Origin of the sequence: Streptomyces sp. NRRL B-1347, from assembly GCF_000720325.1 — a bacterium.
Lineage (GTDB): Bacteria > Actinomycetota > Actinomycetes > Streptomycetales > Streptomycetaceae > Streptomyces.
Map to the genome: position 1 here is coordinate 1 of NZ_JOJM01000038.1, position 54756 is coordinate 54756.

General features: G+C 71.5%; 56 protein-coding genes (1 of these 56 only partly in view). 23 read left to right on the plus strand and 33 right to left on the minus strand.

Annotation, left to right across the window (positions count from 1 at the left end; translation table 11 throughout):
- The first annotated feature begins 329 nt into the window (after positions 1-329).
- Complete coding sequence (locus IG74_RS0127975) at positions 330-1826, plus strand: alpha/beta fold hydrolase (RefSeq protein ID WP_030682985.1); 1497 nt, start codon at positions 330-332, stop codon at positions 1824-1826.
- Positions 1827-1875: 49 nt separating this feature from the next.
- Here the strand turns inward: IG74_RS0127975 and IG74_RS0127980 are convergent, their stop codons facing one another.
- The 12 genes from IG74_RS0127980 to IG74_RS0128035 all read right to left on the minus strand — a co-directional run bounded on the left by IG74_RS0127980 (position 1876) and on the right by IG74_RS0128035 (position 14890).
- Positions 1876-2349 (minus strand): allene oxide cyclase barrel-like domain-containing protein, encoded by a 474-nt coding sequence (locus tag IG74_RS0127980; RefSeq protein ID WP_030682988.1) that lies wholly within the window; start codon positions 2347-2349, stop codon positions 1876-1878.
- A gap of 99 nt (positions 2350-2448) precedes the next feature.
- The gene (locus IG74_RS0127985; protein ID WP_063761298.1) at positions 2449-4119 is read right to left on the minus strand and encodes an aromatic amino acid ammonia-lyase; all 1671 of its coding nucleotides are present in this window, start codon (positions 4117-4119) and stop codon (positions 2449-2451) included.
- 3 nt (positions 4120-4122) lie between these two features.
- A complete protein-coding gene (locus IG74_RS0127990) occupies positions 4123-5175 on the minus strand; it encodes an AMP-binding protein (RefSeq protein ID WP_030682994.1) in 1053 nt (350 codons plus the stop codon).
- 46 nt (positions 5176-5221) lie between these two features.
- Entirely contained in the window at positions 5222-6073 is an 852-nt protein-coding gene (locus IG74_RS46340; RefSeq protein ID WP_030682997.1) for an SDR family NAD(P)-dependent oxidoreductase, read from the minus strand.
- 45 nt (positions 6074-6118) lie between these two features.
- The gene (locus tag IG74_RS0128000; protein ID WP_051855544.1) at positions 6119-7150 is read right to left on the minus strand and encodes an AMP-binding protein; all 1032 of its coding nucleotides are present in this window, start codon (positions 7148-7150) and stop codon (positions 6119-6121) included.
- A complete protein-coding gene (locus tag IG74_RS0128005; protein WP_030683001.1) occupies positions 7147-7431 on the minus strand; it encodes an acyl carrier protein in 285 nt (94 codons plus the stop codon). The genes IG74_RS0128000 and IG74_RS0128005 overlap by 4 nt, the downstream gene beginning before the upstream one ends.
- A complete protein-coding gene (locus IG74_RS46345; protein WP_158857804.1) occupies positions 7418-7849 on the minus strand; it encodes a hypothetical protein in 432 nt (143 codons plus the stop codon). The genes IG74_RS0128005 and IG74_RS46345 overlap by 14 nt, the downstream gene beginning before the upstream one ends.
- A 28-nt stretch (positions 7850-7877) precedes the next feature.
- Positions 7878-9602, minus strand: coding sequence for a prenyltransferase/squalene oxidase repeat-containing protein (locus tag IG74_RS0128015; RefSeq protein ID WP_030683006.1), 1725 nt, complete (start codon positions 9600-9602; stop codon positions 7878-7880).
- The gene (locus IG74_RS0128020; protein WP_037826154.1) at positions 9599-10924 is read right to left on the minus strand and encodes a phenylacetate--CoA ligase family protein; all 1326 of its coding nucleotides are present in this window, start codon (positions 10922-10924) and stop codon (positions 9599-9601) included. The genes IG74_RS0128015 and IG74_RS0128020 overlap by 4 nt, the downstream gene beginning before the upstream one ends.
- Positions 10925-11019: 95 nt before the next feature.
- Positions 11020-12387 (minus strand): aldehyde dehydrogenase family protein, encoded by a 1368-nt coding sequence (locus tag IG74_RS0128025; protein WP_030683008.1) that lies wholly within the window; start codon positions 12385-12387, stop codon positions 11020-11022.
- Between the two features lie 53 nt (positions 12388-12440).
- Positions 12441-13559 (minus strand): 3-deoxy-7-phosphoheptulonate synthase, encoded by a 1119-nt coding sequence (locus IG74_RS0128030; protein WP_078869091.1) that lies wholly within the window; start codon positions 13557-13559, stop codon positions 12441-12443.
- Positions 13560-14017: 458 nt separating this feature from the next.
- Positions 14018-14890, minus strand: coding sequence for a helix-turn-helix transcriptional regulator (locus IG74_RS0128035; protein ID WP_030683010.1), 873 nt, complete (start codon positions 14888-14890; stop codon positions 14018-14020).
- Between the two features lie 154 nt (positions 14891-15044).
- Between IG74_RS0128035 and IG74_RS0128040 the strand changes: the two genes are divergently transcribed.
- Entirely contained in the window at positions 15045-16442 is a 1398-nt protein-coding gene (locus IG74_RS0128040) for an MFS transporter (protein WP_078869092.1), read from the plus strand.
- Positions 16443-16630: 188 nt separating this feature from the next.
- On the opposite strand, the gene IG74_RS0128050 is transcribed toward IG74_RS0128040, so the two are convergent.
- Positions 16631-17317 (minus strand): restriction endonuclease, encoded by a 687-nt coding sequence (locus tag IG74_RS0128050; protein ID WP_030683012.1) that lies wholly within the window; start codon positions 17315-17317, stop codon positions 16631-16633.
- 104 nt (positions 17318-17421) lie between these two features.
- The gene (locus IG74_RS0128055; protein ID WP_158857806.1) at positions 17422-17955 is read right to left on the minus strand and encodes a hypothetical protein; all 534 of its coding nucleotides are present in this window, start codon (positions 17953-17955) and stop codon (positions 17422-17424) included.
- 347 nt (positions 17956-18302) lie between these two features.
- On the opposite strand from IG74_RS0128055, the gene IG74_RS0128060 reads away from it, so the two are divergent.
- Together IG74_RS0128060 and IG74_RS0128070 are read left to right on the plus strand one after the other, a co-directional pair.
- Complete coding sequence (locus IG74_RS0128060; protein ID WP_030683014.1) at positions 18303-18968, plus strand: hypothetical protein; 666 nt, start codon at positions 18303-18305, stop codon at positions 18966-18968.
- A gap of 326 nt (positions 18969-19294) precedes the next feature.
- Complete coding sequence (locus IG74_RS0128070; RefSeq protein ID WP_030683015.1) at positions 19295-19819, plus strand: transposase family protein; 525 nt, start codon at positions 19295-19297, stop codon at positions 19817-19819.
- Positions 19820-19852: 33 nt separating this feature from the next.
- Here IG74_RS0128070 and IG74_RS0128075 read toward each other — a convergent pair whose 3' ends face one another.
- On the minus strand, positions 19853-20257 hold the full coding sequence (locus IG74_RS0128075) for a RidA family protein (RefSeq protein ID WP_030683016.1): 405 nt from the start codon (positions 20255-20257) through the stop codon (positions 19853-19855).
- A gap of 512 nt (positions 20258-20769) precedes the next feature.
- Here IG74_RS0128075 and IG74_RS0128080 point away from each other — a divergent pair.
- Positions 20770-22089 (plus strand): alpha/beta hydrolase family protein, encoded by a 1320-nt coding sequence (locus IG74_RS0128080; protein WP_051855547.1) that lies wholly within the window; start codon positions 20770-20772, stop codon positions 22087-22089.
- Positions 22090-22409: 320 nt separating this feature from the next.
- Here IG74_RS0128080 and IG74_RS0128085 read toward each other — a convergent pair whose 3' ends face one another.
- Positions 22410-22862, minus strand: coding sequence for a MarR family winged helix-turn-helix transcriptional regulator (locus tag IG74_RS0128085; RefSeq protein ID WP_030683018.1), 453 nt, complete (start codon positions 22860-22862; stop codon positions 22410-22412).
- 63 nt (positions 22863-22925) lie between these two features.
- Here IG74_RS0128085 and IG74_RS0128090 point away from each other — a divergent pair, with 63 nt between their 5' ends.
- The 4 genes from IG74_RS0128090 (at position 22926) to IG74_RS0128105 (ending at position 24923) form a co-directional block, all read left to right on the plus strand.
- Complete coding sequence (locus tag IG74_RS0128090) at positions 22926-23294, plus strand: VOC family protein (RefSeq protein ID WP_030683019.1); 369 nt, start codon at positions 22926-22928, stop codon at positions 23292-23294.
- Between the two features lie 80 nt (positions 23295-23374).
- Entirely contained in the window at positions 23375-23953 is a 579-nt protein-coding gene (locus tag IG74_RS0128095) for a DinB family protein (RefSeq protein ID WP_030683020.1), read from the plus strand.
- A gap of 309 nt (positions 23954-24262) precedes the next feature.
- A complete protein-coding gene (locus IG74_RS0128100; RefSeq protein WP_030683023.1) occupies positions 24263-24568 on the plus strand; it encodes a hypothetical protein in 306 nt (101 codons plus the stop codon).
- A gap of 100 nt (positions 24569-24668) precedes the next feature.
- On the plus strand, positions 24669-24923 hold the full coding sequence (locus IG74_RS0128105) for a hypothetical protein (RefSeq protein WP_030683025.1): 255 nt from the start codon (positions 24669-24671) through the stop codon (positions 24921-24923).
- A gap of 74 nt (positions 24924-24997) precedes the next feature.
- Here IG74_RS0128105 and IG74_RS0128110 read toward each other — a convergent pair whose 3' ends face one another.
- The 6 genes from IG74_RS0128110 to IG74_RS0128135 form a co-directional block, all read right to left on the minus strand.
- On the minus strand, positions 24998-25531 hold the full coding sequence (locus IG74_RS0128110; RefSeq protein WP_158857808.1) for a DUF4760 domain-containing protein: 534 nt from the start codon (positions 25529-25531) through the stop codon (positions 24998-25000).
- A 413-nt stretch (positions 25532-25944) separates the two neighbouring features.
- Entirely contained in the window at positions 25945-26742 is a 798-nt protein-coding gene (locus tag IG74_RS0128115) for an inositol monophosphatase family protein (protein WP_030683037.1), read from the minus strand.
- 62 nt (positions 26743-26804) lie between these two features.
- Positions 26805-27590: a DUF4239 domain-containing protein gene (locus tag IG74_RS0128120; protein ID WP_030683040.1), complete on the minus strand. Its 786-nt coding sequence runs from the start codon at positions 27588-27590 to the stop codon at positions 26805-26807.
- A 101-nt stretch (positions 27591-27691) separates the two neighbouring features.
- Entirely contained in the window at positions 27692-28195 is a 504-nt protein-coding gene (locus IG74_RS0128125) for a nucleoside deaminase (RefSeq protein ID WP_030683042.1), read from the minus strand.
- 89 nt (positions 28196-28284) lie between these two features.
- Entirely contained in the window at positions 28285-28755 is a 471-nt protein-coding gene (cynS, locus tag IG74_RS0128130) for a cyanase (protein ID WP_030683044.1), read from the minus strand.
- A 116-nt stretch (positions 28756-28871) separates the two neighbouring features.
- On the minus strand, positions 28872-29471 hold the full coding sequence (locus IG74_RS0128135; protein ID WP_030683046.1) for a carbonic anhydrase: 600 nt from the start codon (positions 29469-29471) through the stop codon (positions 28872-28874).
- A gap of 133 nt (positions 29472-29604) precedes the next feature.
- Here IG74_RS0128135 and cynR point away from each other — a divergent pair, with 133 nt between their 5' ends.
- The 3 genes from cynR to IG74_RS0128150 all read left to right on the plus strand — a co-directional run bounded on the left by cynR (position 29605) and on the right by IG74_RS0128150 (position 33123).
- Complete coding sequence (gene cynR / locus IG74_RS0128140; protein WP_030683048.1) at positions 29605-30498, plus strand: transcriptional regulator CynR; 894 nt, start codon at positions 29605-29607, stop codon at positions 30496-30498.
- Positions 30499-30687: 189 nt separating this feature from the next.
- On the plus strand, positions 30688-31815 hold the full coding sequence (locus IG74_RS0128145) for an FAD-dependent monooxygenase (protein ID WP_030683050.1): 1128 nt from the start codon (positions 30688-30690) through the stop codon (positions 31813-31815).
- A gap of 327 nt (positions 31816-32142) precedes the next feature.
- Positions 32143-33123, plus strand: coding sequence for a helix-turn-helix transcriptional regulator (locus tag IG74_RS0128150; RefSeq protein WP_030683052.1), 981 nt, complete (start codon positions 32143-32145; stop codon positions 33121-33123).
- 27 nt (positions 33124-33150) lie between these two features.
- Here the strand turns inward: IG74_RS0128150 and IG74_RS0128155 are convergent, their stop codons facing one another.
- Positions 33151-34110 (minus strand): sigma-70 family RNA polymerase sigma factor, encoded by a 960-nt coding sequence (locus IG74_RS0128155; RefSeq protein ID WP_234334476.1) that lies wholly within the window; start codon positions 34108-34110, stop codon positions 33151-33153.
- A 186-nt stretch (positions 34111-34296) separates the two neighbouring features.
- On the opposite strand from IG74_RS0128155, the gene IG74_RS0128160 reads away from it, so the two are divergent.
- Positions 34297-35466, plus strand: a complete 1170-nt coding sequence (locus IG74_RS0128160) for an amidohydrolase family protein (protein ID WP_051855550.1) — start codon at positions 34297-34299, stop codon at positions 35464-35466.
- Here the strand turns inward: IG74_RS0128160 and IG74_RS0128165 are convergent.
- Positions 35430-36104, minus strand: a complete 675-nt coding sequence (locus tag IG74_RS0128165; protein ID WP_030683063.1) for a flavin reductase family protein — start codon at positions 36102-36104, stop codon at positions 35430-35432. The two genes, IG74_RS0128160 and IG74_RS0128165, sit on opposite strands and share 37 nt — an antisense overlap.
- 57 nt (positions 36105-36161) lie before the next feature.
- Here IG74_RS0128165 and IG74_RS0128170 point away from each other — a divergent pair, with 57 nt between their 5' ends.
- The gene (locus IG74_RS0128170) at positions 36162-36890 is read left to right on the plus strand and encodes an ArsR/SmtB family transcription factor (protein ID WP_107059040.1); all 729 of its coding nucleotides are present in this window, start codon (positions 36162-36164) and stop codon (positions 36888-36890) included.
- Positions 36891-36926: 36 nt separating this feature from the next.
- On the opposite strand, the gene IG74_RS0128175 is transcribed toward IG74_RS0128170, so the two are convergent.
- The 4 genes from IG74_RS0128175 to IG74_RS0128190 all read right to left on the minus strand — a co-directional run bounded on the left by IG74_RS0128175 (position 36927) and on the right by IG74_RS0128190 (position 41636).
- A complete protein-coding gene (locus IG74_RS0128175; RefSeq protein WP_030683067.1) occupies positions 36927-38348 on the minus strand; it encodes a DEAD/DEAH box helicase in 1422 nt (473 codons plus the stop codon).
- A 183-nt stretch (positions 38349-38531) separates the two neighbouring features.
- On the minus strand, positions 38532-39458 hold the full coding sequence (locus IG74_RS0128180) for an NADP-dependent oxidoreductase (protein WP_030683069.1): 927 nt from the start codon (positions 39456-39458) through the stop codon (positions 38532-38534).
- A 17-nt stretch (positions 39459-39475) separates the two neighbouring features.
- Entirely contained in the window at positions 39476-40654 is a 1179-nt protein-coding gene (locus IG74_RS0128185) for an FAD-dependent oxidoreductase (protein WP_078869095.1), read from the minus strand.
- An 88-nt stretch (positions 40655-40742) separates the two neighbouring features.
- Positions 40743-41636, minus strand: coding sequence for an NADP-dependent oxidoreductase (locus tag IG74_RS0128190; protein ID WP_030683073.1), 894 nt, complete (start codon positions 41634-41636; stop codon positions 40743-40745).
- A 223-nt stretch (positions 41637-41859) separates the two neighbouring features.
- On the opposite strand from IG74_RS0128190, the gene IG74_RS0128195 reads away from it, so the two are divergent.
- The 7 genes from IG74_RS0128195 (at position 41860) to IG74_RS0128220 (ending at position 48627) form a co-directional block, all read left to right on the plus strand.
- On the plus strand, positions 41860-42318 hold the full coding sequence (locus IG74_RS0128195) for a hypothetical protein (RefSeq protein WP_037826156.1): 459 nt from the start codon (positions 41860-41862) through the stop codon (positions 42316-42318).
- On the plus strand, positions 42311-43945 hold the full coding sequence (locus IG74_RS0128200; protein ID WP_030683076.1) for a M48 family metalloprotease: 1635 nt from the start codon (positions 42311-42313) through the stop codon (positions 43943-43945). Before IG74_RS0128195 ends, IG74_RS0128200 begins: the two co-directional genes overlap by 8 nt.
- Before the next feature lie 40 nt (positions 43946-43985).
- Positions 43986-44366 carry a hypothetical protein gene (locus IG74_RS0128205; protein ID WP_030683077.1) on the plus strand — a complete coding sequence of 127 codons (381 nt, stop codon included), beginning with the start codon at positions 43986-43988 and terminating at the stop codon, positions 44364-44366.
- Between the two features lie 227 nt (positions 44367-44593).
- On the plus strand, positions 44594-45838 hold the full coding sequence (locus tag IG74_RS0128210; protein ID WP_030683078.1) for a serine hydrolase domain-containing protein: 1245 nt from the start codon (positions 44594-44596) through the stop codon (positions 45836-45838).
- Between the two features lie 150 nt (positions 45839-45988).
- Entirely contained in the window at positions 45989-46735 is a 747-nt protein-coding gene (locus IG74_RS53570) for an FG-GAP repeat protein (RefSeq protein WP_234334477.1), read from the plus strand.
- 18 nt (positions 46736-46753) lie between these two features.
- Positions 46754-47458: an FG-GAP repeat protein gene (locus tag IG74_RS53575; RefSeq protein WP_234334478.1), complete on the plus strand. Its 705-nt coding sequence runs from the start codon at positions 46754-46756 to the stop codon at positions 47456-47458.
- A gap of 224 nt (positions 47459-47682) precedes the next feature.
- The gene (locus IG74_RS0128220) at positions 47683-48627 is read left to right on the plus strand and encodes an aldo/keto reductase (RefSeq protein ID WP_234334479.1); all 945 of its coding nucleotides are present in this window, start codon (positions 47683-47685) and stop codon (positions 48625-48627) included.
- Positions 48628-48734: 107 nt separating this feature from the next.
- Here the strand turns inward: IG74_RS0128220 and IG74_RS0128225 are convergent, their stop codons facing one another.
- The 3 genes from IG74_RS0128225 to sigJ form a co-directional block, all read right to left on the minus strand.
- Positions 48735-49598: a DUF3592 domain-containing protein gene (locus IG74_RS0128225; RefSeq protein WP_030683080.1), complete on the minus strand. Its 864-nt coding sequence runs from the start codon at positions 49596-49598 to the stop codon at positions 48735-48737.
- A gap of 24 nt (positions 49599-49622) precedes the next feature.
- Complete coding sequence (locus IG74_RS0128230) at positions 49623-50714, minus strand: hypothetical protein (protein ID WP_030683081.1); 1092 nt, start codon at positions 50712-50714, stop codon at positions 49623-49625.
- 222 nt (positions 50715-50936) lie between these two features.
- A complete protein-coding gene (sigJ, locus tag IG74_RS0128235; RefSeq protein WP_030683082.1) occupies positions 50937-51881 on the minus strand; it encodes an RNA polymerase sigma factor SigJ in 945 nt (314 codons plus the stop codon).
- A gap of 164 nt (positions 51882-52045) precedes the next feature.
- Between sigJ and IG74_RS0128240 the strand changes: the two genes are divergently transcribed.
- A complete protein-coding gene (locus tag IG74_RS0128240) occupies positions 52046-52675 on the plus strand; it encodes an LUD domain-containing protein (RefSeq protein WP_030683084.1) in 630 nt (209 codons plus the stop codon).
- A 67-nt stretch (positions 52676-52742) separates the two neighbouring features.
- Complete coding sequence (locus IG74_RS0128245; RefSeq protein ID WP_030683094.1) at positions 52743-53966, plus strand: FAD-dependent oxidoreductase; 1224 nt, start codon at positions 52743-52745, stop codon at positions 53964-53966.
- Positions 53967-54062: 96 nt separating this feature from the next.
- Here IG74_RS0128245 and IG74_RS52260 read toward each other — a convergent pair whose 3' ends face one another.
- Both IG74_RS52260 and IG74_RS0128255 read right to left on the minus strand, forming a co-directional pair.
- Positions 54063-54212, minus strand: coding sequence for a hypothetical protein (locus tag IG74_RS52260; protein ID WP_158857810.1), 150 nt, complete (start codon positions 54210-54212; stop codon positions 54063-54065).
- Between the two features lie 70 nt (positions 54213-54282).
- Positions 54283-54756 carry the 3' portion of an ArsR/SmtB family transcription factor gene (locus tag IG74_RS0128255; RefSeq protein ID WP_030683096.1) on the minus strand. It continues 291 nt past the right edge of the window, so 474 of the gene's 765 nt are visible here — the last part of the coding sequence; its start codon lies beyond the right edge, outside the window; its stop codon occupies positions 54283-54285.

Sequence of the window (54756 nt, forward strand, 5' to 3'; positions counted from 1 at the left end):
GAAGTTCGGCGGTGACAGCGTGCCGGAGACCCGGCGCAACGTCACCTCCTACCTCGACCACCTCCAGATCCGGTGAACCACCCGGCAGCAGAAGGCGCCGCACTCGAAGACCCCCCGTGGCGCCACGCGGTCGAAGACCCCGTGACGCCACGCGCCTTCTCTGGACCAGGACGCATGTCGCGCCCCGAGCACCCCTGAGTCGTCCCCGACTCGACCCGGAAAAGCCCCTGACTGGGTCACCACACGGGCAACAGTGCGCCTAACGTGACGACAGTGCCCCGGCCGGGCCCGCACGCCTGCCACAACCGCTGTCTTCACGAGGAGGATCCATGCCGTCAAGGGGCAGATCCGCACTGCGGCGCATCGCAGCACGGGGCATCACGGCGCGGGGCACGGCCATGGTGCTGGGAGCCGCCACGGCCGTCATCACCGGCCTCGCCGCCGCTCCTGCGGTCCAGGCCTCGCCGACTGCCGCCGGGGCCCTGCGGTGGACGCCGTGTGACGACCCGGCTCAGCCTGGAGCCGAATGCGCCACGCTTTCCGTGCCGGTCGACTGGGCCCAGCCGGACGGGCCGAGACTGGACCTGGCCGTGGCCCGCCGCGCGGCCACCGACCCGGGTGCACGCGTCGGCTCGATGGTGTTCGGCCCCGGCGGGCCGGGCGACTCGGGTGTGGAGAGGGTGGTGCGCGGCGTCAGCCGGTTCAGCCCCGAGGTCCGCCGCAGGTTCGACATCGTCAGCTTCGACCCGCGCGGCGTGGGCGGCAGCAACCCGGTGGCCTGCTCCGGCGACCTGCTCGCCGAGCGGCCGTCACCAGAGCTCAAGAGCCAGGCGGACTTCGACGCCACCATGGCGTACAACAGGCGGCTCCGTGCCGACTGCCGGGCCCGTACCGGCCCGGTGTTCGACCACCTTGACACCGCCCAGACGGTCCGGGACCTGGACGCCCTCCGGACGGCCCTCGGCGAGCGGAAACTGACCTTCCACGGCAGCTCGTACGGCACGCTGCTCGGCGCGCAGTACGCGGAGACCTACCCGCGCCGCGTGCGCGCGATGGTCCTGGAGAGCGTCCTGGACCACAGCGTCCCGACCGCCCGGGCCTTCCTGCGGGCCGAGGCGGCCGCGGCGGAGGACTCCTTCCAGGAGTTCGTGAAGTGGTGCGAGGGGGCTACGGACTGCGCGCTGCACGGCCGCGACGTCCGCGCCGTCTGGCAGGGCCTGTTGGCCCGCGCCGGGCGCGGCGAGCTGGAGGACCCGGCGAAGCCCGGCACCTCGCTGTCGTCCTCGGACCTGGTCAACAAGATCGCGTTCCGGAAGTTCTACCGGGCCGACCACGCGGGCCTGGCCACGGCGGTCGCGGGCATGGACGCCGGCAAGCCGCTGCCCGCGTCGCCCACCTCGATAGCGCCGCTGCCTCCGGCCACCCCGGTCTTCTGCTCCGACTGGCAGCTGCCCGTACGCGACTACCGGGAGTACGCCTCGCTCGTCGCCATGATGAACAAGACCGCGCCCGACCTGCCTCACCTGCTGCCGATCCACGTGGTGGCGGCGTGTCTGGGCGCGCCGACCGCCAACCCGCAGCACCGCCTGGACGCGCACGGTGCGCCGCCGGTCCTGGTGTCCAACGCGCTGCACGACCCCGCCACCGGCTACCCGTGGGCGGTCTCCGTGGCCCGGCAGCTCGGCCGCAGTGGCGTGCTCCTCACCTACGAGGGCCACGGCAGCGTCACCAGCGGCCCGTGCATGGAGGACACCGTGGACACCTACCTCACCGACCTGGCGGTCCCGCCCCGGGGCACCAGATGCCCCGCTCCCATGAAGGGGTGACGTCGCGCGGCCCGGGGCGCGGTGCGCCGGGCCGCGCGGCGACGGCTGCTCACCTGTCCAACGTGATGCGGTACGTCTCCTTGGGCGTCTGGATGTCGTTGCACGTCAGCTCGCCGGTGGCGCCGCGGTAGGCGCCGGTGCCCCCGGTGATGGCCATGCGTACCGTGTCGCTGCCCTTCACCCACAGGGACTGGGCGGTGATCTGCCCCTTCGGCAGCTGCACCGAGAGCACGCAGTTGGTGGTGATCTTCGAGCCCTTCAGCTCGGTCACCTGGCAGGAGCTGCCGTCCTTGCCGATCTGCCGTCCGCCCTGGGACAGCTTGTCCGCGTAGACGAACTCGTCGCCGACGCTCAGGCCGGGGGTGCCGACATCGGTGTGCACGACTCCGTTGTTGCCCACGGCCAGCTCGATGACCTCCTTGGTGGAGGCCTGCGCGGGAGCGGTGAGGGCGGTGGACATCCCCAGGACCAGCAGCCCGCTCGCGGCCACACCGAACACCGCGTACGTCTTCTTCTTCTGCATGCGTTCAACCTCCTCGACGAGGCACCGCGCCCACCGCGATGCCGCTTGTGATGCCGCTCTCTCTCGTGATGCCGACTCACCGCCCCGTCGTACGGACGGTTATCCGCCCGCCGTCGTGATGGCCGCGTCGAGGTCGGCGATTTCTCGGCCCTCGGCGAAGTCCTCGTCCCCGAGGCCCGTGGCGCGGCGCAGGGCTCCGGTCTCGATCAGGCCGGTCACGGCCTCGATGTCCTGGTCCAGGCGGCGGTCGTGGGTGACGAAGGCGCTGTGCTCCCTGATGAGCCCGTGCACCGCCCGGACGGCGGGCGAGGCCTTCTCGACGCCGCGCAGTTCGACGGCCTGGGCGAGGGCGAGCAGATGGATGGCCGCCACCTCGCGCACCAGGCCGTTGACGGTGCGCGCGTCACGGGCCGAGATGGTGCCCATGCTGACGATGTCCTGGTTGTGCGCCTCCGTGGAGCGCGAGAACACCGAGACAGGACCCGTCTGTTTGAGGGCTTCGGCGGTGACGGCCGAGGCCGCGATCTGCATGCCCTTGAAGCCGTGGTGCAGCCCCGCCTCGGGGTCGTCCGGGCGGCGCGCGGCGACCAGGTTGGGCGGCAGGCCCTCGTTGAACTTCTCGTCCACGACGAGCGCGAGCTGGCGGTCGAGCAGATTGGCCAGGCCCGCCACCGCGGTCTTCAGGCTGTCCATGGACTGCCCGACGTGGCCGGCGTAGAAGTTTCCGCCGAGGTGGAGCCCGGACTCGTCGACGTCGAACAGGGGGTTGTCGGTGGCGGAGTTGATCTCGGTGCCGAGCCAGCGCTCCGTCCAGTCGAGCGTGTCGCGGACGATGCCGATGATCTGCGGGGCGCAGCGCACCGAGTACTTGTCCTGGATCCGCTCGTTCAGCTGGAGGTAGCCGCGCCCGCCAAGGCGTTCGCGGCGCACCAGGATCTCGTCGAAGGACGTGGCGAGGCGTGAGCCCGCGAGCAGGGCCCTGATGGACCTGGCGGAGCTGACCTGGCCCGGGTGCGGCTTGTTCTCGTGGACGAAGGGGTGCAGTGCGGACGCGTTGCCGTGCAGTGCCTCCAGTGTCATGGCGGTGGCGAGTTCGGCGACGAAGGCGAGTTCCCTGGCGTCCGCGGCGGCGAGGACCGCGTACCCGGCGGCGAAGGAGGTGCCGTTGATCAGCGCGATGCCCTCCTTGGGCGCGAGTCGCAGCGGCTCGATGCCCTCCTCGCGCAGGGCGTCGAGCGCAGGGCGCGTGGTGCCGCGGTGCAGGACCTGCCCTTCGCCGATCAGCGCCGCGGCGAGGTAGCACAGCGGCACCAGATCACCGCTCGCGCCGACCGAGCCGCGTTCGGGGATCAGCGGCAGGACGTCCCGGCTCAGGCACTTCAGGAGGGTCGTGACCGCCTGCGGCCTGATTGCCGAGACCCCCTTGGCCAGGGCGTTGGCCCGGATGAGCATCGTCGCCCGGGCGACCGCGGGCACGGCGGTGGGCCCCACTCCGTTGAGGTGGTAGAGCACCAGGTTCCGCTGGAGTTCGTGGGCCTTGTCCGGCGAGATCTGCCGCACGCAGCTGTCTCCGAAGCCCGTGGTCACGGCGTAGATGGGGACTTCCTGGGCCAGCAGCGTCTCCTTGAGGTCCACGGAGGACTGCATCTGCTTGACGGCCGCGGGGGTGAGCGTCACCCGGGTGCCGCGGCCGTCGCGGCGCGCGGCCGCGGCGACCGCGCGGGGTGAGAGGGCGGTGCCGTCGAGTTCGAGGTGCGAGGCGGCGGACATGGGTCAGTAGACGCCTTCGATCATCTTCTGGCCGTCCACCTCGGCGACCGGATGGATGTTCCGCAGGGAGTCCCCGGCGCCGGTGGGGCTGGGGACCCGCGTGGCCAGGTCGCGTTCGAGGCTGTTGGGCACGAGGCCGTACTTGGTGAGGTAGTTCATGACGACGGCTCCCTCGGACCCGTACTCGACCGGCCGGCCGGTCGAGGGGTCGACCACGCGGTAGAGGACGTAGGGGGCGTAGGAGTCGAAGACCGTGTCTCCCGTGCCCTCCGGGTCGGGGCGCTGCACCGTGCCGCTGAGGACGGATGTGCTGCCGTACGAGCCCCGGAACCGCGTCTTGGGGAAGAGCTCCGTGGCCAGGTAGTCCAGGGTGTCGGGGTCCATGTGGGCCCCCGTCCAGATCACCAGGCGCACCTTCTCCTGGATCAGGGCGCGGGCCGAGGCCCGTTCGGCGAGCCGGGCGAGCAGCGGCGGCGTCGTGATCAGGAAGGCGATGTCCTGCGACTGCAGGACCAGTTCGGCCTGGTCGACGAGGTGGTCGACGTACGCTCCGGCGCCCGCGGTGTCACCGGCCGCGAGGAGGCGCTTCACCCAGCGCGGGTCCAGGTCGATGGAGAACCGGATGCCTCCCCTGGCCTCCGCGATCCTCTTCGAGTACTCGCCGAGCATGTGGGGGCCGCTGGGCGCGACGGCCAGGGCGTGCCCCTCGCCGTCGTCGGGGTACTGGGAGTTCTCCCACGTCATGTACTGGTCGAACCAGTTCTCGAACATCACGAAGCGCTTGGGGGCCCCGGTGGTGCCGCCGCTCTCGTACACGGCGAAGACCTTCTCCGCGGCGTCCAGGCCGCGGGGGATCAGGTCCTCGACGGGCACGTCACGGAGTTCGTCCACCAGGTTGGGGAACCTGAGCAGGTCGTCGACGCACCGGACGTCCTCGACGGGGTCGAATCCCAGCTGGTCGCGGCGGTCCAGCCAGTACCGGGAGCCCGTGGCCGGGTCGAAGTGCCAGCGCATCATGGCGCGGACGTGCAGGTCGGCCTGTTCGCGGGCGTTCATCGCGTGTCACCGTGCTTTCTTGGTCAGAGGGGAGCCGTGGACGTCCTCAGACGCCGTGGTACGAGCCGCCGTTGATCTGGAGGATCTGCGAGGTGACGTAGCCACCGGGCGGTGAGCAGAGGTAGAAGCCGAGCTCGGCGACCTCGGCGGGATCTCCGGCGCGGCGCAGCGCGGTCTGCCGGACGAGCATGGTCTCCCGCGCGGCGGAGAGGCCGTCGCCGAAGAGGTCGGTGCCTGCGATGTATCCCGGCGCGATGGCGTTGACGCTGATGCCGCGCGGGCCCAGACGTGTCGCGAGGGCATGGACGTACGCGTGGAGGGCCGCCTTCGCGGCGCCGTACCCGCCCGTCCCGCGCGATCCCCGGTAGGCGGCGATGGAGCTGTAGAGCACGATGCTGCCGCCGTCGGCCATGAGGGGAAGCAGGCCTTCCACGGCGATGACCGAGGTCAGGACGTTCGCCTCGTACGCCTCCTGCCATTCCGTCAGGACCGTCCGCAGGTCCTTTCCTTCGGGTCCTTCGGGTCCGTCCTCGGACTGCGGGACCGCACCGGCGCAGCACAGCAGGCTGTCGACGGGCAGCCCGGTCGCCCTGACGTGGTTCTGGAGGGTCTCTGCCGACGCGGGGTCGGACATGTCGAGGGCGAGTGGTTCGACGTCGGCTCCGGGGACGCTCGCCTCGATCTCCTCGGCCGCTCGCGCCAGGCGGTCCCGGCCTCTGGCGATCAGCAGCACCTTGACCTTGTTCTCTGGGGTCTCGGCGTTCTCGGCGGCCCCTGTCTTTTCAACGGTCCCTGTGTTCTCAGCGGTCCCTGTCTTTTCAGCGGTCTCGGCGAACCGCTTCGCCGTGGCCTTGCCGATGCCGGCGCTCGCACCGGTCACCACGATCAACCTGGGCACAGTCACATTCCTTCGACGAGCTACGCGGGGGGGCTGGGGAGGCGGTCAGAGCGTGGCCAGCAGCGCCCCTCGATCCGGCTTTCCGGTGGGCGTCCGCGGTACGTGCGCCACCTCGACGATCCGTGACGGGCTCGGGAAGTCCCGGAGCGCCGCCCTGATGTCCGCGACGCCCGCTCCCCCGCCCGGGCTTGACCAGAAGACCGCGTAGCCCTCTCCGGCGAGCGAGTCGTCGGGCAGGGGCAGCGTGACGCATTCGGCCTGCGGGAGACGGGCGTTCAACCGCTCGTCGACCCTGGCGAGATGGACTTTGACGCCGTTCACCTTGATCAGGGAGCTGCCGCGGCCGATGAGCCGGAACGTGCGAGGGCCGGTGAACTCCACCAGGTCGCCGGTGGCCCACTGGGCGGGCGGCCGCGTCCCGTTCTCCCGGCGGGCCAGGCGCGGGCCGCGGACCACCAGCTCCTGCGCCCGCCCGGCCGGTGCGTCGGCGGCGCGGACGAAGGTCACGTCGGGAAAGGCCCGCCACGGGTCGGCGCCGCCGCCCTCCGGGGTCAGTGGCCGGTGGCCGATGCCCCCGGTCTCGGTCGACCCCAGGATCTCGTGGGCCCGCAGCAGCGGAGCCGCTCGGCGGACGAGCTCACGGGCGGCGGGCGGCGCGGCCGCGGAGCTGTGCAGGGCGACGACCGAGCGGGCGCGCTCAAGCGCGGGCCAGGCTCGACGCAGCAGCTCCCAGGCCATCGGGACGCAGACGACCAGGACCCGTTCGCCGGGGCAGACCGACGGGGGCTCGAACGGGTCGGCCCACGCCTGCTGGACGCGCACGTTCGCCATGCGCGGCAGCCACTGTCCGAACAGGGCGCCGAACAGGTGCTGCGGCGGGGCGTAGCTGACGACGCGGTCGACCGGGCCGACGAGGTGCGTGCCGATCAGCTCCACCTCGCGCTCCATCTGGTGCGGGAGGCGGAACCAGCCACGCGCGGCGCCCGTGCTGCCCGACGTGTCCAGGCGGATCTCCTCGCGGCCCACGGCCCGCGCCGCTCGTGCCGCCAGCGCCGTGGGAGCCGCCGTCTCCGTCATGCCGCCTGGTCCTCGACGCGCTCGCGCACGTACTCGGCGGTCCGGACGAGCGTGCTGAACCAGTAGCGCACGTCGTCGCCGACGAAGTCGACCTCGAAGCCGAACTCGCCCTCGACGGCCGTGACGTACTCCAGGGCCGCCAGGCTGTCGAAGCCCGGCAGCGCGTCGGACAGGTCGGCGTCCGGGGCCAGCGAGCGGGCGGCGTCGCCGAAGCGCTTCTCCAGGAGGGCCAGGACGCGGGTGCCGATCTCACCGATCTCGGTCTGGTCAGCTGTGTGCATGGCGGGAACCTTTCTCTTCGCTGTGGCCGGCCGGGAGCGGGCGGCCGTTCGTCATCGACCCCGACTCCAGGTAGAACACCCGGTCGGGCTGGGTGGCTTCGAACCGGACCATCAGGTGGGCGGTGTCCGCGGCGACGCCGAGGGCCTGCCTGATCTCCTCGGCCAGCTCCGCACGGTAGGTGTGGTCGCGGTCGGGGTGGATGTGGCACACGACGGACGCCCAGCGGGCGTGCCTGTCCTCATCCGTGCCGTCCTCGTACTTCGTCAGTGGCATCCCGCGCGCGAAGTACGTCATGGGCTCCGCGGCGCGGAAGGACACCACGGCGTGCGCGGGGTCGGAGCCGTGCGCGGCCAGCCACCGGGTGAGGCGGAGAGCGGCCTTGAGCCGCGCGGAGGGGGTCAGCGGGGTACTGGTCACGTCGACGGTCGGCAAGGCTCCGTGCCTTTCAGGAGAGGGCCAGGGGTGGCAGCGCCTGCTGTCCGGGCGACAGGCGCAGTTCGAGGCGGTGGCCCAGGCAGTCGGCGAGCGGGCCGCCGCTGGTGGCCATGAGGGGGGTCCAGGCGTAGCCGCCGTCCGCCGTGCGGACGCTGGCCAGGAACGTCGTGAGGTGGCCGGGGTCCCATGCGAGCCCGAAGGTGTCCGCCGCCACCACGGCTTCGTAGGTGCTCAGCAGGTCGGGGACCCGGTGGCCCTCGTTGGCGAATCCGCCGCCGCGGACCCGGTGCCGGGCGAGCGCGTCGCCGACGCGGGTGCCGTCGGCCCCGACGGTCCGGTGCAGCGCCCGGAGCGCCTGGAGGGTGGCGCGCAGCGTGGGGCGGGCGCCGGGCACGTTGGCGTACTGGCCGGGTGCCGTCTCGCAGGTGGCCACGTACGCGGCGATTCCGCGTAGGACGGCGGGGTTGGCGCCGGTCCGGTGGAGGATCTCCGCGGCCGCGCCCGTCGACACCATGTCCGACGCGCGGCCCTCCCAGTAGCCGAACCCGCCGTCGGGGTTCTGGATGGAGCGGGCGAGCCAGTCCGCGATCCCGGCGCGGGCCGGGCCGTCGTCCTGGAAGGCCCCTGCCGACAGGGCCCAGAGCGTGCACCGCACCTCACTCCCCCGGCCGGGCATGTACATGATCCCGTGTTCGTTCGGCAGTACGCAGCCCTCCATCCACCGCAGGGCGTCGCGTTCCCCGGTGTCCGTCAGATGGCCCGCCAGCAGGTGGGCGGAGGTGGTGAGCACGTCCGACGCGAGGCCGGGGGTGCGGTAGGTGAAGCCGCCCTGTTCGGTCCGGAAGGACAACACCGCCGCGACCACCCGGTCGGCGATGTCCTCCAGGTTCGCGCCCAGCTCCCGCAGCGCGCCCACCCCGCAGAACGCGGCCCACACGTCCGGCACGGGGTAGCCGGTCCACCGGGTGAACGAGCCGTCCGGGCGCAGCCGGTCCCGGATCCAGGCGACGCAGCCCTCGGGGTCCCGCGGGGACTCGTCCAGGCGCCGCAAGGCGCTGGTGGCCCGGAACGTCGCCCACAGACAGTCCGTCCCGTCGCCCTCCTGGAAGGTGAATCCGCCCGCCGTGCCCTGCCGGTCCTTGAGCCAGTCCGTGAGCCGCTCGCGGTCCCACGGCAGCGGTCCCTGACCGCCGGTGGCCGTGCTCCAGGCGGTGAGGGCGTAGTAGCAGGCCCGCACGTCGGAGGCGCCGTCCTTGGCGTGGGCCGGGCTCCAGGCCAGTCCGCCGTCCTTGGCCTGCAGCGCCGCCAGCCAGTCGAACAGGGCCTCCGGCGGCCGCTCGCCGCAGACCTCCACCAGGGTGCGCACGGCGTAGTAGGTGGCCCACACGTCCGACGCCTGGCCGGGCGTCATCGCGAACCCGCCGTCCTCGTGCGCGGCGCTCCACACCCATGCGGAACTCGGCCTGCCGACGGTGCCGCGGCCGCCGTCCGGCAGGTCGGCCATCGCCTGCGTGCAGTAGTACGTGGCCCAGGCGTCGGAGCTCATGCCCGCCGACCACGCGTAACCGCCGTCGGAGTTCTGCCGGGAGGCGAGGAAGCCGCCGACGCTCTCGGGGGAAGGCAGGTCACCGGTGCGGCCGAGCCAGGTGAGGGTCCGCACGGCCGCGTAGGTGCACCACAGGTCGGACTCCCCGGAGACGACGCCCGAGGAGGTCCGCAGCACGTCGTACGTCATGCGGGCACCACCTCGTCGACGACGCGGAAGTTGGAGCGCTTCCAGCTCTTCTGGGAGCCGCCGCTCTTCGTCGTCACCGGCAGTCGGTTGACGAACCGGACCTCGTCCCAGCGGAAGCCGAGGCGTTCGTCCGTGTGCCGCTGCACGAGGGCGTTCTTCGCGGGCTCGGCCTCCCGGTCGGTGCCCGGGTCCCGTTCGAGGAGCAGTCTGGCCCAGGTGCCGTCCTGGTCGACCTCGATGAGATAGCCCATGACGTCGCTGTTCGCGTAGACGATGCCTTCGAGGTCGCGGGTGCGCACGCGGCTGCCCTTGATCTCGGTGCCGTCGCTCCCCCGGCCGTGGACCGTCACCACGGGGGCGGTGGCGCCGCAGGGGCAGCCGTCGGTCAGGGACACCTCGTCGCCCATGTCGAGGCGGAGGAGGGGGCGGGCGTCGTTGTTGAGCGGGGTGACGACGAGCCTGCCCTCGCGCCCCGGGTCCGCGGGCACGATGCCGTCGCCGTCGGCGATCTCGAAGTAGTTGGCTCCGCGCAGCAAGTGCAGCCGGTCCTGCGCGCAGCAGGCGGCCAGGGTGCCGCTCTCCGTGCTGCCGTAACTGGCGTCGTAGGCGCGCGCGTTCCACCACTGCCCGGCCATGGCGCGCAGCTCGGGGGTGCTCACCTCGCCGAGCAGCATGAGGAGTTCGACGGAGGGGCGCAGCCGGTCCAGGAGGCCGCGCCTCTTGATGACCTGGGAGAACTCCAGGAGCACTCCGGGCGCGACGAACAGGACGGTGGGCCGGAACACCTCCCACAGGCCGATGATGCGGTCCCAGTCGGAGATCCCGGTGGTGTACGGGTAGGCCTTGACATGGGGTACGCCGAGGAACTCGCAGACGCCGACCATCAGGTCGGCCACCGGCACGATGTCCGAGGGCAGCAGGATCAGCGCGCGGTGTCCGCCGTCCGCCAGCAGCGGGCGCCAGGCCTCGGCGACGGACACGGTGTTGGCGATCATGTCCTGGGCCGTGCGCGGGGTGGGCGTGGGGAGGCCCGTCGTCCCGGTGGTCTGGTAGTACTTCAGGCCCGCGTCGACTGGTACCCGCAGGAAGTCGAGGGGCCGGGCCTTGAGGTCGTCCTTGGACGTCGCGCGCAGGTCGAGGAGCGCCCGCGGCGAGAACGTGCCGAGCGAGGCGTAGGCGGGCGTCTGCTCCGCGCGGTGCCAGACCTCGGCCAGCTTGGCCGCGTAGTACGTCTCGTCGGAGCGGGACGCGCCGCGGTGGGCGGTCACTTCCTGCTGTATCCGCTCCATGAAGTCGAGGTCACTCCTGGAGTTGATCTTCACTTGCCACTCCTTCGCGTTGAGTGCGGGTCCCTTGTGGTGCGTGCGGGTCCCTTGCGTTGCGTGCGGATCCCTCGTGCTGCGTGCGGTCCGGCTGCTCACCCGTCGCCGTGGGCCAGCCCCTTGGCCCGCATCAGGAACTCGCCGAGGAACCCGTCGTGCGGTACGTCCGGGTGGAGCCAGGAGGTCGGCTTGCCGCGGTACACGTTGGAGACCGCCGTGAGCTCAGCGGCCTCGGCGACGAGCTCCATGTCGTCGGTGTGCAGCGAGAGGACCAAGGAGTCGTCGAGGACGTCCACGGCACCCCGCTCGAAGGGGGCGACCCACACGCACGGGAAGGGCACCTCGTACGAGAGCAGCGGGTTCCTCGCGGACTCCAGCTCCACGACCGCGGGCGTCACGGTCGCCAGGGAGCCCTCGCCGCCGAGCCGTTCGACGCGCGGGGCCAGGTGCACGACCGCGTCCTTGGCCCGGTTCAGGACCGCCGCCGCGAGGCGTTCCGCGCCGGCCTCCGGCAGGCAGGGCAGGAGGGCCGTGTCGTCCAGGGGCCGGGCCGGTGTCACCTGGCGCAGTGCGGCGGCCAGTTCCCCGGCGAAGTCCGTCGGGTGCTGTTCGACGAGGACGCCGGTGGTCGCGGTGCACGCGGTTCCCGCATGGTAGAGCGCACCGGTCCGCGCGAGGCCGAGCCCGGCGGCCCGGTCGGCGTCGGCGGCCACGACCAGCTTCGAGCGGCCCGGGCCCTGGAGCCGGACGTCGGCGCGGTTGCGGTACTTGTCGACGACGTCCTGGCCGCCGTACACCAGGGCGCGGTCCGAGCGCTCGATGATCAGGTCCGCCGTCGCGTGGTCGCAGGGCGCCACGACCAGCTGCGTCGACGGCACTCCCGCCTGCCGCAGCGCGCTGACGAGCCGGAAGGGGGTGAGCGGGTCCCGGGTGGAGGGGCGCACGACGACCCGGTAGCCGAGCGCGAGGGCCTCCAGCCACATGGCGTGCACCCCCGGGCTGTTGCCCGCCGCGTGCACGGCGAAGACGTCCCCGGTGCGGCGCCACGCGGCGCCTGCCGGGGGTGCGCCGGGCACGGCGGTGCCGAGCGGGGCGCAGCCCGTGGGCCGTGCCGCCGACGGGGGCCGTCCCACGTCGCGCAGGGTCCGCGTGATGAGCCGGTCGCACTCGCGCACGACCGCGAGGGGCGTGCCCGTCAGCGTCGCCGTCCGCCGCTCGTGGGCGTCCAGGCCGTCGCCCAGGACCTCCTGGCCTTCGAAGACGTCGGCCGCTTTCCTGAGCACCTCCGCCGTCTCACCGACGGACAGGGGCGGGTGGTCACGCAGCTGGTCGATCCAGTGGGAGACGACCAGGCCGGGCACTGATGCCAGTTCGAGGGCCGGGTTGCCCGAAGCGTCCGGCACGGTGGTGCGGTTCCGCGTCCGGTAGGGCCCGGTCGGGCCCAGCGCGGGAATGTCCAGCATGCTCGCTCTCCTGTTCCTTCCGGCGAGTCGCGGGGCGTACGGTGGTCAGCGGGTCAGCGGGCCGCGGCGGTCACGGCGCGGCGCTGGCGGGCCGCGGCCGCGAGGTCGCGGAGCACGTCCACGGTGGCGTCCCAGCCCATGCAGGCGTCGGTGACGCTCTGGCCGAACACGGGCTCGTCCAGGCCGAGTTCCTGGCGCCCGGGGATCAGGAAGCCCTCCAGCATGACGCCGCGGACGTCCGGGTTGCCCGCCGCGACCTGGGCGCCGATCTCCCGCGCGACCACGGCCTGTTGCTCGTGGTCCTTGCCGCTGTTGCCGTGGCTTGCGTCGATGACCAGGCCGGTCGGCAGCGCGGCCGCCGCCAGGAGCCGGGCCGCCTCGCGCACGTTCTCGGGGTGGTAGTTGGGCCGGCCCGAGGCTCCCCTGAGCACCACGTGGCAGTCGGGGTTGCCGCTCGTCCGCAGCGTGACCGCCCTGCCGTCCCGGTCGACGCCAAGGTAGGCGTGCGGCGCGGCCGCGGACCGGATGGCGTCGACGGCGACGCCCACGGAGCCGGTGCTGCCGTTCTTCATGCCCACGGGCATGGGCAGGCCGCTGGCCAGCTGCCGGTGCACCTGGCTCTCCACGGTCCGCGCGCCGATGGCTCCCCAGGAGATCAGGTCGGCCAGGTACACCGGGGCCGACGGGCTCAGCCACTCCGTCGCGATGGGCAGCCCCATCTCGGCGATCTCCAGCATGAGCGTGCGCGCCGCGCGAAGGCCGCGGTTGACGTCCAGGCTGCCGTCGAGGGCCGGGTCGGTGAGCAGCCCGGTCCAGCCGACCGTGGTGCGGGGCTTCTCCACGTACACCCGCATGACGAGCACGAGGTCGTCAGCGAAGTCGGCGGCCAGCTCGCGCAGCGACTTCGCGTACGCCAGACCGGCGTTCACGTCGTGGATCGAGCACGGCCCGACCACGGCGAGCAGTCGGTCGTCCTCACCGCTCAGCACGCGGCGGGTCAGCAGGCGGCCGTCGCCCACCGAGCGGGCCGCGGCCCGGGTCAGCGGCAGCTCGCTCATGAGCCCGTGCGGGGTGGTCGCCGAGTGCGTACGGTATTGCCCACCGATGTCGCCCGGTGAGAGTTCGACCACGGAATCGGGTTTGTCCTCGGCCAGCATGTCAAGACTCTGCATCGTTCCTCAATTCGTTCTACTCAGCGCAGCATTTGTGCGTCGGCAACGAATCATTCGTGTGGACCCTCGATCCCCCGAGCGCCCGTACCGAATGGCGGATCGGACGGGTGGAGGTGAGGGGGACGCCCCGGCACGGCTGTCCGGCGAGCACGCGAATCACGGTGCCTCATCAGGGAGTTGAGCCGCTACCGGTGCCGCGTGCAGCAAGCTGTGGTGCACCTAGCTGCACCACGGCTCCGGGCCACGCCGCGGCCTGCCGCTCTTGCGGCGGCGGCTTTCGCCGAATGCACACCGCTCCGGCCCGCACGCCGACATGTTCCGGATTTCCCGTATTCCGGCCGGGGATTCCACGAACCGTGGGCTCCGTCACCTCTGTCGCGGAAAAGAAAGCGCCCGCCCGTCCAGGAGGAATTCCTCCTGGACGGGCGGGCGCGTCGGGCTCGGGTGCGGGCGGGCCGCTACCGCTCGGCCCCCTCGGGGAGCGCCGCTTCCTCGGGGCTCGCCATGTCGAGGAGCAGCATCGCGTCGTGGTCCGGGGTGCCGGGCGGGGCCTGGTAGGTGACCAGGCGCTGGCCGTCCGTGCGGGAGATCGTCATCACCTCGAAGGAGAGGCAGAGCGAGCCGACCTCCGGGTGCCGGAAGTGCTTCTGGCCGCCGCCGCGCTCCTGTACGTCGTACCGCTCCCACAGCCGGGCGAACTCCGGGCTCTTCACCACGAGTTCGCCGACGAGCTGGGCGAGCTCCGGCATGTCCGGGTCGGCGCCCGCCACCGCGCGCAGGTGGCCCGCGCTGTGCGCCGCCATCTCCTCCCAGTCGCGGTACAGCTTGCGGCCCATGGGGTGCAGGAACATGTAACGCGTGATGTTGCGGTGCTCCCACGGCCAGTCCGTGATGCCGGCGAAGAGCCGCAGACCGGGCCGGTTGGCGGCGAGCAGGTCGTTGGTGCGGCTGACGACGTACGCCGGTGCGGGGCGCACCGTCTCCAGCAGGATGCGCACCGACTCCCGCACCGTGCGCGCCGGGCCCGGGGACGGCGCGGGCGACTGGCCCGCGGCGAGCGCCACCAGCTCGTGCAGCCGGTGCAGGGCGTCGTCGGAGAGCTGGAGCGACTCGCCGAGCGCGGCGACGACGGCGGGTGAGGGCCGGGTCTCGCGGCCGCGCTCCAGGCGCGTGTAGTAGTCGACGCTGACCCCGGCGAGGGTCGCCAGCTCCTCGCGGCGCAGCCCCGGGGTGCGGCGGACGCCCGTACCGGCCCGCAGGCCCACGTCCTGCGGGCGGAGCTGCCCGCGGCGGGCGCGGAGGAAGCGGCCCAGTTCCGTACCTTCGCTCATCCGTTCATTCTCGCAAAGAACGCCGCGCGCAGGGGGGCCGTGTCAGGGCCAGGCACAGCGCTCCCCCTCACAGCTCGGCCTGCCAGGGACCGCAGGTCGCAGGGCACGCTGCTTGCCGTATCCACAGCGACAGCGCGGTGAGGAGCAGTGCACCATGAGTACGACGCGGTCCGGCGCGGGCACGGCAGCTGAGGCGAGCGCATCCACCGGGGGCGAGCCGGAACGGCCGGGCTCTCCCCGCGCAGCGCTCGTCGCCGCCGTCCTCGGCTTCTTCGTGATCACGATCGACGTCTCCGGAGTCAACGTCGCGCTGCCCGCCATGCGGGACGACCTCGGCGGCTCGATGTCCGGCCTGCAGTGGGTCGTCGACAGCTATACGTTGATGTTCGCGGCCCTGATGCTCTCCGCCGGGGCGCTCTCGGACGCGGTGGGCGCGCGGCGCGCGTACGCCTGGGGGCTCGGTGTCTTCACCCTCTCCTCGCTGGCCTGCGGGGCGGCGCCGACGCTGGGGGTGCTGATCGGGGCTCGCGTGGTGCAGGGCAGCGCGGCAGCGGTGATGGTGCCCGCCTCGCTCGCGCTGATCCGCCAGGCCTTCTCCGATCCGGACGAGCGGGCGCGCGGCATCGCCCTGTGGACGGTCGGCGGCGCGGTCGCCATCGCCGCGGGGCCCGTCCTGGGCGGGCTGCTCACCACGGAGTGGAGCTGGCGCGCCGTGTTCTGCCTCAACGTGCCCACCGGGATCGTCGGGTTCCTGGCCCTGATGCGGGCGGCGCGCTCCCCGCGCCACTCCGTCGCGTTCGACCTGCCGGGGCAGGTGACGGCCGTACTGGCCCTCGCCGGACTCACCTTCGCCGTGATCGAGGGCGGGCACGACGGGTTCACCCGTACCGTCCTCGCGGCGACCGTGGTCGCGGTGGTGTGCGCGGCCGCCTTCGTGACCATCGAGGCGCGGCGGCCGGAACCGATGCTGCCCCTTGAGCTGTTCCGGCTGCGCGGCGTCACCGTGCCGGTCATCTCGGGCTTCGCCCTCAACGCCGCCTTCTACGGCGGGGTGTTCGTGCTGAGCCTCTTCTTCCAGGAGCAGCGGGGCCAGTCGGCGCTCTCGGCCGGGCTGATGTTCGTGCCGATGGCGCTGATCACCGCCAACGTCAACTACCTCTCGCCGCGGGCGGTTACCCGCTTCGGTCGCCGGACGGTGGTCGTCGCCGGGCTGCTGATCGTCGCCCTGGGCTGCGGCGTACTGCTCCCCGTCGACGCCGACACACACCCGTGGGTGACCGCCCTTCTGATGATCCCGCTGGGCATCGGCGGCTCCCTCGCCATGCCCGCGCTGACCTCCCTGATGCTCGACAGCGTCGCCCCCGAACGGGCGGGCACGGCGGCGGCGCTGCTCAACACCAGTCGTCAGACGGGCGGAGCGGTGAGCATCGCCGTCTTCGGCGCGCTCCTCGCCGGGGACTTCACACCGGGCATGCGGGAGAGCCTGCTGAGCGCCGCCTGTCTGCTCCTGGTCATGGCCCTCGGCGCCGGGGCGCTGCTGCCGCGACGCTGAGGCCGCCCACGGCGGTGACACCCACCGCCGTCGATGTCTCCCAGCGGCCGGACTCCCCCGGCCGGCCGCTGGGTCTCCCACCGGGGCCCGTGGCGGGCCGCGCGGCCTTCGCCTTCGCCCTTGCCCTCGCCTTCGCCTTCGCCCTCGCTTGAATGCCCCGCACGGCCCGTGCCGCAGGTGGCTTCTTCTCAGGCGGGCGGACGCCGCGCGGCACCGCCACCGCTTCCGCTCAGCGGGATCAGCGTCTCCAGATGGGCGCCCTTGACCCAGGCGCCCAGCAGGTCGCGGTGCATGGCGACGATGCCCTGACGCACCGCGAGCCCGAGGGCGTCCTTCGTGAAGCCGCGGCACGTGGTGACGAACAGGGCGACGTCCGCGCCGTGCTCCAGACGGGCCGTGCCGACGAACTTCTGCATGTCCTGCGAGGGAACGCTGCGATGCGGCGCGTACTTCTTGCACTGGACGACGAGTTTGCGGCCGTCGGCGAGGTAGCCGACGACGTCCGCGCCCAGGTCGCCGCTCCTGCCGCTGACGACGACCTTCGTACAGCCGTCCCGCAGGCACAGCTCGGCGACGTACCGCTCGAACTCCTGCCAAGTGAGCGCGTCGACCTCCGCCATCGACAGCTCCCGCGCCCTCGCCTCCTCCTGCGCCCGCCACTGCCGGTCCTTGCCCACCGCGAGCCGGTGCGCGCGCCACAGGCCCCAGCCGGCGCCGCCCAACCCGGAGACCACGAGCACGGCCACCAGGACGGGCCACACCACCGCCCAGTTCCCCACCACCCACACGGCAGCGACCACCGCCGCCACGCTGCCCCAGCCCTGCAACTGCCTGCGCGTCCGCTTCCGCGGCCGCCGACGCCGTCGCGCTGCCATCAGCCCTCCCCCATCGCCCTGCGCTCTGTCTGCCCTGTGCCCGTAGAGCGGCAGTGTGGGAGCCCCACTCGGCCCCGGCAAGAGGGCCCGGCCTCGGCGACGGCTCAGCCGTCTGCGCGGTCGCCGCATTCGGACTGCGGCAGGACCTTGTTGTCCTCACCCAGAGGTGAGTCGCCGAGTCCTGCTCCTGACCAGTAGACGGCGGTCGACGCCTGCGGTGTGCCATCGGGCGCGGTGACGAAGAACTCGGAGACGTAGCGCTGCCCGCCCGCGGTCTTGCCTTCGATCTCCAGCACCCGGCCGCCGGCGGAGTCCTCGGTGTTCCGGACCACCGCGGAACGCAACACACGGGGTGCGGTGCCCGGCTTCAGGCAGAAGTCGTCGGCCTGCTTGCGCGTGTAGGCGCACGCGTCCTTCTGATAGGCGAGCTCATCGCAGAACCGTCCCGCGGTCAGCTTCGGCGCTCGCGCCACGACACGGCCAAGGACCTGCCGTGCCTGCTTGTCGCTGACTGCGGCGGGCGGCGGGCTGTCCGGGCTGCCGCTGTCACTGCCACTGTCCCTGTCACTGGAGCAGGCACTCGCCGCCAGCAGAAGGGGTGCACGGAGGAGAGTGAGGTACGCGGTTGCTCGTCGCATGGGTGTGTGCTTTCGCTTCGGGCCTTGGCGGGTGGGCGCGCGCTGTACTGGCGCGGCTTGACCGCGACTTGGTGCTGAGTGCCGCAGGGGTGGTGTGCCTTGCCCTTCCAGTGCCTGCTCATCCTGCCAGGTCCACGGCGCTTGAAGATCATCGCCTGCCCCGGCAGGGCTGGGGAGGTGCCTTCCGTGAACTGGTCACCGTGCAGGCCACGGTGACCCAGTGCATCCCGTTCCATACCTCCACTCGGGCGCTTGGCCGTCGCAACGGCGTGACGGGCCGGACCGGCCTGCGTTGATCACCGCGCCCGCCGCACGGCGGCCCACCCCCACCGCCCTGGACTTCTGCCATGCAGGAGCTGAAGAAGTCACGCCTTCGCGCCGGAGTACTCGCCACGATGTGCCTGACGGCCCTCGCGGCCTTGGCCACACCAGCAGCGGCCAAAGACCCCGCACCGAGCCTCGTTCCGTCACTGCCTCTCAGCAATGCACCCTTCACGTACTGCCTGACCGACGAGGCCACCACGGCACTGCGCGAAGCCCGTATCGAACTGGACGCCGTCGCTCCGGCCACCGTGGTCACCGATGAGCGCGGCAACCGGTGCATGCGCGGAACCTCGGACTCGGCAACCCTCAACGGCGACCTGCCCGGTGTGACCGCGTCGGCCAAGGGCGGCTTCGCCTTCCAGCGGGCCGACGACAAGCGGGCCGAGTTCACGGACCTCAACAGCACCTTCCGGATCGGCAGGATGAGCACCCTCACCGTCACCCACCTCGGCCAGAAGGTCGACTTCATCACCTACACCGCCGAGGGAACCAGGCTCTCCCCGACCGGGGTGAGCACCGAGAACGCGCCCTTGTACCTCACGCCGACCGGGGCCGACGCCCTGGCCGACGCGTTCGGCACCAGCCCGCTGCCCGCCGGTGAGCAGCTGTTCCAGGCCGACGCACAGATCGACGTACTGCGCACGGGCCTCGACCTGCTGCCAGTCCTGGACCTGCCGCCCGGCGCATAGACACCACCGAGGGAGCGCCGCACAGCCTCGACGGCGGCGCTCCCCCGGGCGTCTGCGTCGGCACAGCCTGGTTTCCGTCCGCGACCCGGTCAAGAAGACCAGGCTCAGCGAACTGGCGGCAGACCGAAGCCCGTCCTCGCGAACTTCCAGGCGACATACGTGAAGTGCACCAGGCGCAGGCTCCAGCGCAACATGCCCCTCGTGCCCCGGACACAGCGGCCCATCGAGCGGACCACGCTGCCACTGAACCTCTTTCATCCTGTGCTGATGGGTGAAATGGGCTGTTCAGCGCGTGCGGTGACGAGGCAGGGCCCCTCGTCGTCGGCGTGGTGATTTCACTCATCACACCGGCGACCGAAGGGGCCCTGTTGGTTCCGTGTCCTGCCATGCTCGACGTCCCGCAAGAGCTCGTCGAGCATGTTGCCTGGCTGCTGTACGAGCACCGCTGGACCCGCAACACCCGCTGGCGCAAGCTCGGCTGCTTCGACCAGGCACTGCTCACCCTGGTCCGCCTGCGTAAGAACGAGACGTTCGCTCGGCTCGGTGCCGGGTTCGCTATATCGCAGGCCACCGCCCGGCGCTACGTGGTCGAAGCCCTGGACGTCCTCGCGGACCGCGCCTGCCAAGGTGCCAGCGCCACCTTCCGCACCCCATACGACCGCCACCGAGAACAGCCCGAGCATTACCAGCAGTTCAGCCACCACCACGCCCGACTGAGAGCCCCCGGCGAACGCGCCTTCGCCCAGTTGAAAGCCGGGCAGCTGCTCCGGCGAGCCAGATGCTCCACCCGCCGCATCGGCACCATCGCCCAAGCTGTCCACACGCAGCTGACCTGCAACTATTCAGGATGAAAGAGGCCGAAGGAATCAGGCCGACCTCCTCACCTATGGCTTCACATCGAGACGCACGAGCGCGCCGATCTCCACGATTTGGTCCGGCAGTGCCAAGTCGGAAACACCCACGACCGTGCTGGCGGGCCGGTGCTCCCCGAAGTACTCGGCGTGGAGGCGTGCTGTCGTGTCGAAGTTCTCCCGTAGGTTCCTCACCAGAACCGTGGTCTCCACTATCTGGCTGCGCTCGGCCCCGAACTGCCTCAGCACCAGGTCCAGATTCTCCAGCGTGGTGCGGACCTGCAGTTCGAAGTCGTCGGCACCCACGAAGTTGCCGTGACGGTCATGAGACAGCTGCCCCGACACATAAACCGTGTCACCGACCTGAGTGGCCTGACTGTACCCGTACAACGACTCCCACGGCATGCCGAACCCGAATGCCTTCACCTGAGAACTCATGACTCACTCCCTTGATACAGCGCGCGGAACCGTCGGTTGCAGACAGGCCCCTTACGCGTAGAAGTTACGCGTCCGTACAAACGATGCTTGCCTGGCAGCGCCTTCCAAGTGTTCTCTGCGCGCACAAAATTGGCTGCAGTGAGCTCCTCCGGGCGCCGGTGTGATGAGTGGAACCTGTACGCCGACGGCGAGGTGCCCTGCCTCCTGACCACACCCGTCGCCCAGCCCGTTTCACCCTCCAGCAGAGGATGAAAGAGGCTCACTCAGGGCAATAGCGAACTCAATAGGCTCGCAGGCGGGATTTTCACCCTGACACATCCCTAACAACTGCACGTTAACCTGCGGAATCCGTCCGCAGTGAGCGGGGAAGTAACCCCCCAGGTCGCGGTCGGTCATACGTAACGTGACATGTCGATGGAAGATGCGCCGGGCATCCGCTGCGGCCTATCGCCACCCAGGAATCACTGGCGGCGACTCTTCCATCGACGAGGATGTGAAAGGCAGGACCGCGCGTGGCGGTGGAGATACACGGCAGGAAATCCTTCGGCGGCCGAGTCGGCACAGCGGCTCTGTGCGCGGGCGCCGCGGTGACCATGCTCGGGGTGGCCATCCCGCACCCGGCGGCCGCGGCCGGTGCGGTCTCGCCCGGCGCCGCAGGGTCCGGTTCGCCGTCGGTGGGCCGGGTGACGTACGACCTGGGGAAGCAGGCCTTCGTGCCCGCGCCGCCGTACCAGGGGAAGAACGAGATCGCCGCGGTGGTGCACTACCCGAAGGGGCCGGGCGCCAAGGGTGTGGCCCCTGGCAGGCACCCGCTGATCGTCATGCAGCACGGCCTCTGGAACACCTGCGCGGACCGTGCCGCGCAGAATCGGATGGTGAAGGCCAGAAAGGCGCTGGCCGCGGCCGAGAAAGCAGGCGACAAGGCCGAAGCGGCCAGGCAGCTGAAGATCATGGACAAGATGGGCGCCCGCCTTTCGGCGTGGCCCTGTCGGCCGGGCATCACCTCGCTGCCGAGCAGTTCCGGCTACGACTACCTGGCCAAGGACCTGGCCCGGCAGGGCTTCGTGGTGGTCTCCATGGGGGCCAACGGAATCAACGCCACCAGCAGCGGCCAGGCCGACTCGGTGTACCAGGCACGCGCGGGCCTCATCAACAAGCACCTGGACCTGTGGCGGCAGCTCAACGCGGGCAAGGGCCCCCTCAAGGGCAAGCTCAAGGAAGCGAAGACCGGCCGGTCGAGCTCAGCCTCCTTCACCAGACACGTGGACCTCGGCCGAGTCGGCACCCTCGGTCACTCCATGGGCGGCGGCGGAGTCATGCAGCACGCCTCCGACAAGCGGCACGGCGACTGGCCCGCCGGAGTGAAAGTGAAGGCGGCACTCGGCCTCGCACCCACCGCCACCTGGGAAAACGAGCCCGTCACCCGAGTCCCGATGGCCGTGCTGTGGGGAACTTGCGACCAAGTCAACACCGGTGAGTACGTCAAGTGGAACAAGGGCCGCAACAAGGCCCCGCTCCACGGCATCACCCTCACCGGCGGCAACCACAACTACTTCAACACCCAGTGGTCCCCCCGCAGCGGGCAGGTATCCGGTGAGAACGACGCGGTCCCCGGCAAGCGGCCCGGCCGCTGCGTCTCCCAGGACGGCACGAACCAGCAGCACAAGGGGCTCGACGAGACCACCCAGCGCAAGATCGCCACGGGTTACACCAGCGCCTTCTTCCGCCGCTACCTGATGAACGACACCTCCGCGCAGGCGCTCCTGACGGGCCGCAAGAAGCTGCCCCAGGTGCCGAACGTCGTAAAGGTTCAGTACGTGAAGCCGCACTGAATCCGATCTGCGCCGATGCGGCGGCCGAGGGTCGCCACGGCACAGTCACCCGGAGCGTGAACTGCCGCGCATAGGCGAGCGCCAGCGCAACGAAGGCCAACACTCACGCTCAGGCATCCCCCTGGGGTCATGGACGGTCCACCCCCACCACCGCCCGGGACCCCGGGGGACGCCCCAGACGCAGCCGCACGAGGAGACGGCCTCTCCCGTCCCTCACTCGGCCGCGCTCCTGCCCGGGCGCGGCGGGACATGCCGAGACGTATCGAGATGCGCCGAGACGCTCCGAGACGCGCGCCGAGGAACAGGGAACGAGGAACGAGCTACGTACCCTCATCGCCATCGCGCAGGGAACAGATCATGCTCCGCAGGATCCGGAACGCGCCTGCCTGCTCGGCCTCCGTCATGCCGGCCAGCATCCTGACCTCGACGGACCGGACCGCCACGGTCGCCTTCTCCAGGCTCCGCCGGCCGCGAGGCGTGAGCCGTGCGGGAAGAGCCTTCCCGACAGGTGCCTCCGCGGGCCTGGTCACGTAGCCCTCTCGTTCGAGGTTCTGGAGCAGCACGTTCATCGTCTGCCGTGTGACGAACGCGCCCCGCGCGAGCTCGGAGTTCGACAAGCCCGGCCGTTGAGCCAGCAGTTCGAGGCAGGAGTAGTGCGTCACGGTCATCCCGAGCGGCCGCAGCACCTCCTCCATGGCTGAACGCAGGACACTCGACGCCTCCTTCAACAGGTAGCCCAGTGACGTCTCCAGGTCGACACCGTCTTGATTCATGTCAGAAGTCTGACATACATTGAGTCGTGTCAGAAAGCTGACATGGAGAGAAGGAGCATCATCATGCCCGTCACCGGCCCCGACTTCATCTCGCTCCAAGTGCGCGACCTCGACGCGTCGCAGGCGTTCTACGAGCAGTACCTCGGCCTCGTCCGCTCCCAGGCCGGACCCCCGCACGCCGTCGTCTTCGAGACGAAGCCGATCGCGTTCGCACTCCGCGACGTCCTTCCCGGCACCGATCTCGCATCCGTCGCCCAGCCCGGCATCGGTGCCGCGATCTGGCTCCACGCCACCGACGTCCAGGCCATCCACGACGCTCTCGTCGCCGACGGCCGCACCATCGTCTCCGCACCGGTCGACGGCCCCTTCGGCCGGACGTTCACCTTCGCCGACCCCGACGGCTACCAAGTCACTCTGCACGACCGCACCTGATGCGCCAGGCCCTCTGCGATCGGCCAGCAGTTGCCGATCGATCTTGAGACCGTGAGCCGCCCGTGGCAGGCTCATGTCGCATGATCGATGACTTCGCGAAGGACACCCTGCACAGGAGACTGCGGCGGGACCGCAAGGCGCTGCTCTGGAAACTCGACGGCCTGTCCGAGTACGACGCCCGCCGGCCTTTGACAGCGACCGGGACCAACCTGCTCGGCCTGGTCAAACACGTGGCCACCGTCGAGGCCAGGTACTTCGGCGAGGTCTTCGACCGCCCTTCCCCGGAACCGCTGCCCCGGTGGCAGGACTCCGACGGCAGCGATCTGTGGGCTGCCGAGGACGAGACCCGCGATCAGATCATCGAGTTCTACCGGCGCACGTGGGAACACTCGGACGCGACGATCAACACACTCCCCCTCGACGCCCCCGGCCACGTGCCGTGGTGGCCGGAGCCTCACCCCAACACGAACCTGTTCGCCGTCATGGTCCACGTCCTCGGCGAGTCCATCCGGCATGCCGGGCACGCCGACATCCTGCGCGAGGGCCTCGACGGCCGGACCGGGGTGCGCGCCGAGAACGAGATGCGCATCGACGAGGAAGCCCGCGCAGCCCACCGCGCGAAGATCGAGCAGGCCGCCAAGTCGGCCACCCTGATGTGACGAGGGGGCCGCGTCAACGGCAGTGGTGTACGTACTGCCCGTTGCCCAGGGCGCCGTAGCGAACCCATCCACAGCGACCGGCGGAACGGAGGTCTCGACGGCCCGCCCGCAGCCACCCCGCGGGCAGGGCACACACAGCCACGTTCCACACAGGGCGCCCGCCGCGCCGCTTAGGGTGGCCTCGCCTTCTATCCTCCGAAGGAGCACGAGACGCCTTCGGGCAGTTGAGGGCCTGCCAGGAAAGCACCGCGCCAACAAGGTCCCGCGCCTTGGTGGTTCGCGGCTCGATCGAATGGGTGCACCGACCGGATGATGATCACCGCGCAGTACGAGGCGCTCCACCACTTCCTCGCCGACCGGATCGCCGACCTCGGCCCGGCCGCGGCGAACGACCCGTTCGCCTATGCCGTCAACGCCCAACTCGTCATCCACAGCGACCTCCTCCTCCACCGGGACCACCCGGCGCTCTCCCCGCGGGACGCCGCCTTCATCGACGGACTCGGCCTGGCCCTCCGGCACGCCGCCGCCCGCTTCCACACCCACCCCGACTACCGGCCCGTCTGGACCCCGCCCCGCGTCGAGGCCCGCCACCTCCTCGACGCCGACTACCGATGAGCAACACACCACGGCCCTCGCGCCGAAGAGCACCCGCATCAACGCACAACGGCGCAACGCGCTCCGCCGAGTCCGCCCCCGCCACCCGGCTGGCGCCGCGATGAACCCCGCGGCCGCCACGGCACTCCTGCACCTGATCGCCGCCGAGCCGACCCTCCTCGCCGAGGCACCCGACGACGTGTCCCGGCCCGCACTGACCCGCCGAGCCCGCGACGAGGACCATCCATGCCTGGGCTGCGGCCACCCGGCCACCGCCGCGATCATCATCAACTCCCCCACGGCGGGCCCCCGGTGGCTCGACCTGTGCTCCGACTGCTGGTACATCGTCCAGCAGGCCAACGAAACCCTGGAGTGACCCGCATAAGCCCTAACGATGGCCCTGCTCGCTGTTTCGGCAGAGAACCCGCGATGGCCACGCACCCGACCGGTTCAGGCGACGTAGGTGCGCCTGCGGAACATCTTGGCGATGTCGGCGAAGGGAGTGTTGAGCGCAAAGACGGCGACGTGCTCGAAGGAACCCCAGACGCTTCCGGCGTTCTGCGCGTCCAGCATGACCCGCTCACGCTCGAGGTACGGCCAGACGGCCAGCCACACCTCGCGGAGGAAGCGGTAGTAGAGGGCCACGACCAGGTACTCCGGAATGGCCCCCAGAACCACTAGGGTTCCCAGATCCTGGTAGAACCCTCCGACTTTCTTGACCTGGCTCTGCAGGGGCTCGGGCAGGCCGGAGATGCCTCCCTGCGGATCCGGTGCCGATTCGCTCTTCAGCTCCGCCACCACGGCCCGCTGAGCCGCCTGGAAGTCATCCGTGCGGCACCTGACGATGAACTCGGCCACCAAGCGCATGATGGCCGCCTTCTGGGCGTCGGCAGCCTGCCGACGGGCGGACCACAGCGACACCATCAGGGCCGAGACGGCGACCAGCATACTCAGGGCGGTGGCCGCCCACGACGCGGACTCCATGCGGGAAGTATGGACAGCCGCCGGGGCCGACGGAAGCGTGCTGCCGCGCCGTGAACGTCCCTCGTAGCGGTGACGTGACCCGGGTGTCCCGCGCGCCCGGTGGGCCGACGGTGCCTCAGACTGGTACGGGCTCCTGCCAGTCGCCCGGGCCCACGACCTGGTTGAGCTATCCACGGTTTGACCAGCGTAAATGGCCATACTGTCGCAAGGTGGATCCGGTGTTCAGCGGAGGGGACGCGGGGCGAGCCAGATGCCGGTGGCGGCCCGGATGGGCACGCTGGTGAGGCCGTGCCCCTGCGGTGCCAGTCCAGAGGGCCGCACGCGCGAAGAAGAAGTCGCGTCCCCTTGTGCGGCTGCCGGATGGTGTGGGCACCCTCCGGCTCCCCCTGCCAGGCCCGGCCGATGGCAGCCGGTCAGCGGGCCCGCAGCAGCGTCATCAGCTGCCCGTGCGTCTCGCCGTCGGCTGCTGCGACGAGGCCGCGGCCTGTCTCTCCGAGCGGGCCGCCGTCGATTCCGGTGACGACGCAGCCCGCGGCCCGGCACAAGGCGATGCCCGCTGCGAAGTGCACGCTGTTGGAGAGGTCTCCGCCGTCGGTGACGTACGCGGCGCGCTTGCCGGCGGCGACCCAGGCCAGCGCCAGCGTGGTGGACACGACGCGCGGCCGGAAGCGTTCGACGAAGTCGGGGTGGGCCAGCAGGTCCACGGCCCGGAGTCGGGGGGCGCTCGGGAACGGCGGGTCCAGGTTGACGTCCACGAGCCGGGTGGCGGGCGAGGGTGTCAGCAGGGTGTCGTCGGCCCCGTCATGCCGCACCCAGGCGGTCTGCCCGTCGGTGAAGAAGACCTCACCGCTGAACGGGTCGGCCACCGCGGCCGCCCCGCCGCGCAGGGCCACGTTGACGGCCACCAGCATGTTGCCGACGGCGTAGTTCAGAGTGCCGCACAGGGGGTCCACCATCCACTGGCGCGCAGCGTCGGCGACACCCTGCTGTCCGCCTTCCTCGCCCAGCACCGCGTCGTCGGGCCGCGCGGCGCGAAGGACGCCGAGGATCGCCTTCTCCGCCTCCACATCGGCGGTGGTGGCGAAGTCCCCGGCGCCCTTGTCGATGCGGTTGAGGCGCTGGCCGTACACGCTCCGGACCACGTCCGCGCCGGCCCGTGCCCCGGCTATCGCGACCGCGGCGTCGTCAGAACTCTCGTATGGGTTGATCACGTCGTGCAGATTACCCAGGCGACTTCACCGCCCCCGCCGAACCCTCCCGCCCTCGTGCGACGTCACCAGAACTGTGCCAGCGGGCCCACCTTGTACGCCGCCGTGTCGACGCTGATGTTGCCCGCGAAGGGGTGGTCCAGGACGACGACGAGCAGCAGGCTGAATCCGATGAGGGCGGCGACCGCGCCGACGAACAGGAGTTGGACGCGGCGGCTGTTGATGCCGTAGAGGAAGGTCAGGGGGATGAACGCCAGCGCGCCGCCGTACACCAGGGTCTTCAGGATCCCGGGGAGTTCCTGGTCGGCGATGGTCATGCGGGCGCGGCGGTGGGTGACCACCGCGTTGAGGTCGTCGGTCGCCTTGCGGTAGAAGGCCTTCTCCCTCTCCGTACGCGGTTCGTACGTCTGGAGAGAGGTGAACAGGTCACGCATCTGCTGCTGGGCGACGGAGTACCGGGGCTTGCCGGTCCGCATGAGGGGCCACTGCACGTCGACCACCTTGTGGGTGTAGGCGCCGACGGCCGCGTGGACGCGGTCGCGCTGGGCGGGCGGGAACACCTCGCTGTCCCAGGTGAGCTGGGCCAGGGACGACGCCTCGTTCTGCACCACCGCGTCGGCTTCCTGCACCTGGGTCCACAGCGTCACGACGACGAACGCGAGGATGATGCCGTAGATGGCGCCGTACATGCCGAGGACGACTCCGACCATGTCGTTGTGCTCGCCTTCCGCCAGCTGCGGGTGCAGCCGGTGCGTCAGCACGCTGCCCGCCAGGGCCAGGATGACGACGCCGCCGACGATCACGGCGCCGATCGCGGTGGTGGGCAGATTGTTCAGCAGCCACAGTTCCACAGGTCCCCCAGGCGGAGTCAGTGACACAACAGACGGGCAAGCCCGCGTATTTGTCGTGCGTCACGGCAGCGGCGGATATGCCTGGGAGGCGCGTTCGCCACTCAGAAGGGGGACGTGGGGGCGTCGGCCACGCGGCGCTCGCCGCCGTTGCGCTCCTGCCAGAACCGGTACACCGCGATGGCGTCCGCACGGGCGTCGTGGCGCATCGGCAGGCGGCGCTCGGTGTGGTCCTTGGCGAACTCGCCGTAGAAGGTGTCGAGTTCGAAGTACTTGCGGTCGTCCACGTAGTGCGGCTCGTAGGCGTCGCGGGTGGTGAGGAAGACGACCTCGTCCGGTGAGCAGTAGTACAGCGAGCCGAGGCACATGGGGCAGGGATGGGCCAGGACGTAGATGGTGGCGCCGGTCAGGTGCTCGGTGCCCAGCTTCGTGCAGGCCTCGCGGATGGCGAGGATCTCGGCGTGGGCGGTGGGGTCGCTGGTCTGGGCGACGAGATTCGGGGACTCGGCGAGGATCTCGCCGTCCTTGACGATGACGGTCGCGAAGGGGCGGCCGCCCTCGGCGACGTTCTGCCGGGCGATGTCGATGGTGCGCTGTGCGAAGTCCATGGGAATCCTCCAGAGGGAGTGGGTGCCGGGGCGGGCCTGGCGATACGCGGTCCGGGCCCGCCCCGGGTGTGCCGTGGTGTCCGGCTGGCTCAGAAGGGCTTGGTCGGGAGGTACTTGCCGTCCAGGGTGATGACCGCGCGCTCGCCGCCCTCGGGGTCGGCGACCTTCTTCACGTCCAGCTTGAAGTTGATCGCGGAGATGATGCCGTCACCGAACTGCTCGTGGACCAGGGCCTTGAGGGTGGTGCCGTAGACCTGGAGCATCTCGTAGAAGCGGTAGATCGTCGGGTCGGTCGGGATGCCGCCCTCGATCGAGCCGCGGGTGGGGATGGTCTGGAGCAGCAGTACGGCGTCCTCGTCCAGGCCGAGCAGCTCGGCGACCGCCTTGGCGGCGGGCTCGGGCAGGGCGTGCTGGCCGAGGACGGCGGCGGTGACGAACGCGACGGACAGGCCCGCGGCGTCGGCGATCCGCTGCCAGGACAGGTCACGGCGGATCTTGGCCTCGACCGCGGCGATCGCGAGCTGCTGACGGGCGCTGTTGTCGAACTGGGCGTGCACCATGAGAGGGGTTTCCTTTCGTACGGCCCGATCGTCCGGATGTCGTGAGGATCGGGAAGAAGGGGTCCCGGCGTGCCGGTCAGGTCGGGCCGGGCCGGGAGCGGGGATGGAGGGGCGGGTCAGGCCGCGAGGGCCGGGCGCGGGTCGGCGGTGAGGTCCTCGACGGTGCCGGTGGGGATGTCGAAGACCCAGCCGTGCAGTCGTACGCGGCCCTCGGCCAGGGCGCGGGCCACCGAGGGGTGGGTGGCCAGGTTCGCCAGCTGGGCGGCGACGTTCTGCCGGACCAGCGCGGCGAGCTCGTGCCCGTCATCGGCGGCCGCGGTACGGGCCAGGGCGGCGTCCGCGTGGCGCAGCCAGTCGGCGATGGCCGGGGCGCCACTGAGGTCGTGGCCTTCGGCGAGGGCCGTCATGGCGCCGCAGGCGGAGTGCCCGCAGACGACGATGTCCCGTACGCCGAGGACGGCGACCGCGTACTCGATGCTGGCGGCGACGCCGTCGGCGCCGGGGGTGTGCGCGGGGACGAGGTTGCCGGCGGTGCGGATGACGAACAGTTCGCCGGGGTCGGTCTGGGTGATCAGCTCGGGGACGACGCGGGCGTCGGAGCAGCCGATGAACAGCGTGCCGGGCTGGTGGGTGGTGGCCAGGCGGGCGAAGAGCCCGGCCTTGGCGGGGAAGGCCTCCCGCTGGAAGCGGTCGATTCCCTGGGCGAGATGACGCATGACCTCTTCACTCCCTTCGATCGGGTGTGTCGGTGTCGGTGGGGCCGACGTCATTGACTGTGCCCGACCAGCATCTATAGTGTCCAAGACGCATTACCACTCACTCCTATTGCTCTCATCTATAGTTTTGGGCATGAAGCCGGAACTGCGTCATCTGCGCTACTTGCTCGCGGTCGCCGAGCACGCCAACTTCACCCGGGCCGCCGAGGAGCTGCGCATCGCCCAGCCCACCCTGTCCCAGCAGGTCAAACAGCTGGAGAAGGCCGTGGGCGTCCAGCTCCTCGAGCGCACCGGCCGCACCGTGCGCCTCACCGACGCCGGGGCCACCTACGCCCACTACGCCCGGCGCGCGCTACGGAACCTCGCGGCGGGCGAGCGGGCGGTCCTCGACGTGCAGGACCTGGCACGCGGACACCTCCGCCTCGCCGTCACGCCCACCTTCACCGCCTACCTCACCGGGCCGCTCGTCGCCGACTTCTACACCCGCCATCCCGGCATCACCCTGGACGTGCGCGAGATGACCCAGGACCGCATCGAGGCCGACCTCCTGGCCGACCGGCTCGACCTCGGCATCGCCTTCAGCGGTACCCACCTTCCGGGCGTCGAGGCCACCGCGCTGTTCACCGAGGCCCTCAGCCTGGTCGTCGGCCCCCACCACCCCGACCTCGGCGCACCCGGGCCCCTGCCGGTCACCGGCCTCGGCGAACGTCATTTCGCCCTGCTCAGTGGGGACTTCGCCACCCGCAGGCACATCGACCAGCACTTCGCCGACCACCACGTGCGGCTGCGGATCGCCCTGGAGGCCAACTCCATCAACGCCCTCACCGAAATCGTGGCGCGCGCCCCGCTGGCCACCGTCCTGCCCGACGCCATCGCCCACGACCACGCCCACCTCACCCCCATCCCCCTCACCCCCGCGCTCCCCTCCCGCACCGTCACACTCCTGCGCCGCGAAAGCACCTACCAGAGCGCCGCGGCCCGCGCCTTCGCGCACCTGGCCGTCGAGTGGGCGCAGGGCTTGGCCTGAGGGTGGAGGGTTCCCGCCCCCGAGGGCGGAATGGTCGAGCGTCCCGGCTGAGGGGCAGGCGTCCGAGGAGGGTTCCGTCACGGTCGTCGTGGTTGCTTGCCGACAGTGGATGGCTGTTGCTCGATGCGGACGAGGCGGAGTGCCGGCGCGTCCTACGGTTTCGCGGAAGTCGGATCTCTGGAGGCGTACATGGACAGCTTTCGCGGTGTGCGGACGGCCGTGATCGTGGGGGCGGGGGTGGCTGGTCTGACGGCGGCCACCGCCCTGGCGCGCGGCGGGTGGCAGGTGGAGATCGCCGAACTCGGTCCGTCGGCGGCCACTTCTGGGTGGGGCTTGTGCCTGACCGGCCCTTCGCTGCGCGCGCTGGACGAGCTGGGGCTCGCGGACGCGTGTCTGGCCGAGGGCTACGGCATGAGCACGATCACGCACGTGGACGTGGACGGCGAGCCCGCGGGCGAGGTCGAGTTGCCGCGTCTGATCGGTGCACGGCGACCGGCGATGGCCGGCATCGCGCGGCCCGTACTGCACCGCGTCCTGCACGCGGAAGCCGAGCGGTGCGGCGTCGTGGTGCGGTACGGGGTAACCGCCGTCGCCGTGGATCAGGAGGGGGAGCTGGTCCGCGTGCGGTTGTCGGACGGGACGGACCGGAGGGTCGCGCTGCTCGTGGGCGCGGACGGGATCCGCTCGTCGACGCGGGGCCTGCTGGGTCTTGAGGCCTCGCTCGGCTTCCACGGGCAGATGGTCTGGCGGGCTCTGGTGCCCCGCCCGTCGTGGGCCACCGGGATCCACCAGTTCGCCGGGAAGGCCCACACGGCCGGCCTCGTGCCTCTCTCGAGCGAGCAGGCGTACGTCTTCCTGACGGAGAACGGGGTGGAACGGAGCGTCCTGCCCGATGCCGAACTCGCCCCGCGTCTGCGGGACTTGTTGGACACCTTTCCCGGCCGGGTGGAGGAGATCCGCTCTCTGGTGTCCGCGTCGGAATCAGTGGTGCGCCGCCCGGTCCACACGGCGCTCCTTGAGGGCGTCTGGAACCGGGGCAACGCCGTGGTCATCGGTGACGCCGCGCATGCCCCCGCGCCGCAGATGGCCAGTGGCGCCGCCCTGGCCATCGAGGACGGGCTCGTACTGGCTCAGGAAGTCGGGCGGCACGAGTCCGTCGGCGCCGGGCTCCAGGCGTTCGTCAGCCGGCGCGCGCCGCGGTGCCGAACGCTCGTGGAAACCTCGGTGGCCATCATCGGTCTGGAGCAGGCGCGGCGCCATCAGGAGGCGTATCCGCTGGCCGATGCCTGCCACCGGCTCATGGCCGAGCCCGCGTAGCAACGTAGCCATGCGGCGCGAAGAGCGTCCCCACGGCCTGTCGTTCGTACGACGGACAAGGAGGGGCACATGTCCGCTGGGGCTTCCCGGCCCCAGAGTCGGACCGCACCCCGAACCCGGACCCCGGCCGCGGCCCCACCCCGCTGCGGGGCACGGCCGACGAGATGGGCGAGTTCACCGCCGCCACGTCGCACGACGACGTCGACCCGGGGCTTTTCATCACCCCGCCGATGTGACGCGACGGAACCCGCCGACCGCCACGGCACCCACCAACCGCCATGGCCGACGATGGCCGACAATGGCCCCCAGGGAGGTGCCCCCACCATCGTGCCGACACCGCTGCGCAACCACCCCATCACCAGGTCCCAGAACCCCGCCGACCTGCTCAACGCCGCCACCCGTCTGTTCGGCGGTTCGGTGGCCGCATCGCCCCTGGCCGAGCTGTGCGACGGCGATCACGAACTGCGCGGCGTCGCCGCACACGACTTCGCGGTGGGCTACTTCGCCTCGCCCCTCGATGTCCGCGTCGCCTCGGCCGCCGGCCGGAACCGCGGCCCCTACTTCATCAACATCGGTGTCTCCGGCGCCATCTCGGCATCGTGCGGCGGCCTGCGGGCGACCCTCGACAAGGCGACGGCGGGAATCGCCAACCCCGGAGACATCCAGGAACTGCGACCGCTGCGCGGCCAGCGGTCGCGGTTCCTGGGCCTGCGGATCGACGCCGCCCTGGTCGACCAGGAATTCGCCGCACTGACCGGGCGTCCGCCGGTGTCCACCGTGCGCTTCGATTTCGCCCTCGACCTGGCGAAGCCCAAGGGCCGGGCGGTGCGGCTCCTCGTCCGTTCCCTCCTCGAGCAGCTGGACTCCGAAGACCCCCTGTTCCAGCGCGCGGAGCTGCAGCGCAGCCAGCTGCGATGCCTCGTCACCGCCCTGCTCCTGGCCCAGCCGCACTCGCACACCGGCGACCTGCACGACGGTCCGGCACCCGGCTACCCGCGCTCCTTGCGGGCAGCCCTCGCGTTCATCGAAGCGAACCTCACCGAGCACATCGGCCTCGACGCGATCGCCAGGGCAGCGGGCTGCAGCACCCGGACCCTCACCTCCACGTTCCGCGACCGGCTCGGTCTCTCCCCCATGTCCTACGTCCGCAACCTGCGGCTCGACCGGATTCGTGAGGACATCCTCGCCTCCACCGACCCCGTCGGTGCGATCGCCTACCGGTGGGGCGTCGCGCACCTCGGCCGCTTCGCCGGGCAGTACCGCGACCGCTTCGCCGAACTGCCCTCCGACACCGCAGCCCGCAGATAGCGCCGTATCAGTCCTAGCCAGTCGTAGTCATGCGGGAGCGGCGCCGCTCTGATCCGTGCGGCGGGGCCCGATGCCGGAGAGCTTGTCCGGGTTGGTGACCGAGAAGACGCCGGCGATCCGGTCTCCGTCGGGAGCGAGGTCCACGACCAGGACGGCGAGCGGGCCGTTGCCGGAGAAAACCAGCGCGCAAGGGTCCGCGGCCACCAGGCGGTGACGGAGGTCCAGGCCCTCCGCGAGTGCTGCCCGGGCAACCGCCATGAACACCGCGGCGACCTGGTCCCGGCCGTGGACAGGGCGCAGGCTGACCGCGGGTCCCTTGCCGCCGCTGTCGGTCCAGAGCGTCACGTCGGGTGCGAGGAGCTCCAACAGGCCTCGCAGGTCGCCGCCGAGCGCTGCCGCGGCGAACCGCTCGGTGACCTGGGCGTGCAGGTCCGGCTCCGGGCGGTGGCGGGGGCGGCGCGCGTGGACGTGGCGGCGCGCGCGAGTGGCGAGTTGGCGTACCGCCGTCGGAGCGCGGTTCAGGATGTGTGCGATCTCGGGATGGGTGAACCCGAAGACCTCGTGCAGCACGAACACGGCACGCTCCAAGGGCGACAGGGTCTCCAGGACCACCAGCACGGCCATGGACAGCGCCTCGGCGCGCTCGGCGCGGTCAGTGACGGCGCCTCCGTCCGTCACCAGGGGCTCCGGCAGCCACGGGCCGACGTACGTCTCGCGTTGGCGGCTCAACTCCGCGCGGCGGGCGAGGGCGTGGTTCACCGCGACGCGTACGAGATAGGCCCGGGGGTTCTCCACGGGCTCGGCGTCCGGCCTGCGGTGCCGGGCGGACCAGGCGAGCCACACCTCCTGGAGGGCGTCCTCGGTGTCGGCGACGCTGCCGAGCATGTTGTAGATGACCGCGAACAGCAGCTCACGGTGGCCGAGGAACTGGTCGGTGACGGCGTCGGCGCCCAAGGGCAGGGACGGGGGCGGGGGCGGGCTTGGCAATGTTCCTCCTCTGCTCTTCCTTGTCAGACCGAAGAGGGCCGTCGCGCCGCGAGTGTGACATGCGGACGGGAATGTGAGCCACGACACGATGGTGCCCGCCAATGTCACAGTTGGCGCCCGGCCCCTGCTCTGTGGGGTTGCCCGGGGAGAAGGAGGCTCCTCGGGCAACACACAGAGAGGACTTCGATGCGTACAACGATTCGCGGCGCCCATGTGTTCGACGGTGAGCGTGCCCTCGGCGCCGCCGACGTGGTGCTGGAGGACGGTCTCATCACCGCGGTCGGCGCCGCCCCGGACGGCACGGCCGACGTCGAGGTCGACGGGCGGGGCGGGACGCTGCTGCCGGGGCTGATCGACGCCCACACGCATGTGTTCGACGGCAGCCTGGCCGAAGCGCTGCGGTACGGAGTGACCACCGAGTTCGACATGTTCTGTCTGCCACGGCCGCTCGCCCGGCACCGGCGGCTGGCGGACCAGCACGACGACGTGGCCGACCTGCGCAGCGCGGGCACCATCGCCACCGCACCCGGCGGGCACCCCACGCAACTGCTGGCGGCCCTGACGGGCACCGTCCTCGACCCGAGCGAGGTGACGGAGATCGACCACGTCACCGACCCCGCGCAGGCCGGGGCCTTCGTCAAGGCCCGGCTGGCCGAGGGCGCCGACTACCTCAAGCTCGTACTGGACGACGGCGCGGTGCACGGCACCGACCTCCCTCGCCTGACGCCGGCCGTCGCCACCGCCCTCACCGCGGCCGCGCACGAAGTCGGCCTGCTGGTCATCGCCCACGCGATCACCGCGGCCGAGGTGGACCTCGCGCTCGACGCCGGTGCGGACGGCCTGGCTCACGTCTGGGCCGACCTCCCCCCGGAGGACCGGGACTCGCGGCGGCTCGCCGAGCGGATCCGGGCCCGGGGCGTCTTCGTCGTGACCACCCTCGCCTACTTCGAGGCGCTCTCCGCACAGCGGCCCGGCGCCACCGTCTGCTCCCACCCCGGCCACTACGCCAACGCCGTCGGCGCGCTACGGGCGCTGCACCGGGCGGGAGTTCCTCTCCTCACCGGGACCGACGCCACCCCGTTCGCGCCCGCCCACGGCGTCGGCCTGCACCGCGAGCTCCAGTTGCTCACCGAGGCGGGCCTCGGGGCCGAGCAGGCGCTCGCCGCGGCGACTGCCGTCCCGGCCCGGCACTTCGGCCTGACGGACCGGGGCCGCGTCGCCCCCGGCCTCCGCGCGGACCTCCTCCTGGTCGAGGGCGACCCCACCCGGGACGTCGCCGCCCTCGGCTCGCTCACCGCGGTCTGGCGGCGCGGGGTCCGTCACGACGCGGGCTCCTTGGCGTCGGGGGGCGTCTGAGTGCGGTAGGAGTGGCCGAGTTCCGGGCCGAGTCCGAAGTAGTGGCGGAAGTTGTAGACGAGCGGGCTCCAGGCGGCGGGGTCGATGTGGTCGGTGCCCGGAACGACGATGCGGGAGTCCGCGTGCACCTTGCGTACGACGGCCTCGACGATGACGAAGTCCCCGGAGGCATCCGGCCGCACCCGTGCGGCACGGGCCTCCAGTTGGATCGGGCATCCGGCGACCCGGGGCGGCCGGACCAGTTGGGAGGGCTCGCCGGTCAGGCCCGCCGCGGCGAACTTGTCCGGCTCGAAGCGGCAGCCCTCCGGCTTGCTTGCGGGTACGGGGTTCCTGCCGGTCAGCGGCGCGAGCCGCTCCACGGACGGCCATTGGGCGGGGGCGGGCAGGCTGATGACCAGGTCGGGTCGGCTGCCGAGGTTGTGTGCGGTCTGCCCCTCCCGGCCGAGGCCGATCACGACCGTGTGTCCGAGGGCCCATGCGGACGATATCGGGGCGAGGTTGAACGAGCCGTCCTGATTTTCTGTCGACAGGAGCACCACTGGCGTCCCGAAGTACAGGATGCTCGGCTCGATCTCCAGGTGGGTGACTGTCTCCGCCTCCGCCGCTGCGGGCAGGGGCCTTGGAAGTGCCGTGTACATGGTCGGCAGCCTAGGATCCGGTCGCTTCGGCCGGGGCCGAAGCGTCACGGGGTGACAATGGTCCGCATGGACATGCAGCGCGCCCACGCGGCCGGTCCCGACCTGGCTGCCGTGGCGAAGCTTCTGGCCGACGGCACGCGGGCCGGGTTCTGTCTCGCCCTGCTCGACGGCCGGGCCTGGACGGCGAAGGAACTGGCACGGCACATGGGGGTCGCGCCCTCGACCGCGACGGAGCACCTGCACGCGCTCGTCCGCGGGAACCTGCTGGCCGAGGAGCGCCAGGGCCGCCATCGCTACGTGCGTCTGGCCGGTCCGCACGTCGCCGAGCTGATTGAGAGCCTCGCCGCGATGGCGCCCCAGCGCACCCCGGCACCCCGCTCCCTGTCCGCGGCCGGACGCCGACAGGCACTCGCTCACGCCCGTACGTGCTACGACCACCTCGCCGGGACCGTCGGGGTCGCCGTCACCGACGCGATGCTCGCGCGCCGACTGCTCGACGAGGAGCACGGGCTCGGGCTCACCGACGCCGGAGCGACCTGGCTCGAAGAGCTCGGCATCGCCGTTCCGACCGATACGCGCCGGCCATCGGTGCGGTCATGCCTGGACTGGACCGAGCGCCGCCCCCACCTGGCCGGAGCCGTCGGGGCGGCGCTGTGCCGGCACGCGTTCGACACGGGCTGGATCACTCCCGTCGGCACCACGCGCGCCGTAGCGGTCACTGCTCTCGGCCGCCAGGCGCTCCACCGCCATCTCGGCTTGCCCGACGAGCTCCTCTCGCAGAAGTGAGAGGAGCTCGCTCGACGCCTGTCAGCGGACCCGGGCTCAGCCGCCGCGCCGCACCCGGGCCGCCTTGCGGGCCTCCGCGAGCTTGCGGGCCTCGCTGCTCTTGCGGGAGGACTTGCCGCCGGAGCCGCCCTTGGCGTCCTTGGTGCTGCCCAGGCCGCGGAACGGGGCGTTGTGGTTCTTGGGGCGCGGTGCGGCGGGGCCGCCGTCGAGAGGCTGTCCGGAGGGGGCCTTGGCGCCGGTGATCCGGCTCAGCTCCGCCTCGCCCGACCGCACCTTGATGACCTTGGCGGCGACACCGGCGTCCGCCATGACCTGGCTCGTCTCGCGGCGCTGGCCCGACAGGACGAGGGTCACGACGGTGCCGGAGCGACCGGCGCGGGCCGTGCGGCCCGCGCGGTGGAGGTAGTCCTTCGGGTCGGTGGCCGGGTCGACGTTGACGACGAGGTCGAGGTCGTCGACGTGCAGGCCGCGTGCGGCGACGTTCGTCGCCACCAGCGCGGTGACCTGCCCGTCCTTGAACTGGGCCAGGGTCCGGGTGCGCTGCGGCTGTGCCTTCCCGCTGTGCAGGGCCGCGGCGGCCACGCCGCTGGCCCGCAGATGCCGCGTGAGCTGGTCGACGCCGTGCTTGGTGTCGAGGAACAGCAGGACGCGACCGTCCCTGGCGGCGATCTCCGTGGCCACGGCGTACCGGTCCGGGCCGTGGACGACGAAGACGTGGTGCTCGATCGTGGAGACCGCGCTGGACGAGGGGTCCACGGAGTGGACGGCGGGATCGCGCAGATAGCTCTGCACCAGCTGGTCGACGTCGCGGTCGAGGGTGGCGGAGAACAGCATCCGCTGCCCGTCGGGGCGCACCTGGTCCAGGATCTCGGTGACCTGCGGCAGGAACCCCATGTCACACATCTGGTCGGCCTCGTCGAGGACCGCGATGCGCACCCGTCCCAGGCGGCAGTCCTTGCGCTCGATGAGGTCGTGCAGCCGACCGGGCGTGGCGACGACGATCTCGGCGCCGTCCCGCAGCGCGGCGGCCTGCCGTCCGATGGACACTCCGCCCACCACGGTCGCAAGGCGCAGCCGCAGCGCCTCGGCGTACGGGGTGAGTGCCTCACCGACCTGCTGCGCGAGCTCCCGGGTGGGCACCAGGACGAGCGCCAGGGGCTCCTTGGGCTGTGCGCGCCGCCCGGCGGTCCGGGCGAGCATCCCCAGGCCGAAGGCGAGCGTCTTGCCGGATCCGGTGCGGCCCCGGCCCAGGACGTCCCGTCCCGCGAGCGCGTTCGGCAGGGCCGCCGCCTGGATGGGGAAGGGCACCGTCACACCGTGCTCGTCGAGCACCTTCAGCACCGCGGTCGGCAGCCCCAGCTCCGCGAAGGACGCCGCCGCGGGCGGCGTCGCGGTGACACCGGACGGCTCGGATGCGGAGTCCTGCTGCCGGGCGTCGACACGTGCTGATTCGCTCACAGAAAGCCTTCCTCGAAGGGACCGTACCGAGGAAGGCGCGGCGGGGACGCGGCCACCAGCCAGGGGCACCGAACGGGGCACCGACACAGCGACGCTGCAAACACCCAACGTTAGCACGGGGCTCCTCATCGAGGTCGTGCGCACGGGCCGGCGGGCCCGTGCGCACGACCGGGCCCGCGGCTGTCAGGGCACAGTGATGACGATCTTGCCGCGCGCGTGGCCGGTGGCGCTGGTGTCGTGCGCCGCGCCGGTCTCCTTCAGCGGGAACACGGCGTGCAGCGGGACGGTGAGGCGACCCCGGTCGGCGAGATCCGCTGCCAGGGGCAGCCCCGCCCAGCCCGGCGACTCTCCTGGTTCGGAGCGGGTGAACCGTACGCCGTGCCGGTCGGCGTCGAAGTCCGCGGTGGTCACCACGCGGCGCGGGTCGCCGACGATGGCCACCAGGTCGGCGAGGGAGCCCTTGCCCGCCGCGTCCAGGACCACGTCGACGCCGTGCGGAGCCAGCGGGGCGAGGCGCTCGGCCAGGCCCACCCCGTAGGTGACCGGGACGACGCCGAGCTGTTCGAGGAAACCGTGGTTGCCCTCGCTCGCGGTGCCGATCACGGTGAGGCCGCGGGCCCGGGCGAGTTGCGCGGTGATGGTGCCCACGCCCCCGGCGGCGCCCTCGATCAGCAGGGTCATGCCCTCGGCGGCTTCCAGGGCCTCCAGTACGCGCGTGGCCGTGTCGATGTTGCCCGCGGCGCCACCCGCTTCCTCGAAGGACCACGACTGGGGCTTGGGCGCCCAGGCCGCAAGGACGGCGTACTGGGCAGCGGCGCCTCCCTGGTCCGCGAAGGGGACGAGGCCGAAGACCTCGTCGCCCACGGCGGTGCCGGTCACCCCCTCCCCCACCTCGTCGACGATTCCGGCGGCGTCCATGCCGGGGATGTGGGGGAAGTCCAGGGTGGCGATGCCCCGCAGCATCCCTGAACGCAGGTACCAGTCAGCAGGGGTGACACCGGTGGCACGTACCGCGATGCGAATCTGACCGGGCCCGGCGTGCGGCTCTTCGACCTCCTCCAGGCGAAGGACCTCGGAACCGCCGTAGCGGTGGTATTGCACAGCAAACACAGACAACCTCCGTACACCTAGCAAGCGTTGGAGTCAGTTTCTCGGTCGGCCTCTCGGTCAGCTTCCCAGTCGGCTTCTCGGCTGGCTCGGCGGCCGGTGAAGAAATTGATCAGTTCCTGGGGCGTGGGGTTGCGCACGGCGGCCGCGGCGGCCGCGGCGCTACGGGGGAACAGCTCCCGCTCGTACGCGGTGAGCGCGGCCTCGATGTCGTCGGGGTGGGCGGCGAGAGCCTCGCCGAGTTCGGCGCCATCCTGCATGGCCAGATTGGCGCCTTCGCCGTCGGGGGCCGTGAGGTGGGCGGCGTCGCCGAGCAGGGTCACTCCCGGTACGCGGTCCCAGCGGTGCCCGACCGGCAGGGCGTGCAGGGGGCGGAGGACCGGCGCGGTCCGACCGGCGGTGATCAGGGCGGTGAGTTCCGGTGCCCAGCCGTCGTACTCCTCCGCGATCCGCGCGGAGGCCGCGGCGGCGTCGGTGAAGTCGACGGCGGTGAACCAGTCCTGAGGTTTGGCCAGGGTGATGTGGGCGTGGAGGGTCCCGTCCTTCTCCCGGTGAGCCACGAGCCACTTCCCGTGCCCGTCCGGGTCGAGCGCGGCGAGCGTGCCGCCGCCGACCGCTTTCGCGGTGGCCGGGTGACGGGTGTCGGCGTCGTACAGGTAGGTCTCGACGAAGGACCGGCCGACGTATTCGGGTCTGGCGTCGGAGAGCAGCGGCCGGACGCGTGACCACGCGCCGTCCGCGCCGACCAGGAGACTCGTGACCGCGGTGGTGCCGCCCGCGAAGGTCACCTCGTGGCGGCCCTCGGCGAGGGCGCGGACGCCGGTGGCCTTGTGCCCCCATCGGACGGTGCCGTCGGGGAGCGCGTCGAGCAGCGTCTGCCGCAGCTCGCCGCGCTGCACCTCGGGGCTCGTGCCCGTGCCGTCGTCGGCCTTGTCGAACAGGACGGTTCCGTCGCGGTCCAGGAGCCGTGTCGCCTGGCGGCCCTCCAGGACGAGACCGCGGAACTCGTCCATCAGGTCGGCTGCCTTGAAGGCGAGTTGGCCGTTGCGGTCGTGGATGTCGAGCATCCCGCCCTGCGAACGTGCCGTCGCGGAGGGCTCCGCTTCGTAGACCGTGACGGGGATGCCGTGGAGGTGCAGGACGCGGGCTAAGACGAGGCCGCCGAGTCCGGCGCCGATGATCGTGACGGGCGGGCGCATGGGGCTCCTTGCGTGTTCAGACGCTGATTCAGACGGAGATTCAGATGGTGATCCAGACGGCGATCCCGATGCTGATCCAGATGGTGATTCAGACGGTGATGACACGCCGTCCGCGTGTGTGTCCGGCCTGGCTGTCGACGTGCGCCGCCGCGGCCTCGGCGAGCGGGTAGGACTTCTCGACCGGGATGTGGAGCCTGCCCCGTGAGATGAGGTCGGCGGCCTTGGCGAGGGCTTGTGGCACGTTCCCGGTCACGCCGGAGAAGTGGACGCCGTGGGCCGGCGCGCCGCGGTCGGCGATGGAGACCACCCTCCGTGGATCCCCGGTCAGTTCGACGAGTTCGCGGATCACGCCGGAGCCCGCCAGGTCGAGCGCCGCGTCGACGGGGCCGAGCCCGCGCACCCGGTCGACCCACCCTTGGCCGTAGGTGGTGGCGAGGGCGCCCAACTCACGCAGGTAGTCCTGGTTCGCGGCCCCGGCGGTGCCGATCACCGTGATGCCGCGGTCGCGGGCGATCTGCAGGACCGCGGATCCGACCCCTCCGGACGCGCCGCTGACGAGCAGCGTCTGCCCGGACCGCACACCGGCCTGGCCGATGATGCGCAGCGCGGTCTCCACCACGGAGGGGTATCCGGCCGCCTCCTCGTACGTCAGGTCCTCCGGCATCGGGGCCCAGGCCGCCAGGACGGCGAACTCGGCATACGTACTCGCGCCCCGCCCGAACACACGGTCACCGGCCTTGACCCCGTCGACGCCCGCGCCGACCTCGTCCACCACTCCGGCGGCGTCCTGCCCGACCCCGGCGGGCAGTTCGACCGGGCGGACCTTCTGGAACTGGCCTTCGCGGATCCTCCAGTCGACGGGGTTCACGCCCGCCGCACGCACGGCGACGCGTATCTGGCCGGGGCCCGCGTGGGGCTCTTCGGCGTCTTCGAGGTGGAGAACGTCGGGACCGCCGAACTCGGCGAAGCTCACTCTCTTCATGCCGCGACCGTAACACTAACGGTTAGGCTTTAGAAACAGGTGCAGCTTTGGACTCGATAGCGTTAGCGAACGAGGGTCACGCCCGGCCGCCACGAGCGAAAGGAGGCCCCGGCCGCCCACGAAGACGGACCCCAGAGGCGCCAACCGGCCGACTTCCAGGCGTTTCCCGCCTCACGGTCGTCTCGTTCATCAGGACACGTGACCGACGGGGAGGAAGAGGCACATGTCCGGGCAGACCGTACGAGAGGTGGTGCGGGACATCCTCGTCGAGCAGGCTCCGCGCGAGGTGAAGCTGCTTGACGGCATGGCGGCGCTGAGTGACGGGCAGATCACGCGGGTGTTCCGCCGCTCCCGCACGCGGCGGGATCCCCTCGGTTTCGGGGCCGCCGAAGTGCTCGCGCTGGTCGCGCCGGTGGTGTGGCTGGTGGTCAACGAGGTGGCCCAGCGGTCGGCGGCAACGGCCGTTGACGGGGCGAGCCGTTGGGGCGGCGCCTGGCTGCGTCGGGTGCGCCGTCTTCCCGATCCGCCGACGGAGGTCCCGGCGTTGTCGTGCGGACAGCTGGAGGCCGTACACCGGAAGGTCGTCGAGCGGGCGCAGGCGTCGGGTGTGGAGGCGGGAGCGGCGGAGGCGCTGGCCGACGCGGTCGTGGCCCGGCTCGCCATGGCGCCCGGCGATGGCTGACGACGACGTACCGCGCCGCGACCAGCGCCTGCTGGGGCAGGGCACGACCCGGCGTTGCGCGCTGTTCCTGGTCCTGGTCGTGACGCTCGCGGTGGGGCTTTCACTGCGCGCGGTGCGGGTCCTCGTCTCCAGCGGACAGGACCCGGACCTCCTGCACACGCTGGACGGTCGTCACCGCGGGCTGCCCTCTCTGGACACCCTGCGCATGGCCAAGTGGGAGCTTGCCCGGTCCTACGAAGCCGGGATCCTGGACGATGTCGAGCCGATCGCGGTGACCGCGGGCGGGTTGATGCTGCTGACCGCCGCGGTTCTCCATCTGGGCGGGCCCGCCTGGCGCAAGCGCCGTCTTCACCGGATCACGCCAGGCGACGTGATTCCTCATGACGCGCTCCTGCGTCTGACGCGCCACGCCGGAATCTCACGGATCCCGGCCTTCTACTGCGATCCGCGTCGCCTCAGCACAGGCGCTGTCACCTTCGGCTCCGCGGGCAGATACTGCCTCGCCCTCGACAACGGCCTGGTGGCCCTGGCCGGCGACGCGCCGCTCGCCTTCGACGACACCGTGTCGCTGCCAGGGGCTGCTGACGGGCCGGGATCCCTGCCTGAAGGTCCCAACGAGGCTGACAGCCAGCGCAGTTGGAGCAAGGACGGCCAGTGCAACCTCAAGCCGCTCCCGTGCCCTGCGCCGGACGGCACCACCCGGGATCCGGTGCCAGGCAGCGGACGCAGCACACGTACCGACTTCGACTCGTGGCTCCAGGACACGGGAGAAGGGGCGATCTTCGCGGCGGTGGTCCTGCACGAGCTGGCCCACCTGCGCAACCGCGACGTCGAACTGGGCAGCGCCGTACGGGCCCTGTGGCTGGCCTTGGTCGCCACCGTCGTCCTGCCGTACATGGCGCTGCTCGCCTGGCTGTACGGGAGCGAGCTCTCCGGCGCGGCCCGGTACTCGTGGTCGGGGCGGCAGTGGTCACCGCTGTGGGAGGCGGCCGTGGTGGCCGTGCTGGTCGCGATGGTGTACATGGCCTATACCGACATCCTCAGGCACCGCGAGCTGTGCGCCGACCTGGACGCGGTCGACTGGGGCGCCGATCCGCAGGCGTGGAACGTCGTGGCCAAGGAGCAGACCGGACGGCGCATGGGGCCGAAGTGGGATCTGGAGCACTGGCACACCGAACCGGATGACGGGTGGATCAGCCTGTTCACCTGGGTGCGGAAGGCGCGCCCGCTGCGCGGCGGCACCCGCCCCTGGCACACGCATCCCGGCTGGTGGTGGCGGATTCGCGCCCTCAAACGCCCGGCCCATCCGGTGGGCCCCAACGGCACCTGGACACAGGCCGTGATCCTGGCGGGCACCGCGGTGGTCCTGCTGCACACGCTCCTCAACGAACTCGCCCACGCCGCCGGGCTTGCCCCGCTCACCTCGGCGCTGTTCTACTCCGGAGCGGTGCTGTGCGTGTCGCTCGGCCGTCCTCTCACCGTGCACCCCTCCCACCGCTTCCGCCCCCAACAGCGCGCGTTCGGCGTGCAGTCGCGCGGCAGGATCCGCCGGGCCGCACTCCTCGGAGGGTGTGTCCTGCTGCTCGTCGTGATCGACCCCATGGGGCCGTTGTTCGTCGCCGGATAAGCACGGGGCAGTGGCCATCGGGCAGAGGTAGCGTTCCGGCATGACGCCAGCGCCGCTCCGGTTTCCTCCGTATCCGATCCGCGGCGTGTGCGCGCTGCATCGGAAGCAGAACTGCGCGCCGCACTTCGCGGAGATAGCGGTGGACTTCGAGCCCGCGGCCGAGGGCTTCGTCTTCGAGGTGGCCCACGGGCTGACGGTGGCGTACGAACCTGCCGAGGACCTGCCGCGCTTCTTCGCGGCCGCCGCCGCGGGGATCGAGGAGCAGCTGAGCCTGCCCGAGCACGGAGTCGTGACCGCGACCCGGGTGGTGCTGCGGCGTGCCCGCGCCGATGCGTTCGGCTCGCACGAGCTCGCGTTCAGGATCGCGGGCTATCTCGCCGCCCGCAAGGCTTTGGAGCGTGCGGGGGTACCGCGGCTCTGAGCGGTACCTCCCGTGACGGCGGACGGCTCAATCCGCGCCCCCGTGTGCCCCTCGTCCTCATCCCCCTCGGGCCCCGCACGGCTCCGGGCGTATCGCGGACGTACAGCGGGCGTATCGCGGGCGTATCGAAAAACGCATACGCCGCCGCAACAGTGATCCGTCTTGAGTGGGCACGCGAACCACCCTGCGTCAAAGGGCGGTTCATCGACCAGCGAAGGAATGTGATCATGAGCTCGGATTCCGTACGTGGTGTGGACCGGCGGCGGCTGCTCCGGTGGGGCGGAGTCGCCGGCGCGGCGGCCGGTGCGCAGCTGGTGGGCGCCCGACCCGGCCACGCCGCCCCGGCCCCAGCCGATTCCGACGTCATCCCGCCGGACGCCCGGCCCGGCGGAGCCTACGACCGGTACGTGGCGAAGCTGGCCGCCGAGGGCAAGTTCTCCGGCGTGGTGCTGCTGTCGCACCGGGGCCGCACGGTCCTTTCGCGCAGCTACGGGATGGCCGACAAGGAGAAGGGGATCCGCAACGACCAAGGCACCGCGTTCTACCTCAGCTCGGCGGGCAAGCCGTTCGGCGCGGTGGCCGTCCTGCAGTTGGCGCAGCAGGGCAAATTGAACCTGTGGGACACGGTGGGCACCCACCTGACGGGCTTCGCCAAGGAGATCGCCGAGAAGGTGACCATCCACCATCTGCTCTCCGGCACCTCCGGGTTGAGCAACCCGGAGGTCGACGTGCAGCGGATCTTCCAGAGCCGGGAGGAGGTGCGCGAGTACAACGAGCGGTGGGCCCGGCAGGCCAAGCCGGTGGCCGCTCCCGGCACTCCCACCGACCACGCCGGTCCCGAGGTCGCCATCCCCGCGCAGATCGTGGAGGCCGTGACCGGCACGACGTACTGGGAGTACGTCCAGGAGCACATCTTCGAGCGCTGCGGGATGACCGGCACGGGGTTCTACACCCGGCCGCAGTGGCTCACCGACAAGCACATCGCGCACCCGTACATGGAGCTGGCCGACGGCAGTCTGGTGGACGCCGTGCGCAACCTGGACAAGGGCAGCCCGAGCCCGCACCAGCCGGGCAAGAACCCGGGCCGCAACTTCATCGACGCCCCGGGGGACGGCGGCTTCGCCACCGCGCCCGACCTGGTCCGGTTCGCGCACGCGCTCGGAGACGGCACGGTCCTCGACCGGCACTACGCCGAGCTGTTCACCGGGGCCAAGATTCCCCACGCCCCGCAGGGCGGCGGCCTGCGGAAGGGCCGGGCGGTCCCCGCCGACGCGGGGTTCGGGGCCTACTCGATCCCGGTCAGCCTCATCAAGGGCCAGTGGCTGTGGGGGCGCGCCGGTGGCGACCCCGGTGCAGGCGCCAGCTGGAACATCTACCCGGACACCGGCTGGGTCGGCGTCGTCCTCAGCAACTGCGACGGCGTACCGCTGTGGGAGATCATCGACCAGGAGATACGAGCCATCACCGGCTGACGCCCGGCCCGGCAGCGCACTCACCATCAAGGGCCGCGCCCGCGCGTGGTGAACCCCGCACCAACCACCGGCGAACTCCGTACAACCAGCTCCGCCCTTCGACGGTCACACCAGACAGACCCACGCCCCGTCGACCGAGTGGAAGCCCTCATGCCACACAGCCGCCGCACCCTGACGTACGCCATCGCAGCCGCCGCGGCGGTCACCGCCGGGCTCGTGCTCCCGTCCGGCGCCGCCGCTGCCGCACCGCGTGCCACCACGAGCGACTTCAACGGCGACGGCTACGCGGACCTCGCCGTCGGCGTCCCGGACGGGACCGTCGACGGCCGGGCCGAGGCCGGGTACGTGAACGTCGTCTGGGGCGGTCCCAGAGGCGTCGGCGCCCACGGGAGCATCCGTGTCACCCAGGCCACTCCGGAGGTTCCCGGCACCCCGGAGGCGGGCGACCGCTTCGGCGCGTCCGTGGTCCTGACGGACCTCAACGGCGACGGCATCGCGGAACTGCTGGCCGGTGCCCCTGGCGAGGACGTCACCGACCGCGGCAAGGACGCGGGCATGGTCACCGTCGTAGGCGGTTCGAGGAGCGGTCCTGGGCCGGGGTCGACGGTCCTGACCGGGCGGTCGCCGTCGGCTGCGTACGGCAAGTCGGTCGTGGCGGCCGAGATGACGGGCGACGCCAACAAGGAGATCGTGGTCGGCGGCACGGACAAGGTCGTCGCCCGTGTCATCCAGGGTGAGGACAGCATGGTCACCACCGTTGTCACCGCCCCCATGGGCGGCCGCGCCCCCGTCCTGACCACCGGTGACTTCAACAACGACGGCGCGGCGGACCTGGGCGTGGCGTACTGGACGGCGGGCGAGCCCAGCACGCAGTCCCACGTGCGCCTGTGGAAGTAGGACGCCGACCGGTCCGAGATGGCCAACTTCTGGAACACGGACAACGCCGGTGTGACCGCCCTTGCCGCGGGCGACTTCGACGGCGACGGCCGCGACGACCTGGCGCTCGGCGAATGCCGTGAGATCGCCGACGAGAACATCGACGACCCGTGCGGCCCCGAGCGACTCGCCAAGGGCGGCGGGGTCCACATCCACTACGGAAGCCGAGCGAGCGGCTCGTTCGGCACCCGCGCCCAGACCCTGAACCAGGACACGGCGGGTGTCCCGGGCGTGGCCGAGGACGGGGACCGCTTCGGCGCCGCCCTCGCCGTCGCCGACGTCAACCGCGACGGCCGCGACGACCTGATCGCGGGCGCTCCCGGCGAGGCCGTCGGAAGCAAGGCGGGGGCGGGCGCCGCCTGGCTGCTCCGCGGGGGCGCCAAGGGCCTGCTCGACGCCGACGGCCGGGCCGCGTCCGTCGCCTGGAACCAGGACACGCCCCGCGTCCCGGGTGTCGCCGAGGCGGGCGACGCCTTCGGCGCGGCCGTCGCCACGGGTGACCACGACGCCGATCGCGTACCGGACGTCACCGTCGGATCCCCCGGCGAGAACGCCTCCCTGGGGGCCGCGTGGCTCCTCCCCAGGGGTTCGGCCGGCGGCTCCCTTGCCTTCTCACCCCGCACGCTCGGCCTGCCGTACCTCTCCACGGCCCAGAAGTACGGCGCGCCGCTGAACAGCCGGTGAGCGTGCCCTTCGGGCGTTGCGAGTGCTGAGCTCCAGCGGGGATGCGGTGCGTGCCGGTGAGGTTGTGCCCGGCGTGGTGGTGAAGGCCGTCATACGGGCACAGGGCACAGGACCCACGCCGCTCCGCGCTCACGCGCTGGGAGCAAGGGCCGTGCCCAGCAGATAAGACCACGCGTCGTGGGCACATCTCAGATGTGAAAGACCATCGCGAGAGAGGGCGACGCGTGACCGGACAGACCGACATACGCGCTGGACAGCCGGTGTACGGGTGCATGGGGCTCGGCGGCACCTGGGACAGCGTGCCGTACACCGCCGCGGACATCGCGCACGCCGAGGCCGCCGTCGAGGCCGCCCTCGACATCGGCATCACGGTGTTCGACCACGCCGACATCTACCGGCGCGGCAAGGCCGAGGCGGTCTTCGGCGAGCTGCTCAGGAGGGCGTCCGGGCTGCGGGAGCGCATCGTCGTGCAGACCAAGTGCGGCATCCGGCAGGCTGACGGCCACCACCCCGGCATGTACGACCTGCGCGGCCAACACATCCTCCGGAGCGTCGAGGAGAGCCTCGCCCGGCTGTGCACCGACGTGATCGACGTACTGCTGCTGCACCGGCCCGACCCGCTGGCCGACCCGCAGGACACCGCGAAGGCCCTCACCTCGTTGCACGAGCAGGGTCTGGTGCGCCGCTTCGGGGTGTCGAACATGAGCGCCGCACAGATCACGCACCTCCAGGACCACCTCGACGTCCCGCTGGTCGCCAACCAGCTGGAGATGAGCCTGGGCAGCCGGGACTGGGTCGAGGCGGGCGTCCTCGTGAACACCCCGGCCGCGGCCGAGAACGGCTTCCCGCACGGGACCGTCGAGTACTGCCACGCCCGGGACATCCAGCTCCAGGCCTGGGGCGCCCTCGCCAAGGGCCGCTACACCGACGGCAGTGACTCACCGACCGCGCAGCTGCTCTCCGACCTCGCCGAGCGCAAGCAGACGACACCCGAGACGATCCTGCTGTGGTGGCTCCAGCGCCACCCGGCCCGCATCGCCCCGGTCATCGGCACCAGCCGCCCCGAACGCATCCGCGCCTGCCGCGACGCCGTCACCCGCGAGCCCGAGCTCACCCACGAGGAGTGGTACGACCTGTGGGTCACCGCCCGCGGCGGCCCTCTGCCCTGACCTGCGGCGCCGCCGTACGACGCCAGAGTGGTTCGTCGACGACGGCGCTCCCCTCCCGCTACCACCCCTGAGTCCGCTCCCGTGCCGGGAACAGCCCGGGAGCGGGCTCAGAGCAGCACCGCTCCCGCCACGGCCGTCGCCGCGAGCACGACGACCACCAGGATGTTGAACGTCACGTCCTGGCCCTCCGAGCGGTGCTCGGCCGCGCGGTCCAGCGTGAAGTCGGCCGGGTCGGCGGGCGTGTAGTGGACCGTGACGTCACGGCCGTACGCGCGGGCGGGGTCGGGGAGGTGTGCTGTGCAGTGCGCCGTGACGGCTGTGCCCTCGCGGGTGGTGAACGACACGACCGGGGTGATGGTGGTCCTGGTGTGGCCGTCGTCCTGGTCGACGCTGACGTCCTTCAGGACCGCGACGACCCGTCCCTGCGCGGTGTCCATCGCGGCCAGTTGCTCGATGCGGCGGTTCTTGGCCCGCACTGTCCGGGGCAGATGAACTGCGGCATAGACCGCGCCCGGCGCGCCGAAGCCGATCAGCGCCCATGGCCACCCCCAGTCGACCGCGGCAAGGACGACGAGGCCGACGCAGACCAGGAAGAGCGCGAAGCTGGGCCAACCGAGACCGCGGCTGGGCTCCTGGGGAGTGTGGGAGAACCGGTAGGCGTGCGGTCTGCCTCGCGGGTGGCTGACCCCGACCTCCCGGCCCTCCCACGCGGAGGTGATCATGTCGCCCCGCTCCCCGTCGTTCGTCACGATCACTTCCTGGCCCGAGGCCGGGTCCTGGTAGGAGACGACCACCGATATCCCGCCCGCCCGGGACCCGCCGTGCCGGGGCTCCCGCACCCGCTCGATCCGCCCGGCGAGCCGGACCGTGCGCTGCGCCTTGGTCACCCCGGCCAGCGACATGCCGAACCCGACCAGCGCCGCTGCGCCCCACACCGCACACCACAGCACCAGGAACTCGTCCCACCCCATGCGCCCATCCTCCTGTTGTTACGGTCAACTGCCGCTGCGCCGCTGGACTTTGCCCCGGCCGTCCGCCTCCAGCGTGGCCGTGCCCCCGCTGCCGGTGACCGTGACCCTGAGCGTGAGCGAGCCGGTGACGCCGTCGGCGGTGAGCTGCCAGCTCCGCGGGGACTTGACGCCGAGGCCGGTCCTGGCCTCCTCGACCAGGCCGGGGACACGGTCGTAGGGCAGCGACCTCGGGTCGAACCCGGCCCTCTTCACGCCGGTGGGGGCGAAGACGACCGTCAGCAGGCGGTCCTGCACGACGACGGTCAACGCCTGCCGCTTGTCCGCGCCCTGCGTCAACGACTCGACGGCCTTGCGCAGTTCGCCCTTGTCGAGCATCGACTGGCCGGGGCCGAGGCTGACCGTCCCCGTCGCCGACGTCACGGTGGTCGTGGACGAGGAGGTGGAGGTGGACACGGACGCCTTGGGGGTACCGCGCTCCCCCTTGTCGGAGTCGAACAGGTCGGCGCGGAACAGCAGGAGCACGGCGGCCGAGCCGAGCAGCAGCCCGAGCAGCGTGAGGAACCCGCTGAAACAGCCCTCCTGGGTCTCGCTCTTCATGGCCGGACCGGGCACCGAGTCCACCCGGTCCACGGCCGCCCGCTCCTCCCACTCCGGCGTCGGCCGTTTCACGATCCGCGTCTTCCACGGCCGGTCCGGCGGGTACTCCACCACTACGACCCCGCGCGGCCGGTAGTCGGGCAGCTCGACGAGGTTGACGTCCTGCCGTATCTCCACCCGGAATCCGGGTGCGTCGTCCGGAGCGACGGACAGCTCGAACCGCACCGGCACATCGCTACTGGCCTCACCCCCGACGGCCTCCCGGCTCTCGATGACGGCGAGCGCCACGCGCGGCACGACGGCCGCCTCCCGGGCGCGGCGCGGCAGCGTGGCGAGGAAGAAGACGAGCCCGAAGACCGCGGGCAGGACGAGGCCCGTGACGATCAGCGGCGCCCTCTCGACGACGCAACCACCGATGAAGGCGGTCAGAGAGGCCCCGATCACCCCGCCCGTCAGGAACCCCAGAGCAAGGTTGGCAGGCGTGTTGTGCGTGGGCGGTGCGCCCGCGGTGATCGTCATGTGGCCGATTGTGCACACCATGGGCGACGGCCGACAGACCTGTGAATGAAGGGTCTCCTACTGGGGAGTTCGCCGGAGACGCCCGCCGGGCCCCCTTGCCTGGCCATGCGTCGGTACGCACTGCGGGACACGTGCGGCGCCGCTCATCTCACCACCCACTGGACCACCGCGCACGTCCAGGCCGGTCGCCCGCTCCACCTCACTTGATGACCGCGGCGCGCCTCACCCCGTCGTCCAGCGGCGGAGCTTCTCGGGGTTGCGTACGACCCAGATGTGCGTGATCCGGTCGCCCGTGACTTCGAAGGCGAACACCGTCACGATGGCGCCGCCCTGCTCGGCGACCACACCGGGCCGGCCGTTGACCGTACGTTCCAGGAACGTCATGGTGCCGGGTCTGCGGCGGGCGATCTCGGCCCAGGCGTGCGCGATCTGCTCGCCGCCCTCGATGGGGCGCAGGAAGGTCGTGGCCAGGCCGCCGCCGTCAGCGGTGGCCGTGGCGTCGGGGTCGAGCAGGCCGATCAGGGCGTCTATGTCCTTGGCCTCCCAGGCGCGCTTGAAGTCCCGTACGACATCGGCATGCTGGGCCGTCGAGGTCGCCGTGGCGGAGGGCTGTGCCGTCCGGATGCGGCGGCGGGCCGAGGAGGCCAGCTGGCGGCATGCCCCCGGGGTGCGGCCGACGATCTCGGCCACTTCGGCGAAGGAGTGGCAGAAGACGTCGTGCAGGATGAACGCCACGCGTTCGGCAGGGGTCATCGATTCGAGCACGACCAGGAAGGCCAGGTTGACCGACTCGTCCAAGGTGATCCGGTCGGCCGGGTCGACGGCCGCGCCGCCCACCCGTCCGCTGATCCACTCCGTATGCCCGGGCAGCGGTTCGGGAAGCCATTCGCCCACGTAGGTCTCCCGCCTGGCCCGTGCCGAGCCGAGCAGGTTGAGGCAGATCCGGCTGGCGACCGTCGTCAGCCAGGCTCCGGGGGACTCGATGGTGTCCTGCTGGGTCCTGGGCATGGCGTACCAGCGGGTGTAGGTCTCCTGGACGGCGTCCTCGGCCTCGGTCAGGGAACCCAGCATCCGGTACGCGAGGTTGATCAGCCGACGCCGCTCGCTCATGACCGCGTCCAGGCCCGGGTCGGTCCGGTCGCATCCGGGGTCGGATCGGTGGCTCATGGTGTCGAGGCTCCCCCTGGGTCGCATCCGCTCTTACCTGTCTTACGTGTTCGACAGCGTGGCCCGGCGGAATGTCAGGTCGGCGCGCGGGCCTGACATTCCGCCGGGCTGCGCTGTCGAACCCGCTGAGGCGAACAGATCATCCAGCGAACAGGAAGCCCATCATGAACATCTCCATGCCGACGACACCGTTCACCGACCCGGCGTCCGCGCAGCGCCTGGACCGGGCCGCCACCGCGCTCGCCGCACACGGTTTCACCGTGGAGGTCCTCGACGGGGCCGCCGACGCGCGGACCCGCGTCAGGGACCTGATCCCGGAGGGCGCCAGCGTGTTCACCGGGGCCAGCGAGACCCTCCGTCTGTCCGGCATCGCCGACGACATCAACACCAGCGGGCGCTACGACGCCGTCAAGCCACGGGTCTTCGCCATGGACCGCGCCACCGAAGGAGACGAGATCAGGCGACTGGCGGCAAGCCCCGACGTCATCGTGGGCAGCGTCCACGCGGTCACCGAAACCGGCTCCCTCGTGATCGCATCGGGCAGCGGATCCCAGTTGCCCGGCAACGCGGGCGGTGCCGCCCGCGCGATCTGGGTGGTCGGGGCGCAAAAGGTGGTCCCCGACCTGGACAGCGCGCTGCGGCGCGTCGACGAACACTGCCTCCCCTTGGAAAGCGCCCGCACCCAGGAGGCCTACGGGTGGCCCAGCGCGGTCCACCGGCTCCTCGTCCTCAACGCGGAACACGTCCCCGGGCGCGGCACCGTCCTGCTGCTCCGCGAAGCCATCGGGTTCTGAGCCGTCGGGTTCTGAACCGATGCCGCGCTTCGTGCCCCAACTCCGCGACGCCGTACGTTGTATGGCTATGAGACCCCGTATCGCCGTGATCGGGAGCGGTCCCGCCGGCCTTTCCCTCGCCCGCGTCCTGCACCGTCACGGTCACCCTGTCACCGTCCTCGAACGCGACTCCGCCCGCGACGCCCGTCCTGCGGGCGGCACGCTGGATCTGCACGAGGGTCTTGGCCAGCTGGCGCTGGAGAAGGCAGGGGTGTTGGCGGAGTTCCAGGTGCTGTCCCGTCCCGAGGGGCAGGCCATGCGCATCCTGGACCCGGACGGGACCGTCCTCCGCGACTGGCAACCCCGCCCGGGTGACCTGGCGAATCCCGAGATCGACCGCGGGCAGCTCCGTGACCTGCTGCTCGGGCCTCTGGACGTTCAGTGGGGCCGGGCCGTGACGGACGTGGCGCCGGACGGCCGGGATGGCGTACGGGTCCGTTTCGAGGACGGGCGGCAGGAGACGTTCGACCTCGTGGTCGGCGCGGACGGCGCCTGGTCCCGGGTCCGCCCGGCGGTCTCGTCCGCGACGCCGCAGTACACCGGCGTCACCTTGGTCGAAACCTCACTGGACGACGTCGACACCCGCCATCCCGACCTCGCCCGGCTGGTCGGCGACGGTTCCGTGGGCGTGTACGGCGTGAACCGCGCGCTCGTCGCCCAGCGCAACAGCGGCGGCCACGTCAAGGTGTACGCGCAGTTCCGCGTGGAGTTGGACGAGCACACGAACCAGGACGGGCGGCACCCGACCCCGGACGGGCACGCGAACCCGGACCGGCACACGGACACGGACCCGGACCTGCATACGGGCCTGAACCGGCGAGCGGTCGTGGACCCGGCCAGCGCCGAAGCCGTGCGCTCAAGCCTGCTGGCCCTGTTCGACGGCTGGGCCGCGCCCGTCCTCGACCTCCTCCGCCACGGCACGGCGTTCATCCGCCGCCCTCTCTACGCCCTTCCCGTGCCCCACACCTGGGCCCACACCTCCGGGGTGACGCTCCTGGGCGACGCGGCCCACCTGATGCCCCCGCTGGGGGTGGGCGCGAACCTCGCGATGCTCGAAGGCGCCGAACTCGCCGAGTCCATCGCCGCCGCCTCCGGCCTCGAAGAGCTGGGCAAGGCCGTCCGTACCTTCGAGGAAGGGATGTGGGCACGGGCCGGCAGATGGGCGAACATCACGATGGCCGGCCTGGAACGCCTGGTGAGCCCGGACCCTTCCGAGGCCCTCGCCCTCTTCGACGAGGTCCAGCCTTCCTGACGGCCAGGCGCGCGAGAGGGGCGTAGACGTGCGCGACCGCTTCGGAGCCGAGGTGTTCGTCGCCTCCGGTGGCTCGGGCCAGGTCCCAGGTGTGGATCAGGACAAGAACTGCTGCCGGGCGGCGGGCAGATCGGCGTGCGGGCCGAGTGCCGGCAGGCTGCCCGTGTCGGCGACGTCGACGCCGTGAAGGGGCTCGGGCTCGGCCCCGTGCACGGTGGCCAGGATGCGCCGCGCCTCATTGATCACGTGTGCGCCGATGTCGCGCGCGCCCCACGGGAGGGGCCCGTTCGGGCGGGGCCCGGTGGGTGCCGACGGGTCAGGACCAGGCGGGCAGGGGCAGGAGCTTGCCGGTTTCCAGGTAGGTCTTGAGGTTGGACAGGACCGCGGACCAGCCGCCCGCGGCCTGCCGCCGTTCGGCGTCGTCACGCAGGTTCTCGTGGGTCACGGTGAGCTGCACGGTGCCGCCGAGGGGCTTCAGGTCGAAGGTGACCGTCGAGGGCCCGTCGGGGCGCTCGTCCTCGGGGCCCGCCCAGGTGATCACCAGACGCTGCGGCGGGACGGCCTCGACGACGGTGCCGACCACGTCGGCGATGCCGCTGCCGTCGAGGCGGCGGTGCTCCCAGGGCGAGCCGGGCTGCCAGTCCGAGACGTTGCTGTGCCCCCAGTAGGCGGCCGTGATGTCGGAGTCGGTCAAGGCCTGCCAGACCTTCTCCGGCGTGGCCTCGATGTAGGTGGTGTACACGAACTCGGGCTTGGTGGTGCGAGGGGTGCTCATGGCGCTTTCCGCTTT

Bases quoted from the DNA above. Each gene is read 5' to 3' on its own strand.
- IG74_RS0128225 (WP_030683080.1), bottom strand. From the start codon at position 49,598: ATGGGGTGGGACGAGTTCCTGGTGCTGTGGTGTGCGGTGTGGGGCGCA.
- IG74_RS0128050 (WP_030683012.1), bottom strand. From the start codon at position 17,317: ATGGCAGCGCGACGGCGTCGGCGGCCGCGGAAGCGGACGCGCAGGCAG.
- IG74_RS53575 (WP_234334478.1), top strand. From the start codon at position 46,754: ATGGCCAACTTCTGGAACACGGACAACGCCGGTGTGACCGCCCTTGCC.
- IG74_RS0128230 (WP_030683081.1), bottom strand. From the start codon at position 50,714: ATGACGATCACCGCGGGCGCACCGCCCACGCACAACACGCCTGCCAAC.
- IG74_RS0128090 (WP_030683019.1), top strand. From the start codon at position 22,926: ATGCCCGTCACCGGCCCCGACTTCATCTCGCTCCAAGTGCGCGACCTC.
- IG74_RS0128095 (WP_030683020.1), top strand. From the start codon at position 23,375: ATGATCGATGACTTCGCGAAGGACACCCTGCACAGGAGACTGCGGCGG.
- IG74_RS53570 (WP_234334477.1), top strand. From the start codon at position 45,989: ATGCCACACAGCCGCCGCACCCTGACGTACGCCATCGCAGCCGCCGCG.
- IG74_RS0128110 (WP_158857808.1), bottom strand. From the start codon at position 25,531: ATGGAGTCCGCGTCGTGGGCGGCCACCGCCCTGAGTATGCTGGTCGCC.
- IG74_RS0128000 (WP_051855544.1), bottom strand. From the start codon at position 7,150: ATGACGGAGACGGCGGCTCCCACGGCGCTGGCGGCACGAGCGGCGCGG.
- IG74_RS0128145 (WP_030683050.1), top strand. From the start codon at position 30,688: ATGGACAGCTTTCGCGGTGTGCGGACGGCCGTGATCGTGGGGGCGGGG.
- IG74_RS0127980 (WP_030682988.1), bottom strand. From the start codon at position 2,349: ATGCAGAAGAAGAAGACGTACGCGGTGTTCGGTGTGGCCGCGAGCGGG.
- sigJ (WP_030683082.1), bottom strand. From the start codon at position 51,881: ATGAGCCACCGATCCGACCCCGGATGCGACCGGACCGACCCGGGCCTG.
- IG74_RS0128005 (WP_030683001.1), bottom strand. From the start codon at position 7,431: ATGCACACAGCTGACCAGACCGAGATCGGTGAGATCGGCACCCGCGTC.
- IG74_RS0128105 (WP_030683025.1), top strand. From the start codon at position 24,669: ATGAACCCCGCGGCCGCCACGGCACTCCTGCACCTGATCGCCGCCGAG.
- IG74_RS0128210 (WP_030683078.1), top strand. From the start codon at position 44,594: ATGAGCTCGGATTCCGTACGTGGTGTGGACCGGCGGCGGCTGCTCCGG.
- IG74_RS0128135 (WP_030683046.1), bottom strand. From the start codon at position 29,471: ATGCGTCATCTCGCCCAGGGAATCGACCGCTTCCAGCGGGAGGCCTTC.
- IG74_RS0128245 (WP_030683094.1), top strand. From the start codon at position 52,743: ATGAGACCCCGTATCGCCGTGATCGGGAGCGGTCCCGCCGGCCTTTCC.
- IG74_RS0128190 (WP_030683073.1), bottom strand. From the start codon at position 41,636: ATGAAGAGAGTGAGCTTCGCCGAGTTCGGCGGTCCCGACGTTCTCCAC.
- IG74_RS0128200 (WP_030683076.1), top strand. From the start codon at position 42,311: ATGGCTGACGACGACGTACCGCGCCGCGACCAGCGCCTGCTGGGGCAG.
- IG74_RS0128085 (WP_030683018.1), bottom strand. From the start codon at position 22,862: ATGAATCAAGACGGTGTCGACCTGGAGACGTCACTGGGCTACCTGTTG.
- IG74_RS0128040 (WP_078869092.1), top strand. From the start codon at position 15,045: ATGAGTACGACGCGGTCCGGCGCGGGCACGGCAGCTGAGGCGAGCGCA.
- cynR (WP_030683048.1), top strand. From the start codon at position 29,605: ATGAAGCCGGAACTGCGTCATCTGCGCTACTTGCTCGCGGTCGCCGAG.
- IG74_RS0128015 (WP_030683006.1), bottom strand. From the start codon at position 9,602: ATGACGTACGACGTGCTGCGGACCTCCTCGGGCGTCGTCTCCGGGGAG.
- IG74_RS0128240 (WP_030683084.1), top strand. From the start codon at position 52,046: ATGAACATCTCCATGCCGACGACACCGTTCACCGACCCGGCGTCCGCG.
- IG74_RS0128125 (WP_030683042.1), bottom strand. From the start codon at position 28,195: ATGGACTTCGCACAGCGCACCATCGACATCGCCCGGCAGAACGTCGCC.
- IG74_RS0128060 (WP_030683014.1), top strand. From the start codon at position 18,303: ATGCAGGAGCTGAAGAAGTCACGCCTTCGCGCCGGAGTACTCGCCACG.
- IG74_RS0128205 (WP_030683077.1), top strand. From the start codon at position 43,986: ATGACGCCAGCGCCGCTCCGGTTTCCTCCGTATCCGATCCGCGGCGTG.
- IG74_RS0127975 (WP_030682985.1), top strand. From the start codon at position 330: ATGCCGTCAAGGGGCAGATCCGCACTGCGGCGCATCGCAGCACGGGGC.
- IG74_RS0128165 (WP_030683063.1), bottom strand. From the start codon at position 36,104: ATGTACACGGCACTTCCAAGGCCCCTGCCCGCAGCGGCGGAGGCGGAG.
- cynS (WP_030683044.1), bottom strand. From the start codon at position 28,755: ATGGTGCACGCCCAGTTCGACAACAGCGCCCGTCAGCAGCTCGCGATC.
- IG74_RS0128055 (WP_158857806.1), bottom strand. From the start codon at position 17,955: ATGCGACGAGCAACCGCGTACCTCACTCTCCTCCGTGCACCCCTTCTG.
- IG74_RS0127990 (WP_030682994.1), bottom strand. From the start codon at position 5,175: ATGAACGCCCGCGAACAGGCCGACCTGCACGTCCGCGCCATGATGCGC.
- IG74_RS0128170 (WP_107059040.1), top strand. From the start codon at position 36,162: ATGGTCCGCATGGACATGCAGCGCGCCCACGCGGCCGGTCCCGACCTG.
- IG74_RS0128160 (WP_051855550.1), top strand. From the start codon at position 34,297: ATGCGTACAACGATTCGCGGCGCCCATGTGTTCGACGGTGAGCGTGCC.
- IG74_RS0128025 (WP_030683008.1), bottom strand. From the start codon at position 12,387: ATGCTGGACATTCCCGCGCTGGGCCCGACCGGGCCCTACCGGACGCGG.
- IG74_RS0127985 (WP_063761298.1), bottom strand. From the start codon at position 4,119: ATGTCCGCCGCCTCGCACCTCGAACTCGACGGCACCGCCCTCTCACCC.
- IG74_RS0128185 (WP_078869095.1), bottom strand. From the start codon at position 40,654: ATGCGCCCGCCCGTCACGATCATCGGCGCCGGACTCGGCGGCCTCGTC.
- IG74_RS0128195 (WP_037826156.1), top strand. From the start codon at position 41,860: ATGTCCGGGCAGACCGTACGAGAGGTGGTGCGGGACATCCTCGTCGAG.
- IG74_RS0128100 (WP_030683023.1), top strand. From the start codon at position 24,263: ATGATGATCACCGCGCAGTACGAGGCGCTCCACCACTTCCTCGCCGAC.
- IG74_RS0128035 (WP_030683010.1), bottom strand. From the start codon at position 14,890: ATGAGCGAAGGTACGGAACTGGGCCGCTTCCTCCGCGCCCGCCGCGGG.
- IG74_RS0128030 (WP_078869091.1), bottom strand. From the start codon at position 13,559: ATGCAGAGTCTTGACATGCTGGCCGAGGACAAACCCGATTCCGTGGTC.
- IG74_RS0128075 (WP_030683016.1), bottom strand. From the start codon at position 20,257: ATGAGTTCTCAGGTGAAGGCATTCGGGTTCGGCATGCCGTGGGAGTCG.